The organism is Isoptericola sp. F-RaC21 (assembly GCF_038593535.1).
GTDB lineage: Bacteria > Actinomycetota > Actinomycetes > Actinomycetales > Cellulomonadaceae > Isoptericola.
Window position 1 is genome coordinate 230,687 of the sequence record NZ_JBCFYX010000002.1, and the last position, 57,142, is coordinate 287,828.

General features: G+C 72.6%; 53 protein-coding genes and 1 tRNA gene (1 of these 54 only partly in view). 41 read left to right on the forward strand and 13 right to left on the reverse strand.

The window, feature by feature from the left end:
• Positions 1-249 precede the first annotated feature (249 nt).
• Genes AAG589_RS06395 through AAG589_RS06410 form a run of 4 tightly spaced genes read left to right on the forward strand, consistent with a single transcriptional unit; the run spans position 250 to position 8,700 of the window.
• Positions 250-1,821 (forward strand): pyridoxal phosphate-dependent decarboxylase family protein, encoded by a 1,572-nt coding sequence (locus tag AAG589_RS06395; protein WP_430567154.1) that lies wholly within the window; start codon positions 250-252, stop codon positions 1,819-1,821.
• The gene (locus tag AAG589_RS06400) at positions 1,818-3,203 is read left to right on the forward strand and encodes a lysine N(6)-hydroxylase/L-ornithine N(5)-oxygenase family protein (RefSeq protein ID WP_430566437.1); all 1,386 of its coding nucleotides are present in this window, start codon (positions 1,818-1,820) and stop codon (positions 3,201-3,203) included. The genes AAG589_RS06395 and AAG589_RS06400 overlap by 4 nt, the downstream gene beginning before the upstream one ends.
• Positions 3,200-5,749: a GNAT family N-acetyltransferase gene (locus AAG589_RS06405; protein WP_430566438.1), complete on the forward strand. Its 2,550-nt coding sequence runs from the start codon at positions 3,200-3,202 to the stop codon at positions 5,747-5,749. Before AAG589_RS06400 ends, AAG589_RS06405 begins: the two co-directional genes overlap by 4 nt.
• Positions 5,746-8,700: a GNAT family N-acetyltransferase gene (locus AAG589_RS06410; protein ID WP_430566439.1), complete on the forward strand. Its 2,955-nt coding sequence runs from the start codon at positions 5,746-5,748 to the stop codon at positions 8,698-8,700. The genes AAG589_RS06405 and AAG589_RS06410 overlap by 4 nt, the downstream gene beginning before the upstream one ends.
• A gap of 7 nt (positions 8,701-8,707) precedes the next feature.
• Here AAG589_RS06410 and AAG589_RS06415 read toward each other — a convergent pair whose 3' ends face one another.
• A complete protein-coding gene (locus AAG589_RS06415; RefSeq protein ID WP_430566440.1) occupies positions 8,708-9,844 on the reverse strand; it encodes a LacI family DNA-binding transcriptional regulator in 1,137 nt (378 codons plus the stop codon).
• Between the two features lie 100 nt (positions 9,845-9,944).
• Here AAG589_RS06415 and AAG589_RS06420 point away from each other — a divergent pair, with 100 nt between their 5' ends.
• Positions 9,945-11,237, forward strand: coding sequence for an MFS transporter (locus AAG589_RS06420; protein ID WP_430566441.1), 1,293 nt, complete (start codon positions 9,945-9,947; stop codon positions 11,235-11,237).
• 2 nt (positions 11,238-11,239) lie between these two features.
• Entirely contained in the window at positions 11,240-12,466 is a 1,227-nt protein-coding gene (locus AAG589_RS06425; RefSeq protein WP_446719711.1) for a UDP-N-acetylmuramate dehydrogenase, read from the forward strand.
• Positions 12,467-12,538: 72 nt separating this feature from the next.
• On the opposite strand, the gene AAG589_RS06430 is transcribed toward AAG589_RS06425, so the two are convergent.
• The 4 genes from AAG589_RS06430 to AAG589_RS06445 form a co-directional block, all read right to left on the reverse strand.
• A complete protein-coding gene (locus AAG589_RS06430; RefSeq protein ID WP_430566442.1) occupies positions 12,539-13,549 on the reverse strand; it encodes a L,D-transpeptidase family protein in 1,011 nt (336 codons plus the stop codon).
• Positions 13,550-13,822: 273 nt separating this feature from the next.
• Positions 13,823-14,107, reverse strand: coding sequence for an SHOCT domain-containing protein (locus tag AAG589_RS06435; protein ID WP_430566443.1), 285 nt, complete (start codon positions 14,105-14,107; stop codon positions 13,823-13,825).
• A 138-nt stretch (positions 14,108-14,245) separates the two neighbouring features.
• Entirely contained in the window at positions 14,246-14,911 is a 666-nt protein-coding gene (locus tag AAG589_RS06440; protein ID WP_430566444.1) for a response regulator transcription factor, read from the reverse strand.
• Positions 14,908-16,167, reverse strand: a complete 1,260-nt coding sequence (locus AAG589_RS06445) for a sensor histidine kinase (protein ID WP_430566445.1) — start codon at positions 16,165-16,167, stop codon at positions 14,908-14,910. Before AAG589_RS06445 ends, AAG589_RS06440 begins: the two co-directional genes overlap by 4 nt.
• 146 nt (positions 16,168-16,313) lie before the next feature.
• Between AAG589_RS06445 and AAG589_RS06450 the strand changes: the two genes are divergently transcribed.
• The 3 genes from AAG589_RS06450 to AAG589_RS06460 all read left to right on the forward strand — a co-directional run bounded on the left by AAG589_RS06450 (position 16,314) and on the right by AAG589_RS06460 (position 19,375).
• The gene (locus AAG589_RS06450) at positions 16,314-17,423 is read left to right on the forward strand and encodes a DNA glycosylase AlkZ-like family protein (protein ID WP_430566446.1); all 1,110 of its coding nucleotides are present in this window, start codon (positions 16,314-16,316) and stop codon (positions 17,421-17,423) included.
• 84 nt (positions 17,424-17,507) lie between these two features.
• Positions 17,508-18,869, forward strand: a complete 1,362-nt coding sequence (locus AAG589_RS06455; RefSeq protein WP_430566447.1) for a hypothetical protein — start codon at positions 17,508-17,510, stop codon at positions 18,867-18,869.
• Positions 18,870-18,973: 104 nt separating this feature from the next.
• Positions 18,974-19,375, forward strand: a complete 402-nt coding sequence (locus AAG589_RS06460) for a hypothetical protein (RefSeq protein ID WP_430566448.1) — start codon at positions 18,974-18,976, stop codon at positions 19,373-19,375.
• 57 nt (positions 19,376-19,432) lie between these two features.
• On the opposite strand, the gene AAG589_RS06465 is transcribed toward AAG589_RS06460, so the two are convergent.
• The 8 genes from AAG589_RS06465 to AAG589_RS06500 are packed head-to-tail and all read right to left on the reverse strand — an operon-like array spanning position 19,433 to position 26,827.
• On the reverse strand, positions 19,433-20,089 hold the full coding sequence (locus AAG589_RS06465; protein WP_430566449.1) for a response regulator transcription factor: 657 nt from the start codon (positions 20,087-20,089) through the stop codon (positions 19,433-19,435).
• Positions 20,086-21,597, reverse strand: a complete 1,512-nt coding sequence (locus tag AAG589_RS06470; protein ID WP_430566450.1) for a sensor histidine kinase — start codon at positions 21,595-21,597, stop codon at positions 20,086-20,088. Before AAG589_RS06470 ends, AAG589_RS06465 begins: the two co-directional genes overlap by 4 nt.
• Positions 21,597-21,968, reverse strand: coding sequence for a hypothetical protein (locus AAG589_RS06475; RefSeq protein WP_430566451.1), 372 nt, complete (start codon positions 21,966-21,968; stop codon positions 21,597-21,599). Before AAG589_RS06475 ends, AAG589_RS06470 begins: the two co-directional genes overlap by 1 nt.
• Before the next feature lie 7 nt (positions 21,969-21,975).
• The gene (locus AAG589_RS06480; RefSeq protein ID WP_430566452.1) at positions 21,976-23,061 is read right to left on the reverse strand and encodes an adenosine deaminase; all 1,086 of its coding nucleotides are present in this window, start codon (positions 23,059-23,061) and stop codon (positions 21,976-21,978) included.
• Positions 23,062-23,108: 47 nt separating this feature from the next.
• A complete protein-coding gene (locus tag AAG589_RS06485; RefSeq protein WP_430566453.1) occupies positions 23,109-23,774 on the reverse strand; it encodes a response regulator transcription factor in 666 nt (221 codons plus the stop codon).
• On the reverse strand, positions 23,771-25,024 hold the full coding sequence (locus AAG589_RS06490; RefSeq protein ID WP_430566454.1) for a sensor histidine kinase: 1,254 nt from the start codon (positions 25,022-25,024) through the stop codon (positions 23,771-23,773). The genes AAG589_RS06485 and AAG589_RS06490 overlap by 4 nt, the downstream gene beginning before the upstream one ends.
• The gene (locus AAG589_RS06495) at positions 25,011-25,886 is read right to left on the reverse strand and encodes an ABC transporter permease (protein ID WP_430566455.1); all 876 of its coding nucleotides are present in this window, start codon (positions 25,884-25,886) and stop codon (positions 25,011-25,013) included. The genes AAG589_RS06490 and AAG589_RS06495 overlap by 14 nt, the downstream gene beginning before the upstream one ends.
• Entirely contained in the window at positions 25,883-26,827 is a 945-nt protein-coding gene (locus tag AAG589_RS06500) for an ABC transporter ATP-binding protein (RefSeq protein ID WP_430566456.1), read from the reverse strand. The genes AAG589_RS06495 and AAG589_RS06500 overlap by 4 nt, the downstream gene beginning before the upstream one ends.
• A gap of 223 nt (positions 26,828-27,050) precedes the next feature.
• Here AAG589_RS06500 and AAG589_RS06505 point away from each other — a divergent pair.
• The 32 genes from AAG589_RS06505 to rplE form a co-directional block, all read left to right on the forward strand.
• Positions 27,051-27,126, forward strand: a tRNA-Trp gene (locus AAG589_RS06505).
• A gap of 130 nt (positions 27,127-27,256) precedes the next feature.
• Positions 27,257-27,517, forward strand: coding sequence for a preprotein translocase subunit SecE (secE, locus tag AAG589_RS06510; RefSeq protein WP_446719684.1), 261 nt, complete (start codon positions 27,257-27,259; stop codon positions 27,515-27,517).
• Between the two features lie 63 nt (positions 27,518-27,580).
• The gene (gene nusG, locus AAG589_RS06515; RefSeq protein WP_430566457.1) at positions 27,581-28,432 is read left to right on the forward strand and encodes a transcription termination/antitermination protein NusG; all 852 of its coding nucleotides are present in this window, start codon (positions 27,581-27,583) and stop codon (positions 28,430-28,432) included.
• 70 nt (positions 28,433-28,502) lie between these two features.
• Positions 28,503-28,934: a 50S ribosomal protein L11 gene (gene rplK, locus AAG589_RS06520; RefSeq protein WP_380323551.1), complete on the forward strand. Its 432-nt coding sequence runs from the start codon at positions 28,503-28,505 to the stop codon at positions 28,932-28,934.
• Positions 28,935-29,065: 131 nt separating this feature from the next.
• Positions 29,066-29,776, forward strand: a complete 711-nt coding sequence (gene rplA / locus AAG589_RS06525; protein WP_430566458.1) for a 50S ribosomal protein L1 — start codon at positions 29,066-29,068, stop codon at positions 29,774-29,776.
• A gap of 294 nt (positions 29,777-30,070) precedes the next feature.
• Positions 30,071-30,706 carry an RNA polymerase sigma factor gene (locus tag AAG589_RS06530; protein WP_430566459.1) on the forward strand — a complete coding sequence of 212 codons (636 nt, stop codon included), beginning with the start codon at positions 30,071-30,073 and terminating at the stop codon, positions 30,704-30,706.
• Entirely contained in the window at positions 30,703-31,224 is a 522-nt protein-coding gene (locus AAG589_RS06535; protein ID WP_430566460.1) for a carboxypeptidase-like regulatory domain-containing protein, read from the forward strand. The genes AAG589_RS06530 and AAG589_RS06535 overlap by 4 nt, the downstream gene beginning before the upstream one ends.
• Before the next feature lie 840 nt (positions 31,225-32,064).
• Positions 32,065-33,156 carry a S8 family serine peptidase gene (locus AAG589_RS06540; RefSeq protein WP_446719712.1) on the forward strand — a complete coding sequence of 364 codons (1,092 nt, stop codon included), beginning with the start codon at positions 32,065-32,067 and terminating at the stop codon, positions 33,154-33,156.
• A gap of 17 nt (positions 33,157-33,173) precedes the next feature.
• A complete protein-coding gene (locus tag AAG589_RS06545; protein WP_430566462.1) occupies positions 33,174-35,705 on the forward strand; it encodes a CHAT domain-containing protein in 2,532 nt (843 codons plus the stop codon).
• A gap of 100 nt (positions 35,706-35,805) precedes the next feature.
• The gene (locus AAG589_RS06550; protein WP_430560123.1) at positions 35,806-35,928 is read left to right on the forward strand and encodes a hypothetical protein; all 123 of its coding nucleotides are present in this window, start codon (positions 35,806-35,808) and stop codon (positions 35,926-35,928) included.
• A 286-nt stretch (positions 35,929-36,214) separates the two neighbouring features.
• Positions 36,215-36,745, forward strand: coding sequence for a 50S ribosomal protein L10 (gene rplJ, locus AAG589_RS06555; protein WP_429764782.1), 531 nt, complete (start codon positions 36,215-36,217; stop codon positions 36,743-36,745).
• Positions 36,746-36,828: 83 nt separating this feature from the next.
• On the forward strand, positions 36,829-37,221 hold the full coding sequence (rplL, locus tag AAG589_RS06560; RefSeq protein WP_429764780.1) for a 50S ribosomal protein L7/L12: 393 nt from the start codon (positions 36,829-36,831) through the stop codon (positions 37,219-37,221).
• Positions 37,222-37,680: 459 nt separating this feature from the next.
• Positions 37,681-41,193, forward strand: coding sequence for a DNA-directed RNA polymerase subunit beta (gene rpoB, locus AAG589_RS06565; RefSeq protein WP_430566463.1), 3,513 nt, complete (start codon positions 37,681-37,683; stop codon positions 41,191-41,193).
• A gap of 56 nt (positions 41,194-41,249) precedes the next feature.
• On the forward strand, positions 41,250-45,131 hold the full coding sequence (locus AAG589_RS06570; protein WP_430566464.1) for a DNA-directed RNA polymerase subunit beta': 3,882 nt from the start codon (positions 41,250-41,252) through the stop codon (positions 45,129-45,131).
• 383 nt (positions 45,132-45,514) lie between these two features.
• Complete coding sequence (gene rpsL / locus AAG589_RS06575; protein ID WP_416342463.1) at positions 45,515-45,889, forward strand: 30S ribosomal protein S12; 375 nt, start codon at positions 45,515-45,517, stop codon at positions 45,887-45,889.
• Positions 45,889-46,359 carry a 30S ribosomal protein S7 gene (gene rpsG / locus AAG589_RS06580; protein ID WP_380244197.1) on the forward strand — a complete coding sequence of 157 codons (471 nt, stop codon included), beginning with the start codon at positions 45,889-45,891 and terminating at the stop codon, positions 46,357-46,359. The genes rpsL and rpsG overlap by 1 nt, the downstream gene beginning before the upstream one ends.
• Before the next feature lie 114 nt (positions 46,360-46,473).
• Complete coding sequence (gene fusA / locus AAG589_RS06585) at positions 46,474-48,576, forward strand: elongation factor G (protein ID WP_430566465.1); 2,103 nt, start codon at positions 46,474-46,476, stop codon at positions 48,574-48,576.
• A gap of 129 nt (positions 48,577-48,705) precedes the next feature.
• Positions 48,706-49,902 (forward strand): elongation factor Tu, encoded by a 1,197-nt coding sequence (gene tuf / locus AAG589_RS06590; protein ID WP_429727842.1) that lies wholly within the window; start codon positions 48,706-48,708, stop codon positions 49,900-49,902.
• Between the two features lie 490 nt (positions 49,903-50,392).
• Positions 50,393-50,701: a 30S ribosomal protein S10 gene (gene rpsJ / locus AAG589_RS06595; protein ID WP_013837837.1), complete on the forward strand. Its 309-nt coding sequence runs from the start codon at positions 50,393-50,395 to the stop codon at positions 50,699-50,701.
• A 13-nt stretch (positions 50,702-50,714) separates the two neighbouring features.
• On the forward strand, positions 50,715-51,368 hold the full coding sequence (gene rplC, locus AAG589_RS06600; RefSeq protein ID WP_430566466.1) for a 50S ribosomal protein L3: 654 nt from the start codon (positions 50,715-50,717) through the stop codon (positions 51,366-51,368).
• Positions 51,369-51,373: 5 nt separating this feature from the next.
• Entirely contained in the window at positions 51,374-52,084 is a 711-nt protein-coding gene (gene rplD / locus AAG589_RS06605) for a 50S ribosomal protein L4 (RefSeq protein WP_430566467.1), read from the forward strand.
• The gene (rplW, locus tag AAG589_RS06610) at positions 52,081-52,383 is read left to right on the forward strand and encodes a 50S ribosomal protein L23 (RefSeq protein ID WP_079572420.1); all 303 of its coding nucleotides are present in this window, start codon (positions 52,081-52,083) and stop codon (positions 52,381-52,383) included. Before rplD ends, rplW begins: the two co-directional genes overlap by 4 nt.
• 29 nt (positions 52,384-52,412) lie before the next feature.
• The gene (rplB, locus tag AAG589_RS06615) at positions 52,413-53,249 is read left to right on the forward strand and encodes a 50S ribosomal protein L2 (protein WP_429727846.1); all 837 of its coding nucleotides are present in this window, start codon (positions 52,413-52,415) and stop codon (positions 53,247-53,249) included.
• Between the two features lie 14 nt (positions 53,250-53,263).
• Entirely contained in the window at positions 53,264-53,545 is a 282-nt protein-coding gene (rpsS, locus tag AAG589_RS06620) for a 30S ribosomal protein S19 (RefSeq protein ID WP_075829208.1), read from the forward strand.
• Positions 53,546-53,615: 70 nt separating this feature from the next.
• On the forward strand, positions 53,616-53,984 hold the full coding sequence (gene rplV, locus AAG589_RS06625; RefSeq protein ID WP_079572426.1) for a 50S ribosomal protein L22: 369 nt from the start codon (positions 53,616-53,618) through the stop codon (positions 53,982-53,984).
• A complete protein-coding gene (gene rpsC, locus AAG589_RS06630; RefSeq protein ID WP_430566468.1) occupies positions 53,984-54,820 on the forward strand; it encodes a 30S ribosomal protein S3 in 837 nt (278 codons plus the stop codon). Before rplV ends, rpsC begins: the two co-directional genes overlap by 1 nt.
• A 3-nt stretch (positions 54,821-54,823) precedes the next feature.
• Positions 54,824-55,243, forward strand: a complete 420-nt coding sequence (rplP, locus tag AAG589_RS06635; RefSeq protein ID WP_429727849.1) for a 50S ribosomal protein L16 — start codon at positions 54,824-54,826, stop codon at positions 55,241-55,243.
• Positions 55,243-55,482, forward strand: a complete 240-nt coding sequence (rpmC, locus tag AAG589_RS06640; RefSeq protein WP_380321628.1) for a 50S ribosomal protein L29 — start codon at positions 55,243-55,245, stop codon at positions 55,480-55,482. The genes rplP and rpmC overlap by 1 nt, the downstream gene beginning before the upstream one ends.
• A 7-nt stretch (positions 55,483-55,489) precedes the next feature.
• The gene (gene rpsQ / locus AAG589_RS06645) at positions 55,490-55,780 is read left to right on the forward strand and encodes a 30S ribosomal protein S17 (protein WP_429727850.1); all 291 of its coding nucleotides are present in this window, start codon (positions 55,490-55,492) and stop codon (positions 55,778-55,780) included.
• A 146-nt stretch (positions 55,781-55,926) separates the two neighbouring features.
• Entirely contained in the window at positions 55,927-56,295 is a 369-nt protein-coding gene (gene rplN, locus AAG589_RS06650; protein ID WP_013837848.1) for a 50S ribosomal protein L14, read from the forward strand.
• Positions 56,296-56,297: 2 nt separating this feature from the next.
• Positions 56,298-56,639, forward strand: coding sequence for a 50S ribosomal protein L24 (gene rplX, locus AAG589_RS06655; RefSeq protein ID WP_430566469.1), 342 nt, complete (start codon positions 56,298-56,300; stop codon positions 56,637-56,639).
• Positions 56,639-57,142, forward strand: partial view of a 50S ribosomal protein L5 gene (rplE, locus tag AAG589_RS06660; RefSeq protein WP_430566470.1) — the 5' portion only. The gene runs 72 nt beyond the window's last position; the window shows 504 of its 576 coding nt (coding positions 1-504); its start codon is at positions 56,639-56,641; its stop codon lies off the right edge, out of view. The genes rplX and rplE overlap by 1 nt, the downstream gene beginning before the upstream one ends.

Consider the following 57,142-nt stretch of genomic DNA (forward strand, 5'->3'; position numbering starts at 1 on the left):
TCCTTCGTGCCGTGCCTCGCCCCATGCTTCTCATGGATCCTCCTGCAGGCGGGGGCGGTGGGACGGTCCCCACCGCCCTGGTGGCAAAGACTTTCCCAGATCCCGAGGTCGGTGTCACGACCTTGCGTGTCCCGGCCGCGCGGCGTCGATCGGCTGTGATCTGCGTCGCTCCGGTTGGCACCGGATCTTTCGGCCTCTAGGTTAGGCGAGCCTGGCCTAACCGATCCCCGCTGAAGGAGTCCCGTGACGATGCCCTCCGCCCTGCTCGGAGCCGCGACCGCGGCCGACTACGCCGGTGCGCTGCACGCCGTCGTGGACGACGTGGCCACCCGCGTCGAGACCGCCCGGCAGCCGTTCTGCGGCGCGAGCCGCCGCGAGCTGCAGGCCCTCGTCGACGCCGTCGACCTCGAGGGACCGCCGGTCGGCACGACCGACGCGCTGCGCGAGACCGCGGACCTCTACGCGTCGCACGCCGTCTGGTTCCACCACCCCGCGTACGCGGCCCACCTCAACTGCCCGGTGGCGCTGCCGGCCGTCGGCGCCGAGGCGATGCTCGCGGCGATCAACACCTCGGTGGACACCTACGACCAGTCGACGGTCGCGACCCTCATGGAGCAGCGCCTCGTGGCCTGGACCGCGGACCGGATCGGCTTCCCTGCCGGGAGCGACGGCGTCTTCACCTCGGGCGGCACGCAGTCCAACCTGCAGGCGCTGCACCTGGCGCGCGAGGCCGCGCTCACCGGGCCGGACGGCTCCCGGCTCGGCGGCTCGGCACGGCGCGAGCGGCTCGGGCGGCTGCGGGTGCTGGCCACCGACGCCGGGCACTTCAGCGTGGCGCGCTCCGCGCTGCTGCTCGGCCTCGACGACGACGCCGTGATCGGCGTCGGTACCGACGCCGACGGCCGCCTCGACCCCGGCGCCCTGGCCCGGGCCCTGGTCGACGTCGAGCGGGCGGGCGACGTCGTGATGGCCGTCGTCGTCACGGCCGGCACCACCGACCGTGGGTGCGTCGACCCGATCGCCCCGGTCGCCGACCTGTGCGACGCCGTCGGCGCCTGGCTGCACGTCGACGCCGCGTACGGCGGCGGGCTGCTGGTCTCGCCGCGCCGGCGCCACCTGCTGGACGGCGTCGAGCGCGCCCGGAGCGTCACCGTGGACTTCCACAAGACGTTCTTCCAGCCCGTGTCCTCGAGCGCCCTCGTGGTCCGCGACGCCACCGACCTGGCGCGCGCCGCGTGGCACGCGGACTACCTCAACCCCGCCCAGGAGGCGGGGGAGCCCAACCCCGACCTCAACCTCGTGGACCGGTCGCTGCAGACCACGCGCCGGTTCGACGCCCTCAAGCTGTGGGCCACCCTGCGCGCCGTGGGCGCCGACGGCATCGGCGCGATGGTCGACGCCGTCTGCGACCTGGCCGCGGCCGTGCACGCCGACCTCGCCGGCGACCCCGAGCTGCGCCTGCTCGCCCCGACCGACCTGTCCACCGTCCTGTTCCGCTACCAGCCCGACGGCGTCGACGACGCGCAGGCGGACGCCCTCGTGCCGCGGGTGCGTCGGGTGCTGTTCGACTCCGGCCGCGCGCTCGTCGCGAAGACGGTGGTCGACGGCCGGCCGTGCCTCAAGCTCACGCTCCTCAACCCCGACGCCGGCCTCGACGACGTCCGCGCCGTGCTCGACCTGGTGCGCGCCACCGCGCACGGGCTGCTCGCCGGCCAGGAGCTGCTCGACCTGGACACGCCGCCCTGCCGCGGCGTCCACCCGCACCTGCCCCGTGCGTCCGCCGCACCGACCGACCCCGCCCTCGAGGAGGTCGCCCGATGACCCGCACCTACGACGTCCTCGGCGTCGGCATCGGCCCGTTCAACCTGGGCCTCGCCGCGCTCGCGGACCCGCTGGACGACGTCGACGCCGTCTTCCTCGACCGGCGCGACGGGTTCTCCTGGCACCCGGGCATGATGCTCGAGGGCGCCACGATCCAGGTGCCGTTCCTCGCCGACCTGGTGACGATGGCCGACCCGACGTCGCCGTACTCGTTCCTCGCGTTCCTCAAGACGACGGGGCGGCTGTACCCGTTCTACATCCGCGAGTCGTTCTACCCGCTGCGCGCGGAGTACGACCAGTACTGCCGGTGGGTGGCCGACCGGCTCACCACCCTGCGCTGGGGGCGGGAGGTCACGGCGGTCGAGCGCGACGACGCGTCGGGCGACCTCGTCGTGACCGCGCGGCTCGCCGACGGGGCGCACGAGACCTCCCGCACCGAGACCTATCGAGCGAGGCACGTCGTCCTCGGCGTCGGCACCACGCCGCAGCTCCCCGGCCCGCTGGCCGCGCTCGCCGCGGAGGCGGCCCGCACCCCCGGCGCCGGCCCGGTCGTGCACAGCGCCGACTACCTGCCGCACCGGGACGCGCTCGCCGCGACGGGCGCGGTGACCGTCGTCGGGTCGGGGCAGTCGGCCGCCGAGGTGTACCGCGACCTGCTCGAGGACGCATCGACCGACGCCCACCGCGTCGACTGGGTGACCCGCTCGCCGCGGTTCTTCCCGATGGAGTACACGAAGCTCACCCTCGAGATGACGTCGCCGGAGTACACGGACCACTACCGGGCGCTGCCCACCGAGCTGCGCGAGATCCTCGGCCGCGAGCAGCGCGCGCTGTACAAGGGGATCAGCGGCGACCTGATCGACGACATCTACGACACGCTCTACCGCAAGTCCGCGCTCGGCCGGGAGGTGCCGACCACCCTCCTGTCCGACACGGAGGTCGTCGCGGCGCGTCGCGACGAGGTCTCGGGGGAGTACGTCCTCACCCTGCGCCACGGCCAGCTCGGGACGACGGCGGAGCACCACACGCGCGCCGTCGTCGCGGCCACGGGGTATGCGCCCGGGTACGGCTCGGGCGTGCCGGAGTTCGTGGCGCCCGGCCTGGTCGACCTCGACGAGCTCGGCCGCGTGAACGTGGCCCGCGACTACACCGCGGGCGCGGGAGGCCGCCTGCACGTAGGCGGCACGGAGGCGCACACCCACGGCGTCACGGCCCCCGACCTGGGGTTCGCCGCGTGGCGGAACTCCGTGATCCTCGCGCAGGTCACGGGCCGCGAGCCGTACGCCATCGAGCGGCGCATCGCGTTCCAGACGTTCGGCCTGCCGGGGGCGGACGCGGTCGGCGCCCCCGACGCGCCGCGGGCGTCGGAGGTGGCGCGATGACGGCGCTGACCGAGCCGACGACGGCACGCACGGCCCGGGTCGCGCCGGACGCGGTGACCCTGGAGCCCGTCGACCCGGCGCACGACGCCGCGGCCGTGCACGCGTGGCTGACCCACCCGGCGTCCGCGTTCTGGCACATGGGTCACCTGAGCCCCGCCGAGGTGCGCGACTATCTCGCCGAGGTCGCCGACCACCCGGACCAGGACGGCTGGCTCGGCCGCGTGGACGGCGCGCCCGCGTTCTACGCCGAGACCTACGACCCGGCCCGCGTGCTGCTCGCGGACGTGCACGACGCCGTGCCCGGCGACGTCGGCATGCACCTGCTCGTCGCGCCGCCGCCCGACGACCCGGCCGACCGCAGGCCCGGCCTCACCGACGCGGTGATGGCCGCCGTCGTGCGCTTCTGCCTGGCGCCGGAGGGCCGAGGGGGCGCGCGCGTCGTCGTCGAGCCGGACGTGCGCAACCGCGCGATCGCCGCGAAGAACGCGGCCGCCGGGTTCCGCGTGCTGCGCGAGGTAGAGCTCGTCGACGATGACGGACCTGGCGACCACACCAAGCGCGCGGCGCTGAGCGTGTGCACGCGGGACGCCTTCGCGGCGTCCCCGCTCGGGGCCCTCGCCGGCCTCGGCGACGACGCCGGCCCGGGCCTCGCGCCGCACCTGCGCCCCGACCTCGCCGAGCACGCCCACCGGCACCTGGCCGCCAAGGCGCTCGCGGAGCTCGCCCACGAGCGCCTCTTCCGCCCCGAGCCCGAGCGCTGTGAGCGGGCGTTTGGCCCTCATCTGGGGCCGAACGAGGGCCAAACGTCCGCTCACAACACCGCCGCGCGCGGGTACGTGCTCGCGCTCGACGGCGTGACGTACCGGTTCGCGGCGCGCACGTTCGCGCTGGAGCACTGGGTGGTGGACCCGGCGTCGATCACGCGGTTCGCGCGGTCGGGGGACGGCGACGTCGAGCTGCCCGTCGACGTGCTCGAGCTGGTCGCCGAGCTTCAGCCGCTGCTGCGGATCCCCGACGACCTCGTAGCGACGTACCTCGAGGAGCTGTCCTCGACGCTCGCCGCCGCGTGCGCGAAGCGGGAGCGTGAGCTGAGCGGAGCGTCGCCGCAGGTGCCGGAGCTGCTCTCGGACCTCGTCCCCGGGAGCATCGACGACACCGACGACGACCGTCGTCGCGCCGACGCGTTCCAGGCCACCGAGGCGGCGATGACGGAGGGGCACCCCGGCTTCGTCGCGAACAACGGCCGCATCGGGTTCTCCCTCGACGACTACCGCGCCTACGCGCCCGAGCGCGGCGAGCGCCTGCGCCTCGTCTGGCTGGCGGCGCGGCGCGAGCACGCCCACCTCGCCCTGGGCGAGGGGCTCACCGAGCAGGAGCTGTACGGCGGCGAGCTGTCCGGCGCGGAGCGCGTCGCGTTCGCCGGCCGGCTGGCCGCCCGCGGCCTGGACCCCGCCGACTACCTGTACCTGCCCGTGCACCCCTGGCAGTGGCAGCACCGGGTGCCGATCACGTTCGCGGCCGACGTCGCGCGCGGCGATCTCGTGCCGCTGGGACCCGGAGCGGACGAGTACCAGCCGCAGCAGTCGATCCGCACGATGTTCGACCGCACGCGGCCGGAGCGGCACTACGTCAAGGTGGCGCTCGCGATCCAGAACATGGGCTTCCTGCGCGGCCTCTCGCCCGCGTACATGCGCGCCACCCCGGCGATCAACGACTGGGTCGCGGGCGTCGTCGACGGCGACCCCGCGCTGCGCGACGCCGGGTTCGGGGTGCTGCGCGAGCGCGCGTCGATCGGGTACACCGGCGACGTCTACCACCGCACGGCCCGTCCCAGCGCGCACCGCAAGATGCTCGCCGCGCTCTGGCGGGAATCGCCCGTGCCCCGCACCGCGCCGGGGGAGCGGCTGGCCACGATGGCGAGCCTGCTGCACCGCGACGCGTCCGGGCGGTCGCTCGCCACCGCGCTCGTGCGGGAGTCGGGCATCGCGCCCGAGGCCTGGCTGCGCGCCTACCTCGACGCCTACCTGTACCCGCTCGTCCACTGCCTGCGCGCGCACGACCTGGCGTTCATGCCGCACGGCGAGAACCTCGTGCTCGTGCTGCGCGACGGCGTGGTCACGCGGGCGTTCATGAAGGACATCGGGGAGGAGGTCGCCGTCCTGGGCGATCGCGCCCTGCCGGCCGGCGTGGAGCGCGTGCGGTCCGTGGTGGACGACGACGAGAAGGCGCTCGCGATCTTCACGGACGTGTTCGACGGCGTGCTGCGCCACCTCGCCGGCATCCTCGCCGTCGACGGCGTGCTGGGCGAGGACCGGTTCTGGGCCGTCGTGGCGGACGTGATCGACCGGCATGGTGCCGAGCACCCGGACCTCGCCCCGCGCGGTGGCCGGGGCGTCGACCTGCGGGCGGAGCGGTTCGCGCACTCCTGCCTCAACCGGCTGCAGCTGCGCAACACGCTGCAGATGGTCGACCTGACCGACCAGTCCGCCTCGCTGCTGTACGCGGGGACGATGGCCAACCCCGTCGCGCGCCCGGAGGCCCCGTGAGCGGACGCTTCGAGCTGTTCCGCGACCACCGGGGCGTGCCGCACGTACGCGCCGGCTCCGAGGCCGACCTGGCGTACGGCCAGGGGTACGTCACCGCGCTGGACCGGGGCTGGCAGCTCGAGGTCGACCGCTGGTACGGCGAGGGCCGGCTGGCCGCGCGGGTCGGGCCGGCGGGCCTCGAGTGGGACCGGTTCGCCGTGGGCGTGCGGCTCGCGGACACGACGCGCCGGGTCTGGGACGCGCTCGCGGAGCCCGAGCGGGCGTGGCTCGCCGCGTACGCCGACGGCGTGCGGGCCGGGCTGGACGCCGGCGGCCGGGACACCCCCGAGCGGGCCGAGCTGGCCCGCGCCCTCGGCGGCGCCCCGCTGCCCGCCGACGAGCCCTGGCGGCCGTGGACGGCCATCGCCACGTTCCTGGTGCACCACGTGCTGTTCAGCGGCTTTGGCCACCTGCTGTGGCGCGAGCACGTGGCGCGCACGCTCGGCCCGACGCTCGGCGACGCGGCCGTCGGCTGGTGGGGTGCGCGCGACGGCACGAGTGCCCCCGCGTCGGGGTCCAACGCGTGGGCGTTGCACGGGTCGCGGACGGCGTCCGGCGCGCCGCTGCTCGCCGGCGACCCGCACCGCCTGCTGGAGCTGCCCGGCGTGTACCAGCAGGTCCGGCTCGCGCGCCCGGGGCACGACGTCGTCGGGCTCGCGTTCCCCGGCGTGCCCGGGGTGCTGCACTTCGGTCACGCGGTGTCGCCGGACGGCCCCGCCGAGACCGGCGTCGCCTGGGGGGTCACCAACGCGATGGCGCACCACGTCGAGCTCGTCGTCGAGGGCTGCGACGCCGCGGCGGCGGGGGCACGGGTGGTCGCGCAGGGCTCCGAGACGGTCCCCGTGCGCGGCGGCGAGGCCGTCGTCGTGCGCTGGGCGGAGACGCCGCGCGGCCCGCTCGTGACCGAGCGGCACAGCCTGCGCTGGCCCGTCCGCGTCACGTCGGACGCCGGGGTCGTCGCCTGGCGCGCGCTCCAGCACGTGCGGACGGCCCGCGACGTCGCCGACGCGTTCCGCGGCTGGGTCGACCCGGTGAACCGCGTGCTCGCCGCCGACTCGACCGGCGAGGTGCTCAGCCTCACCGCCGGCCGGGTCCCCGTCGTCGATGCGCCCGACCGCGTCCTCCCGCGAGGTCGTCCGGTCGGGCCGCGAGGTAGTTCGGTCGCACCGCGAGGTAGTTCGGTCGCACCGCGAGGTAGTTCGGTCGCACCGCGAGGTAGTTCGGTCGCACCGCGAGGTAGTTCGGTCGCACCGCGTGGCAGTGCGGCGGAGGACGCGCGATGGCGCGAGCTGCCCGCGCCGGTGGCGGTGGACGACGTCGCGGTGGACGCGAACGAGCGACCGGCGCGGGACGAGCTGGACCTCGGGCACGCGTACGCGCCGCACCGCGCCGCCCGTGTGCGTGCCCTGCTCGCGGAGCCGCCGCCGGGCGGCGAGACGGCGCGGGCGCAGGAGCGGGTGCACGCCGACACGTGCGACGCCGGTGCCGCCGCGCTCGTCGCCTGGCTGGCCCCGGGCGCGTCGTCCAGGGTCGCCGAGCCTCGGGAAGGTGCTCGCGTCGCTCGGCTGCTCGCGTGGGCGGACGCCGGGGCCCGCATGGACGCCGGCGACCCCGACGCCGCGCTGTTCGCCCGCTGGCGGCACGCGCTGGTGCGTCGCGTCGCCGCCGACCCGGCGCTCGCGGCGCTGCACGACCCGCACGGCCTGCCCGCCGTCTTCGCGCCGTGGCTCGACGTCGTCGCGCGGGTGGGTGACGCGCTGGCGGCGATCCTCGCGTCGGGCGTCGTCGACGGCCGGGCGCTGGCCGGCCGGGCGCTCGCGGACGTCCCCGACGTCCCGCACGAGACCTGGGGCGACCTGCACCGCCTCGCCCCGCTGCACGCGCTGGACCTGGTGCCGGGGGCGGCGGCGCCCGCCGTGCCGTCGGCCCCGGTGTCCGGCGCGGGGGACGCCGTCCGCTGCACGGGCGGCGTGCCCGGGGTGACGCACGCCGCCTCCCGCGGGTCGGTCGCCCGCTGGGTGTGGGACCTGGGCGACCGGCGACGCAGCCGCTGGGGCGTGCCGTTCGGCGCCTCCGGAGACCCGCGCTCGCCGCACTTCGCCGACCAGCACCCCGCCTGGGCCGACGCGCGCACCGTGCAGATCGAGACCGACTGGGCGCGGTTGCGCCCCGAACCCCTGCCGTACCGACCGCCTGCCGACCCGACCCCCGGAGGACCGATGACGACCGACCGCACCGCCGACGACCCGACCGCGACCGGGCTCCCGCCGTCCGACCGACTGCTGTCCGGCGCGCGCGGCGCGGAGGTGTGGCGCGCCGACGTCCCGGGCGCGGGCACGGTCACCGCGCACGTGCTGGACCCGGTGGCCGACCTCGACGTGCTGCACGAGTGGGTCAACCGCCCGCACGCGGGGTTCTGGGGCCTGGCGGGCCTGAGCCGCGACGACCTGAGCGCCACGTACGCGTTCGTCGACTCCCTGCCCACCCACCACGCCTACCTGGTGCGCTGGGACGGCGAGCCCGTCGTCCTGGTGCAGCTCTACCACCCGGAGGACGACCCGGTGTCGACCGCCTACGACGTGCGGCCCGGTGACCTCGGCATGCACTTCTTCAAGGGCGGCGACGGGCCGGCCGCGCGGTACGGCGTCGTGCCCTGGGCCGTGATCGGCCCGGCGGTGCTCGCCTTCGCTTTCGCGCGTCCCGGCACGCGGCGGCTGGTCGGCGAGCCCGACGCCCGCAACCGGTCCGCGGTCACGCGCATGGCGGCGTTCGGCTTCGAGGCCGCCGGCACCGTGCGTTTCGAGTCGCCGCAGGGCCCGAAGGAGGCCGTGCTGGCGTTCTGCCCGCGCGAGCGGGCGGCGGCGCTCGTGGACGGCGCGCTCGGGTCGGGGGCGCTCGCGGCGGAGGGCTGACCCGGGCTCAGTCCTGCGGGTCGGCGGGGCGCACGACGTCGGGCACGGGCCCGGTGGTGGTGCCGGGCACGAGCTCGACGGGCAGCGTGGTGCAGGTCGGCTCGTCGCCGGCCAGCACGCCCAGGACGGCGTTGCCGAGCGCCGCGCCCTTGGCCTGCAACGGCTGGTGCACGCTGGTGAGCACGTCGGGGGACAGCCACGGCAGGTCAATGCCGTCGAAGCCGGCGACCGAGACGTCCTCGGGCACGCGCAGGCCCAGCTCGCGGGCGGCGATGACCGCTCCGGCGGCGAGCAGGTCCGAGTGGGCGACGATCGCCGTCGGCCGCTCCGTCTCGGGCACCCACGCGCCGAGGATCTCGGTCGCGGCGTCGCGACCGTGCTCCACGAGGGACGCGGGCGTCTCCCACGAGATCACCGGCTCCACCTCGTCGCGCACGCCCGCGAGGCGGTGCCGCGTCGACGTGCGGTCCGCCTGCGCGAGGCGTGCCGCGTCGACCGGCCCGGACCGCTCGTCGGCGTCGAGGGGCAGGGTGATCTCCGCGATCCGCGAGTGCCCCAGGTCCTTGAGGTGGCGCACCGCCTGCGCGGTGCCGGACCGGTCGTCGAGCGCGACGAGCGGCGCCCCCTCAACACGGCTGCCCTCGCCGACGACGACGGGGACGTCCCGGCGCTGCAGCGCGGCGAGCGTCGCGTCGTCGGTGAGCACGCCCCACACGAGCACGGCGACGTCGACGGCGGCGGTCTCCAGGAGGGGGTCGACGGCGGGCGCCGGGGCGGGTTCGCCGTCCGTGCTGCGCGGCCCGGCCGGCGCGCGCACGCCGGGGATGAGCAGCACGCCCAGCCCCTCCGTGCCCAGCACGTCCACGAGGCCGTCGAGCACCTTGACCGCGACCGGGTCGCGGAACGCGCGGCCGGGCTGGTCGCCGAGCACGACCCCCACGATCCCGGACCGGCCGGACCGGAGCTGCCGGCCCAGCGGGTTGGGGCCCGAGTAGCCCAGCTCGCCGGCGGCGGCGAGCACCTTGTCGCGGGTCTCGGCGGTGATCGGTCCCGCGCCGGAGAAGGCCAGGGACGCGGTGGAGACCGAGACGCCGGCGAGCTCGGCCACCCGCGCGAGGGTCGGTCGGGCGTTGCTGCGGCCCATGGGGCTCCTTCCGGCGGTGTCGGCCCGAAGCCTACCCGCGGCGGCGCCGACGCGCTCGAATCGATTTGACCGGCGGGTCGGAATCGGGAAACGTCGGACCGTGAGCACCGAGCAGTCCCGCGAGCGCCCCACGCCCGCCCCGCCGCACGCCGTCCGGGCCGCGTGGGCCGTCAGCGCCGTCTTCGTCGTGGCCGGGATCGGCACCGCGACCTGGGCGTCGCGCATCCCCGCCGTGCAGGCGGGCCTCGGGTTCAGCGAGGGCGAGATGGGCGTGCTGCTCCTCACCGGCGCGGTCGGGTCGATGCTCGCGCTACCGCTGTCGGGGATGATCTCCTCCCGGATCGGCGCCGCCGCCACGTGCGTCACGTTCGCCGCGCTGCACCTGGTGGGCTACGGCGGCGCGGCGCTCGCCGTCGTGGCGGACCAGCCGATGGCGGTGCGGCTGGGCCTCTTCGTCGGCGGCATGGGCATCGGTGTCTGGGACGCGGCCATGAACCTCGAGGGTGCGGTGGTGGAGCAGCGCCTCGGCCGGTCCGTCATGCCACGGTTCCACGCGGCCTTCTCCCTCGGCACCGTCGCGGGCGCGGGCCTCGGCGCGCTGGCGGCCCACGCCGGCGTCTCCCTGCCCGTGCACCTCATCGCCGTGCTGGCCTTCGACGTCGCCGTGGTGGCGGTGAGCGTGCGGTTCTTCGAGCCGACGCCGCACGATGCCCCCGAGGTGGCGCCGGCGTCGGGAGCCGGCGACACCGCCGCCGACCCGGGCACCGCCGTCGAGCCCCGCCGCGGGCACTCCTGGCGCGAGGCGCTCTCCGCGTGGCGCGAGTCCCGCACCCTGCTGATCGGCCTCGTCGTGCTGGCCGCGGCCCTCACCGAGGGCGCCGCGAACGACTGGGTGGCGCTCGCCGTCGTCGAGGACTTCGGCGCCGGCGAGGCGGCCGGCGCCGTCGCCCTGGCGGTCTTCCTGTGCGCGATGACGCTCACCCGGCTGGCGGGCACGGGCCTCATCGACCGGCTCGGCCGCGTCGTCGTGCTGCGGGCCTCGGGCGCCGCGGCGCTGGGCGGCGTGCTGATGTTCGCCCTCGTGCCGTCGCTGTGGGGCGCCGTGGCCGGCGTCGCGCTCTGGGGAGCGGGCGCGGCCCTCGGCTTCCCGCTGGGCATGTCCGCCGCCTCCGACGACCCGCGCCGCGCGGCCGTGCGCGTCTCGGCCGTCTCGACGATCGGCTACTCCGCGTTCTTCGTGGGCCCGGCGCTCATCGGGTTCCTGGCGCAGCACGTCGGCTACCGTGACGCGCTGCTGGTGCTGGCCCTGCCGGTGGCGGTGGGCCTGCTGGTCGCGGGGGCCGCGAGGCCGCTGCCGGCCGCCGCCGACCCGGCGCGTACGCTGGGCGAGTGAGCCTGTCGACCCTGAACACCCCCTCCGCCGACGAGCCCGCTCCCCAGCGCGCGGACCGTGCGGGGTCCGCCCCGACGCTCGCCGAGCTCACGACGCTGCGCGTGGGCGGGCCCGTGGACGAGTACGTCGAGGCGGAGTCCGAGGCCGAGCTGATCGACGCGGTCCGGGCGGCGGACGACGCCGGCCGGCCGCTGCTGGTGATCGGCGGCGGCTCGAACCTGCTCGTGGCTGACGAGGGCTTCGCCGGCGTCGTCGTGCGCGACGCCCGCCAGGGCCTCGACGCGGACCTCGAGGACTCGTGCGGCACGGACGGCGCGTGCGGGGGCGCGAGCGTGCGCCTGACCGCGGGGCAGGACTGGGACGCGTTCGTGGCCGAGGCCGTGGCGAACGAGTGGGTGGGGGTCGAGGCCCTGTCCGGCATCCCCGGCACGGTCGGCGCCGCTCCCGTGCAGAACATCGGCGCGTACGGCCAGGAGGTCGCCGGCGTCGTCGCGTCGGTCGTCACCTGGGACCGGGCCACCGGCAGCCGCCGGACGTTCCCGCTCAGCGGCCTCGGGTTCGGCTACCGCACGTCGCTGCTCAAGCGGACCATGCGCGCGGACGGCGGTGAGGGCGCCCCCTGGTACCCCACGCCGCGGTACGTGGTGCTCGAGGTGAACCTGCAGCTGCGGCTCGGCAGCCTGTCCGCACCCGTCGGCTACGGCGAGCTGGCGCGCCGCCTCGGTGTCGAGGTGGGGCAGCGGGCGCCGTCGGCCGAGGTGCGCGAGGCCGTGCTCGAGCTGCGCGGCGGCAAGGGCATGCTGCTCGACGGCGTGGGCGGTGCGCCGGCACCGGACCACGACCGCTGGTCCGCCGGCTCCTTCTTCACCAACCCGGTGCTGCCGGCCGACGCGGCGGACGAGCTGCCCGCGGACGCGCCGCGCTTCGCCGTGCGCTCCGCGACGCCGGAGTCGACCGTGAGCCCGAGCCTCGGCGTCGTCGACCCGACGCTCGTGAAGACCAGCGCCGCCTGGCTCATCGAGCACGCGGGGTTCACCAAGGGATTCGGCCTCGCCGGCGAGCACAGCCCGGCCCGGCTGTCGACGCGCCACACGCTCGCGCTGACCAACCGCGGCGGCGCGACGGCGGCCGACGTCGTTGCCCTCGCCCGCACCGTGCGCGACGGCGTCCGCGACGCCTTCGGCATCGAGCTGGAGCCCGAGCCCGTCCTGGTCGGCACCGCCCTGTAGCGGTTGTGAGCGGGCGTTTGGCCCTGCTTCGTCGTCGAAACAGGGCCAAACGCCCGCTCACAACAGCCGGAGTCAGTAGAGGACGACCGGCGTGCCCTTCGGCATGCCCCAGGAGTCCCAGAGCCAGTTGATCGCGGCGTTGGAGACGCGCACGCAGCCGTGCGACGCGGGGTAGGGCGGGATGGACCCCGAGCCGTGCACCGCGTACCCGCCCGAGAAGTACTTCGGGCGGTACATCGACCCCAGCTCGAGCGTGGACTCGTGCATGCCGTTGCGCTCCATGTACACGGCGTAGGAGCCGCGCGGCGTCGTCGCGTGGTAGGTGCGGCCCTTGGCCTCGTACGTGTCGCCGTTGCCGGACGACGCGTTGATGATCCGCGTGACCTCGCCGTCCTCGACGGTCATCAGCAGCTGCCGGTCCAGGTCGATCTCGACCGCCTTGCCCGACGACGAGTGCGCCCGCGGGCGGACGCCGTCGTCCAGCGCGGCCTGCGTCTTCGGCCCGACGACGCCGTCGCGGTACTGGCCGGCCGCCTTCTGCAGCGCCCACACCGCCTGCTGGGTGGCGGGGCCGAAGCTGCCGTCCGCGTCCTGGAGGAAGTAGCCGAGCTCCTGCAGCCGCTGCTGCAGCGCGACGACCCGTTCGCCCGAGTCGCCGTACTCGAGCATCTTGTCCCGCTCCTCGGCGGCCTTCTTCTCCGCGGCCTCCTGCTCGGCCTGCTCCTTCGCGGCGGCCTCCTCGGCCGCCTTCTTCTCGGCCGCCTTCTTCTCCTTCTCCGCGGCCTCCTCAGCAGCCTTCTTCTCGGCGGCCTTCTGCTCCGCCTCGGCCTTCTCCGCGGCCTTTTTCTCGGCCGCCTTCCGGTCGGCGGCGTCCTGGTCGGCCTTCTCGTGCGCGTCCTCGTCGGCGCGCCTCTGCGCGTCGTCGGACGCCGCACCGGGACCGTCCTCGGACGCGGACGTCGAGGCGGTCGGCGCCGCGCCCGGCTCGGGCTCGGTCTCGCCGGACAGGGGTGCGCACCCGGCGAGGGCCAGGGTGAGGACCACCGGGACACCGACGAGCGACGCCGTCAGGCGTCGCCTCAAGCTGGGAACCGTACGCATGGAGCCCCTTCCGCGCCGTCGGCGCACCAGGCGCGCCGCGGGGTACTACCGTGCCCCGCCGGTGCCCGGAATGCGACCGCAGCGCTCCGGTCGTGCCGTGATCGTCACCGTGTCGTGACCTGTCGTCTGCCGTTCACCTGCTCAGACGCACGACGGCCGGAAAAGGTTGGGTCGATCACAGCCCTTCCAGCACGCGATCTCTCGCGCCGTCCGGCCGGACGGCGCGAGAGATCGCGTGCTGGAAGCCGGGGGTGGTCAGCGGCGGTCCTCCTTGAGGACGGCGAGCCGCTGCCGGTACTCGGCCTCGTCGATCTCGCCGCGGGCGTAGCGCTCGCCCAGGACGTCGACGCCGCCCGCGCCGCCGCGGGCCCACGGCGGCCCGTACCGCCGCGCGCGGCGAGCGATCAGGACGACGACCGTGGCGAAGAGCAGGAACCACAGGATCGGGAAGACGATCCACCAGCCCGGCCCGCCGCCGGCGGCGTACGGGTGTGCGGCGACGGCCGCGGGGACGGCGATCGCGGTGGCAGTGGTGAGCATCGTGGACTCCTCGTGACGGTGGGTCCGCCCGGTGCGGGCCCTTCGCCACCACCGTCGCCCGGCGGGGTGCGTGTCGTCGTCAGCCCCCCGTACCGACCTGCGTCGTCCCGTCGTGCCGCGCCGCGCCCGGCGCGTGGGTCAGCCGGTCCAGCCCGGCCGCACGACGCCGCCCTCGTAGGCCGCGACGACGAGCTGCGCGCGGTCGCGGGCGCCCAGCTTGGCCATCACCCGCGAGACGTGCGTCTTCACCGTCGACTCGGACAGGTAGAGCGCGCGCGCGATCTCGTCGTTCGACAGGCCGCCGGCCACCTCGACGAGCACCTCGCGCTCGCGGGCGGTGAGGTCGTCGAGGCCGGGCGGGGGCGGCACGTCGCGGGTGGCGTCGGCGACCCGGGCGAGCAGGCGGCGGGTGACGCCGGGGGACAGCAGGGCGTCGCCCGCGGCCGCCACGCGCACCGCGCGCACGAGGTCGGCGGGCTCCGTGTCCTTGACGAGGAAGCCGCTGGCCCCGCCGCGGATCGCCTCGGCCACGTACTCGTCGAGCTCGAACGTCGTCACGACCACCACGTGCACGCCCCCCGCACCGGGGTCGGCGACGATGCGGCGGGTGGCCTCCAGCCCGTCCGCGCCGGGCATGCGCACGTCCATGAGGACGACGTCGGGTCGCAGCTGCAGCGTGAGGCGCACGGCCTCGTCGCCGGTGGCGGCCTCGCCCACCACGGTCATGTCGTCCTCGGCGTCGAGCAGCGCGCGGAACCCACCGCGCACCAGCGCCTGGTCGTCGGCCAGCAGCACCCGGATCATGTCTCTCCTCGCTCACCGCGGCCCGGGCTGTCAGGACGAGCGTCGGGCATTCCGTGCGGTGGCCCTGACAGGTCGGCGGGCAGGGGGATCGTCGCGTCGACGGCGAACCCGTCGCCCGTGGGCCGCGCGACGAGCGCGCCGCCCGCGCCCTCGACGCGCTCGCGCATGCCCCGCAGCCCGTAGCCGGGCGCGCCGTCGGCGCCCGGGCCGGGCGGCCCGCCGTCGTCGGTCACGGTGACCCGGACCCCCGTGCCCTCGCGCGCCGCGCGCACCACGACCGACCGCGCGCCCGGCGCGTGCCGGCCGACGTTGGTGAGCGCCTCCTGCACCACCCGGTACGCCACGCCGGCCAGGTGGGCGGGCAGGGCGCCGTCGAGGGCGGGGTCGACGTCGAAGCGGACGGCGACGCCGCGCACGCGCAGCGGCTCGGCGAGCCGGGGGAGGGCGGCGAGGTCCCAGGTGGGCACGCGTGGGGTGTTCTCGGGATCTCCGTCGGCGCCGTCGGTCCCGGCCGTGCGCTCGTCCTCGCCGCGCACGACCCCGAGCACGGCGCGCACCTCGTCGAGCGCGTCGCGGCTCGTGGCCTTGATGGAGGCGAGCGCGGAGCGCGCCTGCTCGGCGTCCCGGTCCAGCAGGTGCAGCCCGACGCCCGCCTGCACGTTGATGGCGGACAGGGAGTGGGCGAGGACGTCGTGCAGCTCGCGCGCGATGCGCAGGCGCTCGGTAGCGACGGCCGTGCGCTCCCGCTCGGCGCGGGCGGCACGCAGGGCGGCGGCCCGCGCGACGCGCTCGCGGACGCCGCCCGCGACCATCAGCGCGACGGCGGTCCACGCGGCACCGCCGACGAGCCCGGGGAACCGGGCGGGCTCGTCCCGCAGCGCGGCCGCCGCCAGCACGACGCCCCACATCAGCAGCGCGCCGGACCAGGCGACCACCCGCGCCCGCGCGGGAGGACCGGTGAGGACGACCATGACGAGCACGCCGACCGTGCCCGCCAGCACGGGGCCCCAGGCGTAGCCCAGCGCGAGGTACGCGCCGAGCGCCCCGACGGCCAGGAGCACCGCGAGGGCGGGCCGACGGGGGAGCGCGAGCAGCACGACCGGACCGACCAGCGCGAGCAGCAGCCCCAGCGCGTCGACGGGGCGCGCGCCGGGCTGCCAGTGCGACGCCCCGAGCGTCCCGAACGTCACGACGACGGCCAGCGTCGCCGCAAGGAACAGCCGGGGGCGCCACCGGTCGAGCGGGCCGCGGTCCATGCCCGGCACGCTACGCCGCAGCCGCCCGGGGCGCGTCCGACCACGGTGCCGCCCGGGATGGTCCTGGGGGACCATGCCTCGGGACCATGGCTTGGGGACCGTCCCCCGGGGGCCGTGCTGTCGGCGCCCGGCGCTACCGTCGTCGCGTGGTCACCGACCCCGGCACCCGCTCGCCCGTGCGGCTGACGCGAGACCAGGCCCGCCGCATCGCGGTGCGGGCCCAGCTGCTCGACGCCCGACGCCCGGACGACCTGGTCGCCGCGATCGAGCACCTCATGGTGCTGCCGGTGGACCCGACCGCCGCCGTGGCGCCCGCAGTCGACCTGGTCCCGTGGTCGAGGCTCGGCCGTGCGACGTGGCCCGGGGCGGTCGAGGACGCCCTCGCCGACCGGATGCTCTTCCGCCTGGGCGGCACCGTCCGCTCGACGGCCGACCTGCCGCTGTACCTCGAGCAGATGCGCCGGTGGCCGTTCGGGGACTGGCGCGCGAGCTGGTTCCACGACAACGCGCCGTTCCTCGACGACGTCCTGCGCCTGCTCGGGGCCGAGGGGCCGCTCGCCGCCCGCGACGTCCCGGACACCAGCGTGCGCCCGTGGCGCTCCACCGGCTGGACCGGGCACCGCAACGTCACGCAGATGCTGGAGTTCGCGAGCCTGCACGGCGACGTCGCGGTCTCGGGGCGGCGGGGGCGCGACCGGCTGTGGGACCTGGCCGAGCGGGTGTACCCGGACGTCGACCCGCTGCCGCGCGCGGAGGCGGAGCGTGAGCGGGTCGCGCGGCGGGTGCGGGCCCGTGGGATCACCCAGGCGCGCCTGCCCGGCCTGCCGGGGGACGAGGACTACGTGGACCTGGCGGGCACCCCCGCCACGGTGGAGGGCACGGAGCGCCCGTGGCTCGTCGACCCGGAGGCGCTGGAGGCCGTGGACGAGCCGTTCCAGGGCCGCACGGCGGTGCTCTCGCCGTTCGACGCCCTCGTGCACGACCGCGCCCGGCTCCTGGAGATCTTCGACTTCGACTACGTGCTCGAGATGTACAAGCCGCGCGCGCAGCGCCGCTGGGGGTACTTCGCCCTGCCGGTGCTGCACGGGGACCGGTTCGTCGGCAAGGTCGACGCCACCGCCGACCGGAGGGCGGGCGTGCTCCGGGTGGACGCGATCCACGAGGACCTGCCGTTCGACCCCGACGTGTCGCGGGCCGTGCGCGGCGAGCTCGAGGACCTCGCCCGGTGGCTCGGGCTCGACGACGTCACGCTCTGACCGGTCGCGCCGCCGGGCGCGCCGATGAGAGACCTCTCATCGGCGTCTCACCCCGGCCACGCCCGCCGCCGGTCGGATGGCGTCGTGCCTCCCGTGCCCTCGACCCCCACACGACCCACGAGCACCCCGGGTCCCGCCGCGACCGTGCCCGCCGACCACCGCGCCTGGCTCGACCTGCTCACCGGCGACGTCGCGGGCGACCTGCTGGGCGCGGCGCTCGCGGCCGACGGCGCCGCGGCGGAGTCCTGGTCCGTGCGGCAGGTGCACGCCCGGCCGGGCGCCGAGGTGACGGTGGCGTACGACGTCGTCGCCCGCCGTGAGGCCGGCGGTCGCACGGTCCGCGCGTCCGAGCACCTGTTCGCGACCAGCGCGAGCGCGTCGGCCTTCCGCCGCGCCCGGGGCGACGGCGGTCGCGGGGCCGGGGACCGCGGCGGCGCGCCCGACGCCGGGCCCGGCCCCGGGGTCGTGCGGCTCGACGACGGCGAGCGCACGGTGCACGTGTGGCGCCACCCGCACGACCCGGCCCTGCCCGGGCTCGCGGCGGGCAGCACGCCGGACCGGGTGGCCGAGCTGCTGCGCGCGGCGGGCGTCGACGCCCCGCTGCTGTCCCTGGAGACCGTCACCTACCGCCCGCTGCGGCGCGCGGTGCTGCGGGCGCGCACCGCCCAGGGCGCCGCCTACGTCAAGGTGGTGCGGCCGGCCCGTGTGGCGGACCTCGTGCGGCGGCACGCGCTCTTCGCCGCGCACCCCGGCGCGGTCGGGGCGCCCCGGGTGCGGTCGTGGTCCGCCGACGGCGTCGTCCTGCTCGACGAGGTGCCGGGCGAGCCCGTCGCCGCGCTCGTGGCGCGCACCCCCGCCGCCGACCAGCCCGCCTGCGTCGACCCGGCGGAGCTGCTGCGGGTCGCGACGACGTTGCCGCGCGCGGGCCTCGCCCTGCCACGGCGACCGCCGTGGGCCGACCGGCTGGGGCACTACCTCGGCGCGCTCGCGACCGTGCACGGCGTCGGCGCCGACCGGCTCGCCCGGCTGCGGAGCGCGATCGACGCCGCGGTCGCGGTCGGCGACCGGGGGCCGCTCGTCGTGACGCACGGCGACCTGCACGCCGCGAACCTCCTGCTGGAGCCGTCGACCGCGGGGCGGGCCCTGCACGTGGGCGCCGTGCTCGACGTCGACACCCTCGGCCCCGGCCACCTCGTGGACGACCTGGCGTGCGCCGTCGCGCACCTGGCGGTGCTGCCCGCGCTCGACCCGGCCGCGTACGCGGGGGTGGGCGGGCTGGTGGAGCGGTGGCTCGGCGTCTTCGGCCGCGCGGTGGAGCCCGCCCTCCTGCGCGCCCGGGCCGCGGCCGTCGTCGTCTCCCTCGCCGCGGGCGCCGAGGACGCCGCGGCGGTCGAGGCGTTCCTCGGAGTCGCCGAGCGCCTCGCCGTGGAGGCCGCCGCAGTCTGAGAACCCTCTCATCCGCGCCTCCCGGGCCTCTCACGGTGGCCCTCGAGGCTGGGGACCAGTCGGCGGGAGAGGCCCGCCGGGACCACGGACGAAGGAGCAGCACGATGAAGGCACGCAGCGCATGGATCGTCACCGGCGCGCTGGGCGCGGTCGGCCTGGGCGCCGGCGTCGCCGCGGCCCAGGGCACGTTCGACCGCACGCCGTCGGACGCCGTCGTCGCGGGCGCCGTCCAGGTGGGCGACGCCGGGGCGCCGGCGGCCGCCGCGGACTCGGCGTCGGCCGCGAGCCCGTCGCCCGCGGCGACGGCGAACGGCACGTCCATCACCACCGTGACCGCGGGCTCCGTCGCCACGCCGACGACGGCTCCCACTACGAGGACCGCGAACACCGCGCCGTCCGCCCAGACGGCCCAGACAGCGGCGAGCCCGGCGACGGCGGCCTCCGCGGTCAGCCCGGTGACCCCGCAGTCCGCGCAGACCGCCCCGACGGCACCGTCCGCGGACTGACCCGCGCCCGCACGAACCACCGCCGGCCGCCCCACGACGGGGCGGCCGGCGGCGGTGTCACGCCAGGCGGTACCCCATGCCCCGCACGGTGACGAACCGCTCGGCGCCGAGCTTGTTGCGCAGGTAGCGCACGTACACGTCCACCACGTTGGAGCCCGGGTCGAAGTCGTACCCCCACACCCGCGAGAGGAGCTGCTCGCGGCTGAGCACCTGCCCGGCGTTGCGCAGGAACGCCTCGGCGAGCGCGAACTCCCGTGCCGACAGGTCCACCTCGACGCTGGCGGCGGTGGCCCGGCGGGTGCGCAGGTCGAGGCTCAGGTCGCCGTGGGTGAGCACCGTGACCTCGCCCGCGGGCTCGGCCCGCAGGCGCAGCCGGATGCGCGCCAGCAGCTCCTCGAAGCGGAACGGCTTGGGCATGTAGTCGTCGGCGCCGCCCTCGAGCCCGGCCACCGTGTCCGCGACGGACGTGCGGGCGGTGAGGATGACGACCGGCAGCGTCACCTTCGCCTCGCGCAGCCGGCGCAGCACGGTGAAGCCGTCCTGGTCGGGCAGCCCGAGGTCGAGCACCATCAGGTCGAAGTCCCCCGACGACGCGAGGTCGAACGCCTCGCGCGCGGTCCCGACGGTCGTGCTCGCGTAGCCGGAGGCGCGCAGCCCCTTGGCGATGAACGAGGCGATGCGGGTCTCGTCCTCGGCGACCAGGATCTGGCTCACGGGGTGGTCCCTCCTCGGGGCGTCGGCGTCGGCGTCGGTGACATCGGTGACATCGGTGGCTCGGGGTCGGGCACGGGCAGCACGGGCACGACGACGGCGAACGTGGACCCGCGGCCGGGGGCGGACTCGACGGTGACCTCGCCGCCGTGGCCCTCCGCGATGGCGGCGACGATGGCGAGCCCCAGCCCGGAGCCGTCGCGGCGCCGGCCGTCGTGCTCGCCGCGCGCGAAGCGGTCGAAGATGCGCCCCAGGTCGTCCGGCGCGATGCCGACGCCCTCGTCGCGCACCCACAGCCGCACCCGCGCCCCGTCCGGCGTCGTGCGCGACCCGATCGCGACCACGCTGCCGGGCTCGGAGAACTTCACGGCGTTGGCGGCGAGCTGCAGCCACGCCTGGGTGAGGCGCTGCCCGTCCGCCATGGTGCGGGCGTCGGTGCGGGAGTCGACCAGCCAGGTGCGGTCGCCCAGCGTGCGGGCCTTGTCGAGCACGTCGTCCGTGAGCCGGCCCAGCTCCACGGGGGCAGGACGCACGAAGTCGGGCTGCCCGACGGTCGCGAGGGTCACCAGGTCGTCGACGAGGCGGTGCATCCGGTCGAGCTCGTCCAGCGCGAGGTCCCGCGTCTCGGCCGCGTCGGCCGGGTCGGTGGTGTCCATGAGCTCGAGGTGGCCGCGCACGATCGTCAGCGGGGTGCGCAGCTCGTGCCCGACGTCGTCGAGCAGCCGGCGCTGGGACTCGAACGAGCCCTCGAGCCGGTCGAGCATCCCGTTGAACGCGCGGGTGAGGTGGGTGAGGTCGTCGTTGCCGGACTCCGGGATCCGGGCGGACAGGTCCGACTCGCCGATCTGCTGCGCGGTGCGCGCGAGCATCCGGATCGGCCGCAGGAGCCGCCCGGCGAGCAGCCACCCCACGACGCCCGTCACGACCAGCGCGGCGAGCGCCACGAGCAGGTACCCGCGGAACACGGCCTGCGTCTCGGCGTGCTCGGCGTCCCGGTCGTAGGCGAGGACGAGCGCGGCGGGGTCGCCCGACGCGGTGACCGGGGCGACGGGCGCGACGAGCACCCGGTAATCGGCCCTCGACGTGCCGATCGTGCGCAGCACGGCCCGCTCCGAGGTGAGCAGGGGCGTGACCGCCGCGACGAGCTCGGGGTCGTCCTGCAGGTGCACCTCCACGGCCTGCTGGGACACGAGCGGCCGCTTGCCGGTGCGCAGGCCGAGGACGCCCTCGTGCCGGGCAGGCACGTCGAGCTGGATCGCGGCGATCACCACTTCCTCCGCCGTGGCGAACGGCTGCCCGGTCACCGGGTCGACGCCGGACGCGCCCAGCGTCTGCAGCTCCTGCGCGCTCTCGGTGAGGTCGGCGTCGATGCGGTCGTCCACGTGGTCGTACGTGAGGAGGTACGCGGTGGCCCCGGCCAGCGCGAGCGCGAGGGCGGTGAGGGCGAGGAGGACGGCGAGGATGCGCGTGCGGACGGTCGGCCCGCCGTGGGGCCGCGGGGCTCGCGCCATCAGTCGTCCTTGTCGGTGTCGGGGCCGTCGTCGTCCGGGCCGTCGTCATCGTCGGGCCCGTCGTCATCGTCATCGTCGTCGTCCGTCGGCGGGACGGGCGCGACGCCGCCGTCGTCGTCGGTCCGCGTGGGCGTGGGCGAGGGGCTCCCGGACGGCGACGGTGTCGGCTCCCCGGACGGGTCGGGCGGCGGCGACGCGGGCCCGGGCGTGGGGGAGACCACCACCACGCCGCCCACGTCCCGGTCCTCCGGCTCGGCGGACAGGGCGGAGGCCAGCACGCCGGCGATCACGGCGACCAGCGCGATCCCGAGCACCCAGGGGACCGCGACGCGCCACCGACGTCCCGACCGTTCAGCCGACCCTTGAGCCATGCCCGGATCATCCCGCGGGCGGATGAGACGCAGATGAGAACGCGTCGGCTCCCGCCCCCACCTCCGGCGCCGAGTCGGGCGCGGCCAGCCAGTCGTCGACGTCGGCGAGCAGCCGGCGCGTCGTCGCGTCCGAGGCCCGGCTCGCCCGGATCGACGACCGTGCCAGGTCCGCCAGCTCGGCGTCCGTGAAGCCGTGCACCTCGCGGGCGGCGACGTACTGGTCGAGCAGGCGGGAGGAGAACAGCAGCGGGTCGTCCGCGCCGAGCGCGACGCGGGCGCCCGCCTCGACCAGCGGCCGCAGCGGCACCCGCGACGTGTCCGCGTACACGCCGAGGCCGACGTTGGAGGCCGGGCAGACCTCGAGGGCCACCCCGCGCTCCACCAGCTCGGCCAGCAGCGCCGGGTCCTCGCCGGCCCGCACGCCGTGGCCCAGCCGGTCGGGGTGCAGGGCGTCGACGACGTCGCGCACGTGCGCCGGGCCCAGGAGCTCGCCGCCGTGCGGCACCGACGCCAGCCCGGCGCGGCGCGCGATGCGGAACGCGGCGGCGAACTCGGCGGTGTCCCCGCGCCGCTCGTCGTTGCTCAGCCCGAAGCCCACCACCTCGCCCGGGCCCTCGCCCGCGTACCGGGCCGCGAGGCGCGCGAGCGTGCGGGCGTCGAGCGGGTGCCGCATGCGCGACGCGGCGACGACCACCGCCACCTCGACGTCGTGCGCGGCGCTCGCGGCCCGCGCGGCGTCCAGCACGATCTCCACCGCCGGCGTGATGCCGCCGACGAACGGCGCGTACGACGTGGGGTCCACCTGGATCTCGAGCCGCCGCGACCCCTCGGCGGCGTCGTCCGCCGCCGCCTCGTCGACCAGGCGGCGCATGTCCGCCTCCGACCGCACGCAGGCGCGGGCCGCGTCGTACAGGCGCTGGAAGCGGAACCAGCCGCGCTCGTCGGCCGGCACCCGCAGCGGGTCGCCGTCGGTCAGCGCCCCGGGCAACCGCACCCCGTGCTCGGCCGCCAGGTCGCGCAGGGTGGGCACCCGCATCGAGCCCGTGAAGTGCAGGTGCAGGTGAGCCTTGGGGAGCTTCGCCAGATCGCGCACGGCGCCAGTCTGCCTCGAACCGGTCGGGCCCGTCGCCGCCGGGCGGGTCAGGGCAGCCAGCCACGCTCGCGGGCGACCGTCACGGCGGCCGTGCGGTCGTCCACGCCCAGCTTGGCGAACGCCCGCAGCAGGTGCGTCTTCACGGTGGCCTCCGCGATGTACAGCTCCCGCCCGACGGCGGCGTTCGACAGGCCCTGCGCGACCAGGGCCAGCACCTCGGCCTCCCGTGCGGTCGGCCGCTCGGCCGCGGTCCGCACGCTGGTCACGAGCCGCGTCGCGACGCCCGGCGCCAGCACCGTCTCGCCGCGGGCGGCGGCGCGCACGCCGGCCACGAGGTCGTCGCGCGGCGTGTCCTTGAGCAGGTAGCCCGTGGCGCCCGCCTCGACGGCGCGCAGGATGTCGGCGTCCGTGTCGTAGGTCGTGAGCACCACGACGTGCGGGCCGCGACGCGTCGCGCCGCCCCGGGCCGCCGCGACGATCCGCGCCGTGGCGCCCACCCCGTCCAGGCGCGGCATCCGCAGGTCCATCAGCACGACGTCGGGCGCCAGCTCGCCGGCGAGCGCCACCGCCGTCTCGCCGTCCGGGGCCTCGCCCACGACCTCGACGTCGGGCTCGCCGTCCAGCATCCCGATGATCCCGGAGCGCACCACCGGGTGGTCGTCCGCGACCAGCACGCGCACCGTCGGCCCTCGCCCTGCCGTGGCACCGGTCATGCCGCACCGCCGGACGTCGGCACGTGCACCTCGACGCGCGTCCCGCCGTGCTCGCCGGGCGCGACGGCGAGCGTGCCGCCCACCGCCGACACGCGCTCGCGCATCCCCGCCAGCCCCAGCCCGTCGGCGTGCCCGGGCGGCAGGCCGCGCCCGTCGTCGACCACCTCGAGCCGGACGTCGGCGTCCGCCCCGGCGCTCCCGCGTGCCAGGCGGATCGTCACCGACCCCGCCCCCGCGTGTCGCCGCACGTTGGCCAGCGCCTCCTGCGCCGCGCGCAGCAGCACGACGTCGGCGGCCGCGTGCCCGGTGGCGCCGTCGACCGACGGGTCGCTCGCGCCGGCCACGTCGAGCACCACGGGCGTGCCCGTCTCGGCCGTGAACCGCTCGGACAGCCGGCGCAGCGCCTCGGCGAGCGTCGAGCCCTGCAGGGGCACGGGGGCGAAGGCGGCCACGAGCGCGCGGGCCTCCGCGAGGTTGTCGCGCGCCGTCTGCTCCACGACCACGAGCCGCTCGCGGGCGCGGTCCCGCTCTCCCCGGTCGAGGGCCGCCGTCGCCGCCTGGGCCTGCGTCACGACGCTGGTGAAGCCCTGCGCCAGCGTGTCGTGGATCTCGCGCGCGATGCGCTCGCGCTCCGCGGTGACCCCGGCGGCGTGGTGCGACTCGGCGAGCTCGGCCTGCGCCTGGCGCAGGTCGTGGAGCAGCCGGGCGCGCTCCTCGGACTGGCGCATCGTCGTCGCCACCCAGAGCCCGAGCATGATCGCGAACGCCAGCGCGATCGCCATCTGCGGCGCCGCCTCCAGCAGGGTGGGCACGTCGAAGCCCTCCTGGAACGCGATCCCCACCGACGTGGCCGCCGCCAGCACGACCGAGGCGACCACCGCGCGCCGCTCCGGCTCGAGCAGCATCCACAGCTGCGTGAACGCGCCGAACAGCAGCAGCGTGGCGATGCCGTCCTGCGCCACCGTGACCGACGTCCCGGCGACGAGGACCACGACGTACGCCGTCGCCAGCCGCTGGTCGCGCGACCGCGCCGCCCGCGCGCCCCAGGCGGCGTACGCCGCGAGGATCGCCGCCATCGCCGCGTACGCGACCCACAGCGACCCGCCGCGCAGGCCGGCCAGCGGGAGCGCGGCGGCCGTGAGCAGGACGATCGCGACGAACGTGCGGTCCCACCAGACCACCTGGCGCTCCCAGGCGGTGTCGTCCAGGTCCGCGGCCTCGTACGGGTCGCGGCCCTCAGCCGTCGTCACGGCGCCGCCACCGGAAGGTGCGCACCCCGACGACCAGCCCCACGATCAGCCATGCGACCAGTACAGCAGCGGTCGCGGGGTGCTGCCAGGACCCGCTCGTCTCCAGCGCCGCCATGTCCTCGGGCAGGAAGACGGACCGCATGCCCTGCGCGATCCACTTGAGGGGGAACACCGACGCCAGGGTCTGCATCCACCCGGGCAGGGCGAAGAACGCGAAGAACACGCCCGAGATGAACTGCAGCACCAGCACGACCGGGGTCACGACGGCGCTCGCGGACCGGCCCGAGCGCGGCAGCGACGAGAACCCGACGCCGCAGATCGTGCCGGTGGCCGAGCCGAGCACGAACACCCACGCGAACGTGGCCCAGCGTCCCGGGTCGGTGGGCAGCGGGACGTCGAACGCGAGCGCCGCGACGGCCAGCAGCAGCGCCGTCTGCGCCACCGAGGTGGCGAGCGTCAGCAGCACCTTGCCGCCCACGTACGCCGCCGCGGGCAGTGGCGTGGCGCGCAGGCGGCGCAGGGTCCCGTCGTCGCGCTCCATCGCGATGGACACGGCCAGCGACTGGAAGCTGGTGAGCACGATGCCGGTCGCGACCATGCCGGGCAGGAAGTACTGCGCGAAGCCGATCTGAGCGACGTCGGTGCCCTGGTCCTCGGCGCCGAACACGCTGGAGAAGATCGCGAGCATGACGATCGGGTAGGCGAAGACGAAGATCACCGCGTCGCGCTCGCGCCAGAACTGGCGGAGCTCGAGGCCCGCGCGCACGAGCGCGAGCGGGGCGAGGCCGGGCAGCCGTCCCCGGCCGGTCGTCGCCGCCGTCGCGGTGGTCGAGCCCGTCGCGACCCGGTCCGTGGTGCTCATCGGTCGTCCTCCGTCGTCAGCAGCCCCAGGTACACGTCCTCGAGGCTGGGTCGGGTGATGCACAGGTCGGCGACCTCGCCGTCGGCGCCGGCGACGCTCGCCATGAGGTGCGCGGCGAGCGCCGTCGGGGCGTCCGTGCGCTCCGCGTGCCGGACGCCGTCGGCGGTCCAGGTCACCAGGGGCGTGCGTGCGTCGGGGCCCCCGAGCGTCTCGGGCGTGCCCTCGGCGACGACGCGGCCGTCGCGGACGACGGCGACGCGGTCGGCCAGGTGCGCGGCCTCGGCGAGGTCGTGCGTGGTGAGCAGGATGGTCGTGCCGGCGTCCCGCAGGCGCAGGACGAGGTCCCAGAACGTGCGCCGGGCCTGCGGGTCGAAGCCGGTCGTCGGCTCGTCGAGGAAGAGCAGCTCGGGGTGGCCGACGACGCCCAGGGCGACGTCGAGCCGCCGCCGCTGGCCGCCCGACAGGGAGCGCACCCGCGCGCCCGCCTTGGCGGTGAGCCCGACGGCGTCGACGACCTCGTCGGGGTCGCGGGGCGCGGGGTAGTAGCGCGCCGTCGAGCGCACGGACTCGGCGACGGACAGCTCCGCCTGGTCGTGGGCGTCCTGCGCGACGACGCCGAGCCGGGCCCGCCAGGCCCGCCCGCCGCGGGCGGGGTCCTCGCCGAGCACGCGCACCTCGCCGGCGTCGCGGTCGCGGAAGCCCTCGAGGATCTCGATCGTCGTGGTCTTGCCGGCGCCGTTGGGGCCGAGGACGGCGACGATCTCGCCGGTCGCGAGGTCGAGGTCGAGCCCGTCGACGGCCTGCTTGGCGCCGTAGCGCTTCCGCAGCCCGCGGACGCGGACGGCGGCACCGGGCGAGCCGGCGGCGGACGGGGGACGGCCGGCGTGCCCGCGCGGGGCCGGCGGCGGGGGAGCCGGGGAGGGGGTCGTGGTCGAGGTCATGCATCGAGCCTCGCGACCCGGGCGGGGCCCGCGGGAGCCTCGGACGACGGGACCGCAGGTCCACCGATCGGTGGACGGCGGGGCGCGCGAGGAAGCGTTCCGGCGGTGGTTCGACCCACGCCCCCGCGTCGCGTACAGTTGTCCCTCGGTGGTTGATGCCCGCCATGATCGAACGCGCCCTTCCGGGGCGTCTCGAGCGTGGCGCCACGGGCGTCGAGCACGAAGGGTAGTGGCGCAATTGGTAGCGCAGCGGTCTCCAAAACCGCAGGTTGCAGGTTCGAGTCCTGTCTACCCTGCCAGCGTGATCCCCCGCGGGGCCGCGCGCAGCGGGGCCATCCGCATGACCCCGGAACGCCAGGAGTCAGTGCCGTGGGTGCGTCGCCGGCAGGTGGCGCGGCCGCGGTGGGAACGCGAAACGGGGTAGAGCGAGTGAGCGAGTCACCGGCTGAGGCCGTGGGGACGCCCGGCGGGGGCAGGTCGGCCACCGGCAAGCGCCCGAACCTGTTCGCGCGCATCGCGCTCTTCGTGCGCCAGGTCGTGGCGGAGCTCCGCAAGGTCGTGACCCCGACCCGCTCGGAGCTGGTCAACTACACGATCGTCGTCCTGGTGTTCGTCGTCGTGGTCATGCTGTTCGTGACGGCGCTCGACTACGTCATCGGACTGGGCGTCCTCGCCCTCTTCGGCGACTGACCTCGGCAGGCCGCCGGACGTCCGCCCCCTGAAGCAAGCAGATTCCAGAAAGCAGGTTCGTTCGTGTCCCAGGATCCGCTGGACCAGACGGAGAACGTCGACCCCACCCAGCCCGACGCCGACGGCGCCGCGGCGGACCTCGACGTGCCCACGGACACCTCCACCGACGCCGAGCCGGAGGCCGCCGTCGAGGACGCTGCTGAGGAGACCGGGGCCGAGGCCGTCGCGGCGGACGCCGACGAGGCCGTCGCGGAGGACACCGACGAGGAGCGCCCGGCGGACGCCGACGGCGACGTCGTCGAGGACCCGGCCGAGGAGTTCCGCCGCACCCTGCGCTCGCAGCTCGGCGACTGGTACGTCATCCACTCGTACGCCGGGTACGAGAACCGTGTGAAGGCCAACCTGGAGAACCGCATCCAGAGCCTGAACATGGAGGACTACATCTTCCAGATCGAGGTCCCCATGGAGGAGGTGACCGAGATCAAGAACGCGCAGAAGAAGACCGTCCGCCGCGTCCGCATCCCCGGTTACGTCCTCGTGCGCATGGACCTCACGGACGAGTCGTGGGGCGCCGTGCGCCACACGCCGGGCGTCACCGGCTTCGTCGGCCACACGCACCAGCCCGTGCCGCTGACGCTCGACGAGGTCTACTCGATGCTGGCGCCGGTGTTCGTCGAGGCCGCCCCCGAGGCCGGCAAGGCCGCCGCGGCGTCGTCCGGCGCGACGGCGAAGGCCCCGGTCGAGGTCGACTTCGAGGTCGGCGAGTCGGTCACCGTCACCGACGGGCCGTTCGACACGCTGCCCGCCACGATCTCCGAGATCAACGCCGAGGCCCAGAAGCTCCAGGTCCTCGTCTCCATCTTCGGCCGGGAGACCCCGGTCGAGCTGTCGTTCAACCAGGTCGCCAAGATCTGACGGACGCAGTCCTGCAACCGGGTCATCGCCCACGGCGTCGGCCCACAACTCAGAAAGTCAGGGAAGAGTCATGCCTCCCAAGAAGAAGGTCTCCGGCCTCATCAAGCTCCAGATCAACGCCGGTGCGGCCACGCCCGCCCCGCCGATCGGCCCCGCGCTCGGTCAGCACGGCGTGAACATCATGGAGTTCTGCAAGGCCTACAACGCGGCCACGGAGTCGCAGCGCGGCAACGTCGTCCCCGTCGAGATCACCGTGTACGAGGACCGCTCGTTCACGTTCATCACGAAGACGCCGCCGGCCGCCGAGCTCATCAAGAAGGCCGCCGGCGTGGCCAAGGGCTCCGCGACCCCGCACACCGTCAAGGTCGCGCAGCTCACCCAGGACCAGGTCCGCGAGATCGCGCAGACGAAGCTCCAGGACCTCAACGCGAACGACATCGACGCCGCGATGAAGATCGTCGCCGGCACCGCTCGTTCGATGGGCATCACCGTCGCGGAGTGATCCGCGGCCGAGCCGCCCGGGCCTGACCTGATCACGGTCCGGGCGGCTCGCACCAAGCCCCGGCGATCGACGCCGGGCACGTGGCAGGGTCCGCGCGGACCCGCTCACCACGACTGCAGAAGGAGAAGCAGATGGCAACGCGCAGCAAGGCGTACCGCGCCGCGGCGGAGAAGATCGACCGCGAGAACCTGTACGCCCCCCTCGAGGCGGTCCGCCTCGCCAAGGAGACCGCGACGGTCAAGTACGACGCGACCGTCGAGGTCGTGTTCCGCCTGGGCGTCGACCCCCGCAAGGCCGACCAGATGGTCCGCGGCACGGTCAACCTGCCCCACGGCACCGGCAAGACGGCCCGCGTGATCGTCTTCGCGAACGCGGCCAAGGCCGAGGAGGCCGTGGCGGCCGGCGCCGACGAGGTCGGCGGCGACGACCTGATCGCCAAGGTCGCGGCCGGGTACACCGACTTCGACGCCGCCGTGGCGACGCCGGACCTCATGGGCAAGGTCGGTCGTCTGGGCAAGGTGCTGGGCCCCCGTGGTCTCATGCCGAACCCGAAGACCGGCACCGTGACGATGGACGTGACCAAGGCCGTGTCCGACATCAAGGGCGGCAAGATCGAGTTCCGTGTCGACAAGCACGCGAACCTGCACTTCATCATCGGCAAGGCGTCCTTCGACGAGAAGGCGCTGGTGGAGAACTACGCCGCCGCGCTCGACGAGGTCCTGCGTCTCAAGCCGACGTCGTCCAAGGGCCGGTACATCACCAAGGCCACGATGACGACGACGATGGGCCCGGGCATCCCGCTCGACCAGTCGCGCACCTCGAAGCTGCTCGACGAGGCGTGACCCTGGCGTGATCCCGGAAGGGACCCGCTGAACCACGACGACGGCCCGGCACCCGCGAGGGTGCCGGGCCGTCGTCGTACCGCGAAGTCGACCCGTGCCGCGTGTATCACGCGGCACGTGTCGCCCTCTTTCCGTGCGATGACGAGTACGTCGCACCGCACGCGCGTGGCGGGAGGAGGACCCTGCATGTCCAGGCAACCTCATCCTGCCGCGTCGTCGGCGCGCGCCGTAGGCTCGGAGGTTCCGGGGCGCGGCCCCGACTTCTCGACGAGCCCTCCCGAGGTGCGAACTGCCATGACACGAGCCGCTGAGGAACCACTCGGTGGGACGCCCGACGCCGACGAGAGCCTGGGCGACCGGGCCGCGCGGGCGGTCCTGGAGTTCCGGGAGGGCCGCACCGACGCCCTGACGGACCTGGTCCGGGAGGCGACGCCGCTGCTGTGGCACACGGTGCGGGCCCAGGGCGTCGACCGGGACGTGGCCGACGACGTGGTGCAGTCCACGTGGGCGGCGCTCGTGCGGCACGCGGACACGATCGCCGAGCCGAAGGCCGTGCTGAAGTGGCTCCTGGTGACGGCCCGCCGGGCCGCCTGGGAGACGGTGCGCAAGGGTCGTGCGGACCTGCGCCGGCGCACCGAGCTACCGGACGACGTGACGGAGGGGGCCGCGGCCCTGCCGGACGCCGGCCCGGGCCCGGAGGCCGAGGTGCTGACCGACGAGCGCGACCGGATCCTCTGGTCGTCGCTGCGCCGGCTCCCGGCACGCTGCCAGGAGCTGCTGCGACTCGTCTCGCTCGCCGACCGCCCGGACTACAAGGCGATCTCGGCGTCGATCGGCATGCCGGTGGGAAGCATCGGTGCCACACGGGGACGGTGCCTGGCCAAGCTGCGCGCCGTCCTCACCGAACAGGGGGAGGCCTCGTGGACATGAGCCCGAAGCACGAGAACGCGTGGGGTGCGCCCGCGCCCGGCGAGGACGAGCCCCTGGACGCGCACGACGTCGCCGTCCTGGGCCGGGTAGGCCGCGCCGTCGAGGCGGTCGACCCCGTGCCCGAGGGACTCGTCGAGCGCTCGCTCTTCGCGATGACGCTCGCGCGCCTCGAGGCCGAGGTGATGGAGCTGCAGCAGATCGAGGCCCCCGCCGGGTCCGTGCGCGGCGACGCCCCGCCGCTCGAGGCGCGCACCATCACGTTCACGCACGAGCGCCTTACGGTGATGATCGCGCTGTCCACCGACGACGACGGCACGCACGTGCGCCTCGACGGCTGGGTCGCCCCCGCCGCCACGCTCACCGTGGAGCTGCGCCAGCCCGGCGGCGAGCGCACCACCACCGCCGACGACGACGGCCGCTTCGCCTTCACCGCCGTCGACCGTGGCCCCACCAGCCTGCTCGTGCACCTGCCCGACGGCGGCGACGTCACCGTCGCCACGCCGGTCATCGAGCTCTGAAGCGCCGGGCGCGACCCGCGCCCACCCTGATCGTGCGCCGATCCGGCGCGCCCGTGACGAGGAGGACACGTGACCGAGAGCCCCGTAGGACCGACGCCGAGCCCGGGCCTTCCGGCGGTTCGGTATCTGGACCCGTCGACTGCTCGGCGTCGGCCCGACCAGCGTGGCGTCCGGCCGACCTGGTACGTCGCCGATCGTGTCCTGGCGCACGGCGAGCTTCCGGCCGCGGTCCGGGCGCGACTGCGTGCGCCGGAAGGCGCGGTGAGCAGGCCGAGCATGCTCACCGTCGGGATGCCGGACGACGAGTCAGAGGCGACGCAGGTCGAGGTGGAGGCTCGGCGTCAAGGGTGCCGCCTGGGCGTCGAAGTTCGGTATCGGGATGAGAACGGCACTGCCGAGCAGACGCTTGGGGAGAGCATCGACGACAGCGCAGGGTTCGTCCTGCGCCTGATGGCCGAACGCGCCGACATCTATCCCGACGCCTGGGAAGTCCTGGAGGCGGATTCGCGCGACGAGTCGACGACCTGGCGGCTCAGCCTCGACCACGTCATGACGACCGTGCCGTTTACGTCGCAGCCGTTTACGTCGCAGCCGTTTACGTCGCAGCCGTTTACGTCGCAGCCGTTTACGTCGCAGCCGTTTACGTCGCAGCCGTTTACGTCGCAGCCGTTTACGTCGCAGCCGTTCACCTCGCAGCCGTTCACCTCGCAGCCGTTCACCTCGCAGCTCGCGCTCTCCGAGTACGCAGTGCCCGGCAGAGGTGGACGGGCACCTGTGCAATGGCTGGCGTCGAGGCCGCATCGCGAGTCGTCGGACGGTGGACCGACGCTGCCGGGCGGCGTGGCCCGGCCTGTCGTTGCGATCGTCGATTCCGGCATCGGCTCGCACGAGTGGTTCGGCACCTACGCGCTGGATCCGGCCGAGACCGATGGCGCGGGAGTGGTGCTCCGGGACGCCTCGCTGCCTGACGGGCCGATCGGGACGTTCCCGGTTCCGGAGTTTCCCGAGGAGGACGCCGAGATCGGCGGCATCAGCACCTCCCGGCTGACCGGGCCGCTCGACCCGATCGCAGGACATGGCACATTCATCGCCGGCGTCGTGCACCAGAAATGCCCTGACGCGCTCCTTCTGCCCGTGCGAGTCGTCGGCGGACCCGGCGTTGCGATCGAGTCGGAGGTGATCGAGTCGCTCCGTCGTCTGTACCGGTATCACCAGCTCGGGCTGGCCGGCGAGGAGGGCTTCCACCCCGTCGACGTCGTCGTCCTCTCGATGGGGTATTACCACGAGGACCCCGATGACCTGCAGTGGGACCACCCGTTGTCAGCGGTGCTCGCGCAGCTGCGTGAGGCCGGAGTCGCCGTGGTGGCAGCCGCCGGCAACGACGGCGAGACCCGCCCGATGTATCCGGCCGCGTTCGCACCCGAGGTCGATCGTCGAGGCGCAGTGCCCCGCATCGTCTGCCGCCACGACGTCTCGTCCGAGCGGCCGCCGATCCTCACGGTCGGTGCGCTCAACCCTGACGGGACGACGGCACTGTTCAGCAATGACGGCCCGTGGGTCACGTGCCTCCGGCCTGGCGCAGCTCTGGTCAGCTCGATCCCGACGACCCTCGACGGTCCGATCACCCCGTCCGTGCGCCTCAAGGAGAAGCACACCGACGGGTACCGCACGACGGTCGACCCCGAGGGTTTCCAAGGTGGCTATGCCACGTGGAGCGGGACGTCGTTCGCGGCACCGGTCCTGGCAGGGGAGATTGCTTCGGCCCTCATCGACGTGCGCCGTGCGCGTGCCGCACAGGAACCGGCTAGCCTCGGCGACAAGCGGCGAGACGATGCCGCCGCACACGTCTCCGAGCGGGTGAGGGACGTGTGGCGTGCCATCACGTCGGCGACGAACGGGCTGACGTTGGAGGAGTCCGATCACCCGAGCTGACATCGACGAGGTGACGGTTGGACGACGACCTGGCACCTCTTGCCGCCGCCGTCGACGAAGCGCGCCGGCTAGCCCGTGACACTCGGAACTTCGACCATGCGCGTCGGCGGTACCAGTCGGCCCTGGAGGAGCTGGCTGCTGTCGAGGCCCGCTTGGGTTCAGGTCCGGTGGCGACGCTCCAGGCACGTGCCATCGTCGGGATGGCCTCGTGCGACGTCGAGCTCGGTGCGGACGCTTCCGCGGTTCTGCCCCAGCTCGACGTCGCGGAGTCATCGGCGCGGACAGCCGGCGACCCGAACGCTGTCGCCGTCGTCCGGGGCTTCCGTGGACTGATCCTCCTGCGGGCGGGCGACGTCACCCGTGCACGTTCGGAGCTCGACGCCGCGCTCGGCGGGCTGGACGACGAGGTGGAGAAGGTCCCTGTACTCCTCAACCGGGGATCCCTGCGGCTCGAGACCGGTGAGGTCGATGGCGCGGTGCGCGACTTCGAACAATGCCGCGACCTCGCGCACGCCGAGGCGGTCGCCGCGTTCCGGCCAATGGCTGAGCACAACCTCGGCTACGCCTTGTACCTGCGGGGCGACCTTCCCGCGGCTCTGCGGACGATGGAGTCTGCCGCGCGGTCGGCGCCCGAGGAGCACGCGGGAGTCAGCCTCATGGACCGGGCAACCATCTTGTACGAGGCCGGTCTGGTCTCTGACGCGACCCGTGCGATCGAGCAGGCCGAGGCCATTCTCGTTGCACAAGGGTCGGAGGCCGACCTCGCACGTGCGCGATGGGCACTGTCACGCTGCCTCGTCCTCCTGGAGCGTTTCGAGGAGGCTGCGCGCGTCGCGAGCTCCGCGCGTGTGGCTTTCGAGCGGCAGGCCAACGACGCGTGGGCCGCGCGAGCGGAGCTGGTCGAACTGGAGGCACTGCTCGCCGAGGCCGAGGTGACAGGCCACAGCGGGCGTGCTGCGGTGCAGGAACGTGCGCACGACGTCGCGGAACGTTGGGCCCAGCCGCCGGTCACCGTGCCCGCACGACTGCTGGAAGCCGAGGCCGCGATCCGTGACGGAGCGCACCAGCTTGCCCGCGTGGCACTGCTGGAGGCTCAGGATGGCACCCGTCGCCAACCCTTGTCGGTGCGCATCCAGTTCGAGGCGGCCGTGGCGCAGCTGGCCTTCGTCGAGGGGGATCGTCGTCGAGGCCTGGCTGCTGTTCGTCGCGGCCTGGACCTCCTGAGCAGTCACCGCGCGCAGCTCGGGTCCCTCGATGTCGTGACCGCCGCGGCGCTGCACGGCGTACGACTCGCCGTGGTGGACGTCAAGGCGGCCCTCGACACCGGTAGGGCCGGATCGTTCTTCGATGCGGTGGAGCGAGGCCGGGCGACGTTCGCGGGTGTCGGACGAGTGACGCCGCCTGCGGACGCCGAGACTGCGGCGCTCATCACGGGCGCACGGCGCGAGGTCGAGGCAGCGCAGGCGGAGGACACCCCGAGGGCGCGGGAGGGCCACCTTCAGGCCGCGCGCGAGCTGCAGGACGCCGCGCGGCGTCGGTCGTGGCAGGTGAGCGGAGGGCACGTCGACGCGCCTCGGCCAGCGACCGCCCGGGGTGTCCGCACGGCGTTGGGACGGACCGTCGGTGGGCGCCCGGTCACAGTCGTGAGTTTCGCGGTCGTGCAGGGGAGTCTCTTTGCGACGCGCCTCGACGCAGGGCGTCAACAGCTGATCCCCCTGGGGGAGTGGGGCGAGGTGGCAGAGAAGATTCACCGGGTACGCGCCGACCTGGCAGTGCTTGCGAACCTCATGATCCCCGAGGAGCTCCGCGCGGGGGCACGGTCTTCGGTGTCCCGCGCGCTCAAGTGGCTCGACGACCGGCTGCTCGCCCCGCTGTGTGTCCGTGGGGACCTTCATGTCGTGGGCAGGCACCTGATGCTCGCGGTGCCGTGGACCGCACTTCCGTCCCGTCATCGTGCCCGCACCTGGGTGAACTCCTGGGTGGACCTGCGCCCGGCCGAGCCCCGACGGTCGCAGCGTGCGCTGGTAGTGATTGGTCCTGATCTGGCCAGCTCTTCCACGGAAGCGGGCCTCGTCGCAGGGGCGTGGCGAGACGCCTCGGTGCTGGAAGGCAGCCGAGCGACGTGCGCCGCGACTTTCGAGGCGCTGCGCGGTGCCGACGTCGTCCACTTGGCAGCGCACGGCACCCACGAGCCGGACAATCCCCTCTTCTCCTCGTTGCGGTTGGCCGACGGTCCGCTGTTCGCCTACGAGCTGGACGGCACCGACCTCTCAGGGGCAACGGTCGTGTTGTCGGCGTGCGAGGTAGGCAGGTCGACACCACGGATCGGCGGCGAGCCGTTGGGGCTGACGAGCGTGTTGTTGCGGCTGGGTGCGAACGCGGTCGTCGCGAGCGTGGGCCCGCTCCGCGACGAGGTCGCCGCACGCGTGATGCCCGGCCTGCACGAAGGTCTCCGTGCCGGGATGCGCCCAGGGGAGGCGCTCGCCCGTGCGGTCGCGGACGAGCCCGAGCCAGTGCCGCTGGTGTGCTTTGGCCCGCTCGTCTTGTGATGTGGACGACACCTTGCGCCCACCCCCCGCCCCGGGTGTGCTGTCGGAGCCGAGAACGGCAGCCCGCCGCATGGCGGGACAAACGACGGAAGGACGTTCGATGAAGACACGCGCCACCCGCGTCATCGCTGGTCTGCTGCTCGCCGCCACCGCCGTGGTGGGCGCCGCCGCCACGGCGTCGGCGGAGCCCCCGGGCCCGCAGCACCCGTTCACCACCCACTGACGACGCCACGCCGCCGTCAGAACGCGGGCGGTGGTCGGGCACGAGCGCGCCGACCACTGCCCGTCGTCGTGTAGAGTTCTCGGGTAACCCAAGACCGCCGGTCGTCCGACGCTGCCCGGGCTCGCCCAGGAAGCCGAAGACCGAAGTCCCGTGAGAGTGCGGGGGCCTGCGTAGGTGACACGACGACGATCACACAGTTCGCTGTGAGCTCCGAGCCCCGTGCGCACCTGCGCTGGGGCTCTTTTCTTTCGCAGGGACCGGTGGCACCACCACCGGAAGGATTGCCATGGCGAGGCCGGACAAGGCAGCCGCTGTCGCGGAGGTCGCGGACAAGTTCCGTGACGCGAACGCGGCCGTGCTGACCGAGTACCGCGGGCTCACCGTCGCGCAGCTCAAGGAGCTGCGTCGGTCGCTCAGCGGCAACGCAACCTACGCCGTGGTGAAGAACACGCTGACGTCCATCGCGGCCAAGGAGGCCGGGATCGACGCGTTCGAGGCCGACCTCAAGGGTCCGTCCGCGATCGCGTTCGTGACCGGCGACCCGGTCGAGGCCGCCAAGGGTCTGCGTGACTTCGCCAAGGCGAACCCTGCACTGGTCATCAAGGGCGGTGTCCTCGACGGGAAGCCGCTGACCGCTGCAGAGGTCACCAAGCTCGCGGACCTCGAGTCCCGCGAGGTCCTGCTGGCCAAGACGGCCGGCGCGATGAAGGCCAAGCTCTTCCAGGCTGCCTACGCCTTCAGCGCGAAGCCGGCCCAGGCCGCTCGCGTCATCGATGCCCTGCGTCAGAAGCAGGAATCGGAGGCCGCTGCCGCCTGACGGCGGTGCGGCAAGCACAACCCCCTCCCTTGCTTCTGCGGGGCCCCTGGCCCCAGGACGCACCAACCGAAAGGAACGCCATCATGGCGAAGCTCAGCACCGACGAGCTCCTGGCCGCCTTCGAGGAGCTCACGCTCATCGAGCTCAACGAGTTCGTGAAGGCCTTCGAGGACAAGTTCGAGGTCACCGCCGCCGCTCCCGCCGCCGTCGCGGTTGCCGCCCCCGCCGCCGGCGGTGCCGGTGGCGCCGAGGCCGCCGAGGAGAAGGACGAGTTCGACGTCATCCTCGAGGCCGCCGGCGACAAGAAGATCCAGGTCATCAAGGAGGTGCGCGCGCTCACGTCCCTCGGCCTGAAGGAGGCCAAGGACCTCGTGGACGGCGCCCCGAAGCCGGTCCTGGAGGCCGCGAACAAGGAGACGGCCGAGAAGGCCAAGGCTGCCCTCGAGGGCGCCGGCGCCACCGTCACCCTCAAGTGATCGCCGCGGCCTAGCCGCGCATCGCTTCAGCGAGGCCCGCATCCCTTCGGGGGTGCGGGCCTCGCTGCGTCGGCAGGGCGGTGGGGGAGAGGCCAGGTTGTGGAGGTGTGGTGTCGTGACCGACGTCGCGCGACAGGGCCTGGCCGGGTCCGCCTAGCACGGGTTAGGCTGGTTCGACAACCGTTTCTTGGGCGGCATATGGCGGCCACCGAGACAACGTCCTCAAGACCCAGAACCGAGGGCGTCCGCTCGTGTGCCCGCGCGAGTTGGACAAACGACGAAGTTCTGGCTACGCTAGCGCTTTGCGCTCGCTTGTGCCCCGACGCCTCCCCGCCGACGAAGTCCCGCCCCCCTGATCACGTCTTCGTGACCCCTGGGCCGGTTCCTCCCGCCGCGGTCCGGCGCCTGCAGCCTCGCTGAGCGTACAGCGTGCCATCGAACTGCAGGGAAGGACCCCTCTTGGCTGCCTCGCGCACCCCTTCTGTTCCGTCCGCCGACGCCATCGCGAACCGCACCGCTTCCCGCCGCGTCTCCTTCGCCAAGATCTACGAGCCGCTCGAGGTCCCCGACCTCCTCGGGCTGCAGACCGAGAGCTTCGACTGGCTCCTCGGCAGCCCCGCCTGGCAGGCCCGGGTCGAGGCCGCCACCTCGGCCGGTCGCAACGACGTCCCCGCGACGTCGGGCCTCGAGGAGATCTTCGAGGAGATCTCGCCGATCGAGGACTTCGGCCAGTCGATGTCCCTCTCCTTCTCGAACCACCGGTTCGAGCCGCCGAAGTACACGGCGGACGAGTGCAAGGAGAAGGACTTCACCTTCGCCGCGCCGCTGTTCGTGACGGCCGAGTTCGTGAACTACACGACCGGTGAGATCAAGAGCCAGACGGTGTTCATGGGCGACTTCCCGCTCATGACCGAGCGTGGCACGTTCATCATCAACGGCACCGAGCGCGTCGTCGTCTCGCAGCTGGTCCGTTCCCCGGGCGTCTACTTCGAGCGCCAGCCCGACAAGACGAGCGACAAGGACGTCTTCTCGGCGAAGGTCATCCCGTCGCGCGGCGCCTGGCTCGAGTTCGAGATCGACAAGCGCGACGCCGTCGGTGTGCGCGTCGACCGCAAGCGCAAGCAGCCCGTCACCGTCCTGCTGAAGGCCCTCGGCCTCACCGAGGCGGAGATCCGCGAGGAGTTCGCGGACTTCCCGTCGGTGCTGGACACCCTCGAGAAGGATCACGTCCACACCCAGGACGAGGCCCTCGTCGACCTGTACCGCAAGATCCGCCCGGGCGAGCCGCCCACGGTCGAGGCTGGTCGCGCGCTGCTGGAGAACTTCTACTTCAACCCGAAGCGCTACGACCTGGCGAAGGTCGGCCGTTACAAGATCAGCAAGAAGCTCGGTGTCGACGCCCCGCTCGCGGACTCCACGTTGTCCGTGACCGACGTCGTCGCGACGATCAAGTACCTGGCCGCGCTGCACGCCGACGCTGCGACGATCCCCGGCACGCGCGACGGCCAGCCGATCGAGGTCCGCGTCGAGACGGACGACATCGACCACTTCGGCAACCGCCGCATCCGCGCCGTCGGCGAGCTCATCCAGAACCAGGTGCGCACGGGCCTGTCCCGCATGGAGCGCGTGGTCCGCGAGCGCATGACGACGCAGGACGTCGAGGCGATCACGCCGCAGACGCTGATCAACATCCGCCCCGTGGTGGCGTCGATCCGCGAGTTCTTCGGCACCTCGCAGCTGTCGCAGTTCATGGACCAGAACAACCCGCTGGCGGGCCTGACGCACAAGCGTCGCCTCAACGCCCTCGGCCCGGGTGGTCTGTCCCGCGACCGCGCCGGCATGGAGGTCCGTGACGTCCACCCGTCGCACTACGGCCGCATGTGCCCGATCGAGACCCCTGAGGGCCCGAACATCGGCCTCATCGGCTCGCTCGCGTCGTTTGGTCGCATCAACCCGTTCGGCTTCATCGAGACGCCGTACCGCAAGGTCACCGACGGCAAGGTCACGGACGAGATCGTCTACCTGACGGCCGACGACGAGGACCGCCACATCATCGCCCAGGCGAACACCGAGCTGGCCGAGGACGGCACGTTCCTCAACGAGCGCGTCCTGGTGCGTACCAAGGGCGGCGAGACCGACGACCTGCCGCCGGCCGAGATCGACTACATGGACGTCTCCCCGCGCCAGATGGTGTCGGTCGCGACGGCGCTCATCCCGTTCCTCGAGCACGACGACGCGAACCGCGCGCTCATGGGCGCGAACATGCAGCGCCAGGCCGTGCCGCTGGTGCGCTCCGAGGCGCCGCTGGTCGGCACCGGCATGGAGCGTCGCGCTGCGGTCGACGCCGGCGACGTCATCGTGGCGACCAAGCCCGGCGTGGTCACCGAGGTGTCCGCGGACCTGGTCCTCGTCGCGAACGACGACGGCACCACCGGCTCGTACCGCGCGGCGAAGTTCCGCCGCTCGAACCAGGGCACCAGCTACAACCAGCGCGTGCTCGTGGACGAGGGCCAGCGGGTCGAGGTCGGCTCCGTGCTGGCCGACGGCCCGGCGACCGACGAGGGCGACCTCGCGCTCGGCCGCAACCTGCTCGTGGCGTTCATGTCGTGGGAGGGCCACAACTACGAGGACGCGATCATCCTGTCGCAGCGCCTCGTGGAGGACGACGTCCTGTCCTCGATCCACATCGAGGAGCACGAGGTCGACGCCCGCGACACCAAGCTCGGGCCCGAGGAGATCACGCGGGACATCCCGAACGTCTCCGAGGACGTCCTGGCGGACCTCGACGAGCGCGGCGTCATCCGTATCGGCGCCGAGGTCGGCGCGGGCGACGTGCTGGTCGGCAAGGTCACCCCGAAGGGCGAGACCGAGCTGACCCCGGAGGAGCGCCTGCTGCGCGCCATCTTCGGCGAGAAGGCCCGCGAGGTGCGCGACACGTCCCTCAAGGTGCCCCACGGCGAGCAGGGCACCGTCATCGGCGTCCGCGAGTTCAACCGCGAGGACGGCGACGAGCTGCCCGCCGGCGTGAACCAGCTGGTCCGCGTCTACATCGCGCAGCGCCGCAAGATCACCGTCGGCGACAAGCTCGCCGGCCGGCACGGCAACAAGGGCGTCATCTCGAAGATCCTGCCGCAGGAGGACATGCCGTTCCTCCCCGACGGGACCCCGGTCGACGTCATCCTCAACCCGCTGGGCGTGCCCGGCCGCATGAACGTGGGCCAGGTCCTCGAGACGCACCTGGGCTGGGTCGCGAGCCGCGGCTGGGACATCGAGCTGGCCGAGGGCGAGGACCTCTCCTGGAAGGAGACCCTGCCCGAGGTCGCGTCGAAGTCGGAGCCGGGGACGCCGGTGGCGACGCCGGTGTTCGACGGCCTCGAGGAGTCCGGCCTGCGCGGCCTGCTCTCCACGACGCTGCCGAACCGCGACGGCGACCGCATGGTCGCGACCGACGGCAAGGCCCGGCTCTTCGACGGCCGCTCCGGCGAGCCGTTCCCGGACCCGGTGTCGGTGGGCTACATGTACATCCTCAAGCTCCACCACCTGGTCGACGACAAGATCCACGCGCGCTCGACCGGCCCGTACTCGATGATCACGCAGCAGCCGCTGGGTGGTAAGGCGCAGTTCGGCGGCCAGCGCTTCGGCGAGATGGAGGTGTGGGCCCTCGAGGCGTACGGCGCGGCCTACACGCTGCAGGAGCTGCTCACCATCAAGTCCGACGACGTCCCCGGCCGCGTCAAGGTCTACGAGGCGATCGTCAAGGGCGAGAACATCCCGGACTCGGGTATCCCGGAGTCCTTCAAGGTGCTCCTCAAGGAGATGCAGTCGCTGTGCCTGAACGTCGAGGTGCTCTCGAGCGACGGGACCTCCATCGAGATGAAGGAGTCCGACGACGAGGTGTACCGCGCCGCGGAGGAGCTGGGCATCGATCTGTCCCGACGCCCCAACTCGGCCGCCACGGTCGACGAGATCTGATCCAGCGACCAGCTGAACTCCACGGACATTCGAAAGCTTTGAGGAAGTAGGACATCTTGCTCGACGTCAACGTCTTCGACGAGCTGCGTATCGGCCTGGCCACGGCCGACGACATCCGTGCCTGGTCGCACGGAGAGGTCAAGAAGCCCGAGACCATCAACTACCGCACCCTGAAGCCGGAGAAGGACGGGCTCTTCTGCGAGAAGATCTTCGGCCCCACCCGGGACTGGGAGTGCTACTGCGGCAAGTACAAGCGCGTGCGCTTCAAGGGCATCATCTGCGAGCGCTGCGGCGTCGAGGTGACGCGCTCGAAGGTGCGCCGTGAGCGCATGGGCCACATCGAGCTCGCCGCTCCCGTCACGCACATCTGGTTCTTCAAGGGTGTGCCGTCGCGCCTCGGCTACCTGCTGGACCTGGCCCCGAAGGACCTGGAGAAGGTCATCTACTTCGCGGCCTACATGGTCACGTGGGTCGACGACGAGGCCCGTCACGAGGACCTCCCGAACCTCCAGAACGAGATCGACCTGGAGAAGAAGGAGATCTCGGACCGCCGCGACAACGACATCAACACCCGCGCCGCCAAGCTCGAGGCCGACCTGGCCGAGCTGGAGGCCGAGGGCGCCAAGGCCGACGCGCGCCGCAAGGTGCGCGACTCCGCCGAGCGCGAGATGGCGCAGCTGCGCAAGCGTGCCGACGCCGAGCTGGACCGCCTCGAGCAGGTCTGGGACCGGTTCAAGAACCTCAAGGTCGCGGACCTCGAGGGCGACGAGATGCTGTACCGCCAGCTCGTCGACCGGTACGGCACGTACTTCGAGGGCTCGATGGGCGCCGCGGCGATCCAGAAGCGCCTCGAGAGCTTCGACCTGGAGGCCGAGGCCGAGTCGCTGCGCGAGACCATCCGCACGGGCAAGGGGCAGCGCAAGACCCGCGCGCTCAAGCGCCTCAAGGTCGTCAACGCGTTCCTCACGACGACCAACTCGCCCACGGCGATGGTGCTGGACGCCGTCCCGGTCATCCCGCCGGACCTGCGCCCGATGGTGCAGCTCGACGGTGGCCGGTTCGCGACGTCGGACCTCAACGACCTGTACCGCCGCGTGATCAACCGCAACAACCGGCTCAAGCGCCTGCTCGACCTGGGCGCGCCGGAGATCATCGTCAACAACGAGAAGCGGATGCTCCAGGAGGCCGTGGACTCGCTGTTCGACAACGGTCGCCGCGGCCGTCCGGTCACGGGCCCGGGCAACCGCCCGCTGAAGTCGATCTCCGACATGCTCAAGGGCAAGCAGGGGCGGTTCCGCCAGAACCTGCTCGGCAAGCGCGTCGACTACTCGGGCCGTTCGGTCATCGTGGTCGGCCCGCAGCTCAAGCTGCACCAGTGCGGCCTGCCCAAGCAGATGGCGCTCGAGCTGTTCAAGCCGTTCGTCATGAAGCGGCTGGTCGAGCTCAACCACGCGCAGAACATCAAGAGCGCCAAGCGCATGGTGGAGCGCACCCGCGCCGAGGTGTGGGACGTGCTGGAGGAGGTCATCCAGGAGCACCCGGTGCTGCTGAACCGTGCCCCCACCCTGCACCGTCTGGGCATCCAGGCCTTCGAGCCGCAGCTCGTCGAGGGCAAGGCCATCCACCTGCACCCGCTCGTGTGCGCCGCGTTCAACGCGGACTTCGACGGCGACCAGATGGCGGTCCACCTGCCCCTGAGCGCCGAGGCGCAGGCCGAGGCCCGCATCCTCATGCTCTCGAGCAACAACATCCTCAAGCCGTCGGACGGCCGTCCGGTGACCATGCCCTCGCAGGACATGATCATCGGTCTGCACCACCTCACCTCGGACCGCCCCGGCGCGACGGGGGAGGGGCGCGTGTTCTCCTCGCAGGCCGAGGCGATCATGGCCCTCGACCGCGGCGAGCTGGACCTCAACGCCACGATCAAGCTGCGGATGTCGGACCTCGTGCCGCCGACCAGCGGCTTCGAGGCCCCCGAGGGCTGGGAGCCCGGGCAGCAGCTGCTGTTCGAGACCACCCTGGGCCGCACGATCTTCAACGAGGCGCTCCCCGTCGACTACCCGTTCCAGAACGGCGTGGTCGGCAAGAAGGAGCTCTCGACGATCGTCAACGACCTGGCGGAGCGCTACCCGAAGGTGGACGTCGCCACGTCGCTCGACGCGCTGAAGGACGCCGGCTACCGGTGGGCCACGCGCTCGGGCGTCACGATCGCGATCTCCGACGTCGCGATGCCGGAGGTCAAGAACGACATCCTGGACGAGCACGAGCAGCGTGCGCTGAAGGTCCAGGACCAGTTCGACAAGGGTCTGATCACCGACGACGAGCGCCGTCAGGAGCTCATCGAGATCTGGACCCAGGCCACCGACAAGATCGCGTCGGTCATGCGGGAGAACCTCGAGAACAACTCGCGGAACACCCTGTACCGCATGGTGTCCTCGGGTGCCCGTGGTAACTGGATGCAGGTCCGCCAGATCGCCGGTATGCGCGGCCTCGTGGCGAACCCGAAGGGCGAGATCATCCCCCGCCCGATCAAGTCCAACTACCGCGAGGGCCTGTCCGTCCTCGAGTACTTCATCGCCTCGCACGGTGCCCGCAAGGGTCTGGCCGACACGGCGCTGCGTACCGCGGACTCCGGCTACCTGACCCGTCGTCTGGTCGACGTGTCGCAGGACGTCATCATCCGCGAGGAGGACTGCGGCACCGAGCGCGGCCTCACGCTGCCCGTCGCCGAGCGCATCGGCGACGTGCTGGTGCCGCACCCGCGCGTCGAGACGAGCATCTACTCGCGCACGTTCGCCACGGACGTCGTGGCGGAGGACGGCACGGTCGTGGCCGAGGCGGGCTCCGACGCGGGCGACGTGATCATCGACAAGGTGATCGCCGCCGGCATCGAGAACGTCAAGGTCCGTTCCGTGCTGACCTGCGAGTCGCGCGTCGGCACCTGCGCCAAGTGCTACGGCCGCTCCCTGGCCACCGGCAAGCTGGTGGACATCGGCGAGGCCGTCGGCATCATCGCGGCGCAGTCCATCGGTGAGCCGGGCACGCAGCTGACGATGCGTACGTTCCACACCGGTGGTGTCGCCTCCGCGGAGGACATCACGCAGGGTCTGCCGCGTGTCACCGAGCTGTTCGAGGCCCGCACCCCCAAGGGTGAGGCCCCGATCGCGGAGTACACCGGCACCGTGGCGATCGAGGACACGGAGCGCACGCGCCACCTGGTCCTCACGCCGGCGGACGGCGGCGAGGAGATCCGCTACCCGGTGACCAAGCGTGCCCGCCTCCTGGTCGCCGACGGCGAGCAGGTCCAGGTCGGCACCCAGCTGGTCCAGGGCGCCGTCGACCCGAAGAAGGTGCTGCGCATCCTCGGCCCGCGTGCCACGCAGAAGCACCTGGTGGACGAGGTCCAGGAGACCTACCGCTCGCAGGGCGTGGACATCCACGACAAGCACATCGAGGTCATCGTGCGGCAGATGCTGCGTCGCGTGACCGTGCTCGACTCGGGTGACTCGCACCTGCTGCCGGGCGAGCTGGCGGAGCGTGTCCGCTTCGAGGACGCGAACCGCCGGGCCGTGGCGGAGGGTGGCCAGCCGGCCTCCGGCCGTCCGGAGCTCATGGGCATCACGAAGGCGTCGCTCGCCACCGACTCGTGGCTCTCGGCCGCCTCCTTCCAGGAGACGACCCGCGTGCTCACCGAGGCGGCGATGAGCGGTCGTCGTGACCCGCTGCTGGGCCTCAAGGAGAACGTCATCCTCGGTAAGCTCATCCCCGCCGGCACGGGCCTGCCCCGCTACCGGAACATCGAGGTCGAGCCGACCGAGCAGGCCAAGGCCGAGCTCTACCCGAGCTTCGGCTACGACGAGATCGACTTCCCGACGCTCGGCATGGGCTCGGGCGAGGCGATCCCGCTGGAGGACCTGGACTTCGGCGACTTCCGATAGTCCGCACCACGAGGTAGTCCGGGAGGGGCGCACGTCACAGCGTGCGTCCCTCCCGTTCCTTTGACCCCGCTTGCTTCCGCGGGTAGCCTTGGAAGCCGTGCCCGTGCCGTCGCGCGCGCATCCCGCTGTCAGTCCAGAGCCTCCGGCTCGGGCAGGCTGCCGGAGGCGTCGCCGACGTCAGCGCACAGGTACCCCGGAAAGATCGCTCGGACCGCCCGTGAGGGCGGGGGAGCTGAGCTGATCCGGGCCATCGAGCCGGTGGTAAGTGGCGTTGCGGTCCGTGAGGGCCGCGGGTGCCGCATGCGATCGGCACGCACAAGCCAGACAGACCACCGTCGGGGGCCGGCCGGCCCCCGTGAGCTCGAGAAGACGACGGAGACGTAGTGCCTACGATCCAGCAGCTCGTCCGCAAGGGCCGGTCCACGAAGGCCGTGGCGTCGAAGACGCCGGCCCTCAAGGACTCGCCCCAGCGGCGCGGCGTGTGCACCCGCGTGTACACCACCACCCCCAAGAAGCCGAACTCCGCGCTCCGCAAGGTCGCGCGCGTCAAGCTGTCCTCGGGTACCGAGGTCACGGCGTACATCCCCGGTGTCGGCCACAACCTGCAGGAGCACTCGATCGTGCTCGTGCGCGGCGGCCGTGTGAAGGACCTCCCCGGTGTCCGCTACAAGATCGTGCGCGGCGCGCTCGACACGCAGGGCGTGAAGAACCGCAAGCAGGCCCGCAGCAAGTACGGCGCGAAGAAGGAGAAGGCCTGATGCCTCGCAAGGGTCCGGCCCCCAAGCGGCCGCTCATCGTCGACCCCGTCTACGGGTCGCCCGTCGTCACGCAGCTGATCAACAAGGTCCTGCTCGACGGCAAGAAGTCCACCGCCGAGGCGATCGTCTACGGCGCCCTCGAGGGCGTCCGTGCCAAGACGGACCAGGACCCGGTCGTCGTGCTCAAGCGCGCGCTGGAGAACGTCCGCCCGGCTCTCGAGGTCCGCTCCCGCCGTGTCGGTGGCGCCACCTACCAGGTGCCCGTCGAGGTCCGCCCCGCGCGGTCCACGACCCTCGCGCTGCGCTGGCTCACCGACTTCTCGCGCGCCCGCCGCGAGAAGACGATGACCGAGCGCCTGATGAACGAGATCCTCGACGCCTCCAACGGCCTCGGTGCCGCGGTGAAGCGCCGCGAGGACATGCACAAGATGGCCGACTCGAACAAGGCGTTCGCGCACTACCGCTGGTGATGCGCTCAGGGCGGCTCCGGGTGACCCCCGGGGCCGTCCGCGGATCCGGAGCCGGCCGGGGGCCGGCCCTCCGGCCCGGCTTCCGACCTTCCACCGACCAAGGGGAAAGACACCGTGGCACTCGACGTGCTGACCGACCTGAAGAAGGTCCGCAACATCGGCATCATGGCCCACATCGATGCCGGCAAGACGACCACCACCGAGCGCATCCTGTACTACACGGGTGTGAACTACAAGATCGGTGAGACGCACGACGGTGCGTCGACGATGGACTGGATGGAGCAGGAGCAGGAGCGCGGCATCACGATCACGTCCGCCGCGACGACCTGCTACTGGAAGAACAACCAGATCAACATCATCGACACCCCCGGTCACGTGGACTTCACCGTCGAGGTCGAGCGCTCGCTGCGCGTGCTCGACGGCGCGGTCGCCGTCTTCGACGGCAAGGAGGGCGTGGAGCCCCAGTCCGAGACCGTGTGGCGCCAGGCCGACAAGTACGACGTCCCGCGCATCTGCTTCGTCAACAAGATGGACAAGCTGGGTGCGGACTTCTACTTCACGGTCGACACGATCGTGAACCGTCTCAAGGCGAAGCCGCTGGTCATCCAGCTGCCGATCGGTGCCGAGAACGACTTCATCGGCGTCGTCGACCTGCTCGAGATGAAGGCGCTCGTCTGGCACGGCGAGACCAAGCTCGGCGAGAGCTACGACGTCGAGGAGATCCCCGCGGACCTCCAGGAGAAGGCGGAGCAGTACCGCAACGAGCTCATCGAGGCCGTCGCGGAGACCGACGAGGCGCTGCTCGAGAAGTACCTCGGCGGCGAGGAGCTCACGATCGACGAGATCAAGGGCGGCATCCGCCACCTCGTGGTCAACTCGGAGGCCTTCCCGGTCCTGTGCGGCTCGGCGTACAAGAACAAGGGCGTGCAGCCCATGCTCGACGCCGTGATCGACTACCTGCCCTCCCCGCTCGACGTGCCCGCCATCGAGGGTCACGACGTCAAGGACGTGGACACGATCATCGAGCGTCACGCCGACGCCTCGGAGCCGTTCTCCGGCCTGGCGTTCAAGGTCGCGACGCACCCGTTCTTCGGCAAGCTCACCTACGTGCGCGTGTACTCCGGCAAGGTCGGGCAGGGCGCCCAGGTGCTCAACACGACCAAGGGCAAGCGCGAGCGCATCGGCAAGCTCTTCCAGATGCACTCCAACAAGGAGAACCCCGTCGAGGAGGCGCAGGCCGGGCACATCTACGCGTTCATCGGCCTGAAGGACGTCACCACCGGTGACACCCTGAGCGACCCGGGCAGCCCGGTCATCCTCGAGGCGATGACGTTCCCCGAGCCGGTCATCGACGTGGCCATCGAGCCGAAGACGAAGGCCGACCAGGAGAAGATGTCGACCGCGATCCAGAAGCTTCTGGCCGAGGACCCGACGTACCGCGTCAAGCTGGACGAGGAGACCGGCCAGACCGTCATCGGCGGCATGGGCGAGCTCCACCTCGACATCCTCGTCGACCGCATGCGTCGCGAGTTCAAGGTCGAGGCGAACGTCGGCAAGCCGCAGGTCGCGTACCGCGAGACGATCCGCCGCGCCGCGGAGAAGATCGACTACACGCACAAGAAGCAGACCGGTGGCTCGGGCCAGTTCGCGAAGGTCCAGGTGACCTTCGAGCCGCTCGACACGGGCGAGGGCGAGCTCTACGAGTTCGACAACGCCGTGACCGGTGGCCGCATCCCGCGCGAGTACATCCCCTCCGTCGACGCCGGCATCCAGTCGGCGATGCAGCAGGGCGTGCTCGCCGGGTTCCCCGTCGTGGGCGTCAAGGCCACGCTGCTCGACGGTGCCTACCACGACGTCGACTCCTCGGAGATGGCGTTCAAGATCGCCGGCTCGATGGTCTTCAAGGAGGGCATCAAGCGCGCCGACCCGGTGCTGCTCGAGCCCGTCATGGCCGTCGAGGTCCGCACGCCCGAGGAGTACATGGGTGAGGTGATCGGCGACATCAACTCGCGTCGTGGGATGATCCAGTCCATGGAGGACGCGACCGGTGTCAAGGTCGTGCGCGCCCAGGTACCGTTGAGCGAGATGTTCGGGTACATCGGTGACCTGCGTTCCAAGACGCAGGGCCGTGCCGTGTACTCGATGCAGTTCGACAGCTACGCCGAGGTTCCTCGCAACGTTGCTGACGAGATCATCAAGAAGACCCGGGGCGAGTGAGTCCCCACAGGTCGACGACCAGCACAACCATCAACCTGTAGGAAACCCCCGTCGCCCCGCGGGATGTAGGCTCTCTCGCCGAGTCTCGCAACGTTCGGGAACATCTACCCAAGTCCCAGGAGGACCCCAGTGGCTAAGGCCAAGTTCGAGCGGACCAAGCCGCACGTCAACATCGGCACGATCGGGCACGTCGACCACGGCAAGACGACGCTGACCGCCGCGATCTCGAAGACGCTTGCGGACACGTACCCCGACCTGCCGGCGAACACGCAGCGCAACTTCGACGAGATCGACGCCGCGCCGGAGGAGAAGCAGCGCGGTATCACGATCAACATCGCGCACATCGAGTACGAGACGCCCAAGCGTCACTACGCGCACGTCGATGCTCCGGGTCACGCCGACTACATCAAGAACATGATCACCGGTGCCGCCCAGATGGACGGCGCGATCCTGGTGGTCGCGGCGACCGACGGTCCGATGGCCCAGACGCGCGAGCACGTGCTGCTGGCCCGCCAGGTGGGCGTGCCCTACCTGCTGGTCGCGCTCAACAAGGCCGACATGGTCGACGACGAGGAGATCCTCGAGCTCGTCGAGATGGAGGTCCGCGAGCTGCTGTCGTCGCAGGAGTTCGACGGCGACAACGCGCCGGTCGTGCGCGTCTCCGGCCTCAAGGCCCTCGAGGGTGACCCCGAGTGGACCAAGAAGGTCCTGGAGCTCATGGAAGCCGTGGACGAGAACGTCCCCGACCCGGTCCGCGAGCTCGACAAGCCGTTCCTCATGCCGATCGAGGACGTCTTCACCATCACCGGCCGCGGCACCGTCGTGACCGGCAAGGTGGAGCGCGGTGCGCTCGACGTCAACTCCGAGGTCGAGATCGTCGGCATCCGTGCGCCCCAGAAGACCACGGTCACCGGTATCGAGACGTTCCACAAGCAGATGGACCAGGCCCAGGCCGGCGACAACACCGGTCTGCTCCTGCGCGGCATCAAGCGCGAGGACGTCGAGCGTGGCCAGGTCGTCGTGAAGCCGGGTTCGATCACCCCGCACACGAACTTCGAGGCGCAGGTCTACATCCTGGGCAAGGACGAGGGCGGCCGTCACAACCCGTTCTACTCGAACTACCGTCCGCAGTTCTACTTCCGGACCACGGACGTCACCGGCGTCATCACGCTGCCCGAGGGCACCGAGATGGTCATGCCCGGCGACAACACCGAGATGTCGGTGGAGCTGATCCAGCCCATCGCCATGGAGGAGGGCCTCGGCTTCGCCATCCGTGAGGGTGGCCGCACGGTCGGTTCCGGCCGTGTCACCAAGATCATCAAGTGACCATCGCTTGATCTTGGTCGACTGAAGCTCGGCTGAACGCCGGAGGCCCGGGCCCGCGAGGGTCCGGGCCTCCGGCATGTCCGGACGCGCGATGCGTCCGGCGTCACAGCAGCAGAACCTCGTTCCGGCTTGGAATCGCGGGGTTCCGTGTGGCAAGATGTTCAGGTTGCCTGTCACGGGCGCGTTCTTTCTCGTGTCGAACAGTGTGTAGCACCACGGTGCGTGCACCGGTCCGGTCTCCCGGAGCGGTCCACCCGCCTGGAGCGGTTCTCCTCTCGGAGGAGTCGCGGGGTTGCCGGCTGTCGACGCGCGTGAGCGCCCCGCGGGACACATGTCTCGACAGGCCAGACAAACGTCGTGGTCCGCCTCGCGGACCACAATCAACGGCCCCACGCCGGTTCGGTGTGTGCCCGGGTATGTCGCCTAGCGCGACACGCCCGAGCGCGGGGGTCGGACAGTAGCGGTTCGAGAGAGAGAGTCAGACGACGCCATGGCGGGACAGAAGATCCGCATCCGGCTCAAGTCCTACGACCACGAGGTCATCGACAGCTCGGCGCGCAAGATCGTCGACACGGTGACGCGCGCTGGTGCGACGGTCGTGGGTCCGGTGCCGCTGCCGACGGAGAAGAACGTCTTCACCGTCATCCGGTCGCCTCACAAGTACAAGGACAGCCGCGAGCACTTCGAGATGCGCACGCACAAGCGGCTCATCGACATCATCGACCCCACGCCGAAGGCCGTCGACTCGCTCATGCGGATCGACCTGCCTGCCGACGTGAACATCGAGATCAAGCTCTGAGGCTGGGATAGACATGACCAACCAGCAGAAGAACGTGACCGCGGTGCTCGGCACCAAGCTCGGTATGACGCAGCTGTGGGACGACGCAGGTCGTCTCGTCCCCGTGACCGTCGTGGCCGTCCCGACCAACGTCGTGACGCAGGTCCGCTCCGCGGACGACGACGGCTACGCGGCCGTGCAGCTCGCCGCCGGCCAGATCGACCCGCGCAAGGTCACCAAGCCGCTCAAGGGCCACTTCGAGAAGGCCGGCGTCACGCCGCGTCGTCACGTCGCCGAGGTCCGCACCGAGGACGCCGCCGAGTACACGCTCGGCCAGGAGATCACCGCCGCCGCCTTCGAGGCGGGCGCCGTGGTCGACGTCGTCGGCACCACCAAGGGCAAGGGCACCGCCGGTGTGATGAAGCGTCACGGCTTCTCCGGCGTCGGCGCCTCGCACGGTGCCCACCGCAACCACCGCAAGGCCGGGTCGATCGGCGGCGCCTCGACGCCGTCGCGCGTCTTCAAGGGCCTGCGGATGGCCGGTCGTATGGGCCACGCCCGCATGACCGTCCAGAACCTGACCGTTCACGCGGTCGACGCCGAGAAGGGTCTGCTGCTCGTCAAGGGCGCGGTTCCCGGCCCCAAGGGTGGCGTCGTCGTCGTGCGTACCGCCGCGAAGGGTGCGTGACCTCCATGGCCAACCAGACCGTCGACGTGCTCGACGCCCAGGGCAAGAAGGCCGGCACGGCCGAGCTCCCCGCTGAGGTGTTCGACGTCGCCACCAACGTCCCGCTGATCCACCAGGTGGTCGTGGCGCAGCGCGCCGCCGCCCGCCAGGGGACGCACGCCACCAAGACCCGCGGCGACGTCCGCGGTGGTGGCAAGAAGCCGTACAAGCAGAAGGGCACCGGCCGCGCCCGTCAGGGCTCGACCCGCGCCCCGCAGTTCGCCGGTGGTGGCACCGTCCACGGCCCGCAGCCGCGCAAGTACGACCAGCGGACCCCCAAGAAGATGAAGGCCGCCGCCCTCCGCGGCGCCCTGTCCGACCGGGCTCGCGCCGGCCGCGTCCACGTGGTCTCCGGCTTCGGCCTCGACGGCTCGCCGTCGACCCGGACCGCCGTCAAGACGATCGCGGCGCTCACCGAGCGCACGCACGTCCTCGTGGTCACCGAGCGCTCGGACGAGCTGACGATCCTGTCGCTCCGCAACGTCGAGCAGGTCCACCTGCTGACCGCGGACCAGCTCAACACCTACGACGTGCTCGTCTCCGACGACGTCGTCTTCACGGAGGGCGCGCTCGCCGCGTTCCTCGCCGGCCCGTCCACGGGCAAGAGCGTGAAGGCCGTCGCCACGGAGTCCGAGGCGGCCGAGACCGAGCCGGCCGAGAAGGAGGCCACGAAGTGACCGCCGTGACGAAGGACCCGCGCGACATCCTGATCGCGCCGGTCGTCTCCGAGAAGTCCTACAACCTCCTCGACGAGGGCAAGTACACCTTCGTCGTGGACCCGCGGGCCAACAAGACCGAGATCAAGATCGCGGTCGAGCAGGTCTTCGGCGTCAAGGTCGACTCGGTGAACACGATCAACCGCAAGGGCAAGGCGCGTCGCACGCGCTTCGGCCTGGGCAAGCGCAAGGACACGAAGCGCGCGATCGTGACCCTCCGTGAGGGCACGATCGACATCTTCGGCGGTCCGGCTTCCTGAGGCGCAGAGAGCAGATCGAGGACTAACCCATGGGAATCCGTAAGTACAAGCCGACGACGCCCGGCCGCCGCGGCGCCAGCGTCGCCGACTTCGTCGAGATCACGCGCTCCGAGCCGGAGAAGTCTCTGGTCCGTCCGCTGTCCAAGACGGGTGGGCGCAACAACTCCGGTCGCATCACGACCCGTCACAAGGGCGGTGGCCACAAGCGTGCCTACCGCGTGATCGACTTCCGTCGCCACGACAAGGACGGCGTGCCCGCCAAGGTCGCGCACATCGAGTACGACCCGAACCGCACGGCTCGGATCGCGCTCCTGCACTACGCGGACGGCACGAAGCGCTACATCGTCGCGCCGAACAAGCTGTCGCAGGGCGACGTCGTCGAGGCCGGTGCCGGCGCCGACATCAAGCCGGGCAACAACCTGCCGCTGCGCAACATCCCGACCGGTACGGTCATCCACGCCGTCGAGCTCCGCCCCGGTGGCGGCGCGAAGATCGCCCGCTCCGCGGGTGCCTCCGTGCAGCTCGTCGCGAAGGACGGCCCGTACGCGCAGCTGCGCATGCCGTCCGGCGAGATCCGCAACGTCGACCTGCGCTGCCGCGCGACGGTCGGCGAGGTGGGCAACGCCGAGCAGTCGAACATCAACTGGGGTAAGGCCGGCCGCAAGCGGTGGAAGGGCGTCCGCCCGACCGTCCGAGGCGTCGTCATGAACCCGGTCGACCACCCGCACGGTGGTGGTGAGGGCAAGACCTCCGGTGGTCGCCACCCGGTCAGCCCGTGGGGCCAGCCCGAGGGCCGGACCCGCCGCCCGAACAAGCCGAGCGACAAGCTGATCGTCCGCCGTCGCCGCACCGGCAAGAAGCGCTGATAGGAGCCTGACAGATGCCTCGTAGCCTGAAGAAGGGCCCCTTCGTCGACGACCACCTGCAGAAGAAGGTGGACGCTCAGAACGAGAAGGGGACCAAGAACGTCATCAAGACCTGGTCCCGTCGGTCGGTCATCACGCCCGACTTCCTCGGTCACACCTTCGCCGTGCACGACGGCCGGAAGCACACCCCGGTCTTCGTCACCGAGGCGATGGTCGGCCACAAGCTCGGCGAGTTCGCTCCCACGCGAACCTTCCGCGGCCACGTGAAGGACGACAAGAAGGGTCGTCGTCGCTGAGCCAGGGTTCGTCCCTGACTCAGTAGATGACTGACCTGGACTGTCTTCGATACAGGAAAGCAGGACAGCAATGGAAGCCAAGGCGCAGGCGCGGTTCGTCCGTGTCACGCCCCAGAAGGCCCGGCGCGTCGTGGACCTCATCCGTGGCAAGCAGGCCGCCGAGGCCGTCGCGGTGCTGAAGTTCGCGCCGCAGGCCGCGAGCGAGCCGATCCGCAAGGTCGTGGAGAGCGCCGTCGCGAACGCCCGGGTGAAGGCCGACCGCGCCAGCGAGCGCTTCGACGAGACGGAGCTCTTCGTCTCGGCGGCGTTCGTCGACGAGGGGCCGACGCTCAAGCGGTTCCGTCCGCGGGCGCAGGGGCGTGCGAGCCAGATCCTCAAGCGCACCAGCCACATCACCGTGGTCGTCGCACCGCGTGAGCAGAAGGAAGGGGCCCGATAGTGGGGCAGAAGGTTCACCCGCACGGGTACCGCCTCGGCATCACCACCGACCACCGGTCGCGCTGGTTCGCCGACAGCACCAAGCCTGGTCAGCGGTACCGCGACTACGTCCGCGAGGACGTGGCGATCCGCAAGCTCATGAGCACCGGTCTCGAGCGGGCCGGCATCTCCAAGGTCGAGGTCGAGCGCACCCGCGACCGCGTCCGCGTGGACATCCACACGGCGCGTCCGGGCATCGTCATCGGCCGCCGGGGTGCCGAGGCCGACCGCATCCGCGGCGAGCTCGAGAAGCTCACGGGCAAGCAGGTCCAGCTCAACATCCTCGAGGTCAAGAACGCGGAGATCGACGCGCAGCTGGTCGCGCAGGGCATCGCCGAGCAGCTCGCGAGCCGCGTCTCGTTCCGCCGTGCCATGCGCAAGGGCATCCAGTCCGCGCAGCGCGCCGGCGCCAAGGGCATCCGCGTGCAGGTCTCGGGCCGCCTCGGCGGCGCCGAGATGAGCCGTTCGGAGTTCTACCGCGAGGGTCGTGTGCCGCTGCACACGCTGCGCGCGTACATCGACTACGGCTTCTTCGAGGCCCGCACCACCTTCGGCCGCATCGGCGTGAAGGTGTGGATCTACAAGGGCGACCAGACCGAGAAGGAGTTCGCCGCGCAGCAGGCCACCGCCGCCCCCCGTGGGGGTCGTGGCGGGCGCCCGGAGCGTGGCGAGCGCCGCGGTGGCGGTCGTCGCCCCGAGCGTCAGGCCCAGCCGGCTGCCGACAGCGCCCCCGCGTCCGACGCGGCCCAGGCGCCGGCCGAGCAGGCTGCGGCCCCCGAGTCCGGAACGGAGGCCTGAGTCATGCTGATCCCCCGCAGGCTCAAGCACCGCAAGCAGCACCACCCGAAGCGCTCCGGCGCGGCCAAGGGTGGCACCACGATCGCGTTCGGCGACTACGGCATCCAGGCCCTCGAGCCCGCCTACGTCACCAACCGTCAGATCGAGGCTGCTCGTATCGCGATGACCCGCCACATCAAGCGTGGCGGCAAGGTCTGGATCAACATCTACCCGGACCGTCCCCTGACCAAGAAGCCCGCCGAGACCCGCATGGGTTCCGGTAAGGGCTCGCCCGAGTGGTGGGTCGCCAACGTCAAGCCCGGCCGGATCGTCTTCGAGCTGGCCGGCGTCGACGAGGAGCTGGCCCGTGAGGCCATGCGCCGCGCGATCCACAAGCTCCCGATGAAGTGCCGTTTCGTGGTGCGCGAGGGTGGTGCGAACTGATGGCAGTCGGAACCAAGGGCCTGGCCCCCGCTGACCTCGACGGGTTCGACGACGAGAAGCTGGTCGCCGAGCTGAAGAAGGCCAAGGAGGAGCTCTTCAACCTCCGTTTCCAGTCGGCCACCGGCCAGCTGGAGTCCCACGGTCGGATCAAGGCCGTCAAGCGCGACATCGCGCGGATCTACACGGTCCTGCACGAGCGCGAGCTCGGTATCCGCACGGCCCCGAGCGTGAGTGAGTGAGGCATCGATGAGCGAGAACACCAACGCGGTGGCCGCTGAGACGACCGCGCGCAGCACGCGCAAGGTCCGTCGTGGCTACGTCGTCAGCGACAAGATGGAGAAGACCATCGTCGTCGAGGTCGAGGACCGCAAGAAGCACCCCCTCTACGGCAAGGTCATGCGCACCACCACCAAGGTGAAGGCGCACGACGAGCAGAACTCCGCCGGTATCGGCGACCTGGTCGAGATCATGGAGACCCGTCCGCTGTCCGCGACCAAGCGGTGGCGCCTGACGGAGATCCTCGAGAAGGCCAAGTGATCCAGAAGGTCGACTAGACCTTCGGCCAGGGCGGGCCGTGACACACGTATGCGGCCCGCCCCGGCCACCACAGCAACTATCCGTTCGGCAAGGCTCGCCCGGGAGACCTCGGGACGAGAACCAGCTCGACGACAGGAGATCAATCGATGATCCAGCAGGAGTCGCGACTGCGGGTCGCCGACAACACGGGTGCCAAGGAGATCCTCTGCATCCGTGTTCTCGGTGGATCCGGCCGTCGCTACGCCGGTATCGGCGACACGATCGTCGCCACCGTCAAGGACGCGATCCCCGGCGGCAACGTGAAGAAGGGCGACGTGGTCAAGGCCGTCGTCGTCCGGACCGCCAAGGAGCGCCGTCGTCCGGACGGTTCCTACATCAAGTTCGACGAGAACGCCGCCGTGATCCTCAAGAACGACGGTGAGCCCCGCGGCACCCGCATCTTCGGCCCGGTCGGGCGCGAGCTGCGCGACAAGCGGTTCATGAAGATCATCTCGCTGGCGCCGGAGGTGCTCTGACCATGGCGAAGATCAAGAAGGGCGACCAGGTGATCGTCATCGCCGGTCGCGACAAGGGCAAGACGGGCCGCGTGCTCGAGGTCCTCAAGGACTCGGACCGTGTCGTGGTCGAGGGCGTGCAGCGCGTCACCAAGCACGTCAAGGCCGGCCAGACGGCTCGCGGCACCCGCACGGGTGGCATCGAGACCGTCGAGGCGCCGATCCACGTCTCGAACGTGATGATCGTCGACCCGGAGACCAAGAAGGGCACGCGCGTCGGGTTCCGTACCGAGCAGGTCGAGCGCGACGGCCGTACCCGCACCGTCCGTGTGCGCGTCGCCAAGCGTTCCGGGAAGGACATCTGATGACCGAGACCACTCTCGAGGCCCCGGCCACCCCGCGCCTCAAGCAGAAGTACCGCGAGGAGATCATCGCGGCGCTGCGCGAGGAGTTCGGCCACCAGAACATCCAGCAGGTCGCCGGTCTGACCAAGATCGTCGTCAACATGGGTGTCGGTGACGCCGCCAAGGACTCCAAGCTCATCGAGGGCGCGATCCGCGACCTCACGGCGATCACGGGGCAGAAGCCCCAGGTGACCCGGGCCAAGAAGTCCATCGCGCAGTTCAAGCTGCGTGAGGGCATGCCGATCGGTGCGCACGTCACGCTGCGCGGCGACCGCATGTGGGAGTTCCTCGACCGGCTGCTGTCGATCGCGCTGCCCCGTATCCGCGACTTCCGCGGGCTGAGCCCGAAGCAGTTCGACGGGCACGGCAACTACACCTTCGGTCTCACGGAGCAGTCGATGTTCCACGAGATCGACCAGGACAAGATCGACCGCGTCCGCGGCATGGACATCACGGTCGTGACC

What these genes read in the sequence shown, in the direction of transcription:
- AAG589_RS06395 (WP_430567154.1), top strand. Translation starts at nt 250, where the DNA reads ATGCCCTCCGCCCTGCTCGGAGCCGCGACCGCGGCCGACTACGCCGGT.
- AAG589_RS06400 (WP_430566437.1), top strand. Translation starts at nt 1,818, where the DNA reads ATGACCCGCACCTACGACGTCCTCGGCGTCGGCATCGGCCCGTTCAAC.
- AAG589_RS06405 (WP_430566438.1), top strand. Translation starts at nt 3,200, where the DNA reads ATGACGGCGCTGACCGAGCCGACGACGGCACGCACGGCCCGGGTCGCG.
- AAG589_RS06415 (WP_430566440.1), bottom strand. Translation starts at nt 9,844, where the DNA reads ATGGGCCGCAGCAACGCCCGACCGACCCTCGCGCGGGTGGCCGAGCTC.
- AAG589_RS06435 (WP_430566443.1), bottom strand. Translation starts at nt 14,107, where the DNA reads ATGCTCACCACTGCCACCGCGATCGCCGTCCCCGCGGCCGTCGCCGCA.
- AAG589_RS06440 (WP_430566444.1), bottom strand. Translation starts at nt 14,911, where the DNA reads ATGATCCGGGTGCTGCTGGCCGACGACCAGGCGCTGGTGCGCGGTGGG.
- AAG589_RS06445 (WP_430566445.1), bottom strand. Translation starts at nt 16,167, where the DNA reads ATGGACCGCGGCCCGCTCGACCGGTGGCGCCCCCGGCTGTTCCTTGCG.
- AAG589_RS06460 (WP_430566448.1), top strand. Translation starts at nt 18,974, where the DNA reads ATGAAGGCACGCAGCGCATGGATCGTCACCGGCGCGCTGGGCGCGGTC.
- AAG589_RS06470 (WP_430566450.1), bottom strand. Translation starts at nt 21,597, where the DNA reads ATGGCGCGAGCCCCGCGGCCCCACGGCGGGCCGACCGTCCGCACGCGC.
- AAG589_RS06475 (WP_430566451.1), bottom strand. Translation starts at nt 21,968, where the DNA reads ATGGCTCAAGGGTCGGCTGAACGGTCGGGACGTCGGTGGCGCGTCGCG.
- AAG589_RS06485 (WP_430566453.1), bottom strand. Translation starts at nt 23,774, where the DNA reads ATGACCGGTGCCACGGCAGGGCGAGGGCCGACGGTGCGCGTGCTGGTC.
- AAG589_RS06495 (WP_430566455.1), bottom strand. Translation starts at nt 25,886, where the DNA reads ATGAGCACCACGGACCGGGTCGCGACGGGCTCGACCACCGCGACGGCG.
- AAG589_RS06500 (WP_430566456.1), bottom strand. Translation starts at nt 26,827, where the DNA reads ATGACCTCGACCACGACCCCCTCCCCGGCTCCCCCGCCGCCGGCCCCG.
- rplK (WP_380323551.1), top strand. Translation starts at nt 28,503, where the DNA reads ATGCCTCCCAAGAAGAAGGTCTCCGGCCTCATCAAGCTCCAGATCAAC.
- rplA (WP_430566458.1), top strand. Translation starts at nt 29,066, where the DNA reads ATGGCAACGCGCAGCAAGGCGTACCGCGCCGCGGCGGAGAAGATCGAC.
- AAG589_RS06530 (WP_430566459.1), top strand. Translation starts at nt 30,071, where the DNA reads ATGACACGAGCCGCTGAGGAACCACTCGGTGGGACGCCCGACGCCGAC.
- AAG589_RS06535 (WP_430566460.1), top strand. Translation starts at nt 30,703, where the DNA reads ATGAGCCCGAAGCACGAGAACGCGTGGGGTGCGCCCGCGCCCGGCGAG.
- AAG589_RS06550 (WP_430560123.1), top strand. Translation starts at nt 35,806, where the DNA reads ATGAAGACACGCGCCACCCGCGTCATCGCTGGTCTGCTGCTCGCCGCC.
- rplJ (WP_429764782.1), top strand. Translation starts at nt 36,215, where the DNA reads ATGGCGAGGCCGGACAAGGCAGCCGCTGTCGCGGAGGTCGCGGACAAG.
- rplL (WP_429764780.1), top strand. Translation starts at nt 36,829, where the DNA reads ATGGCGAAGCTCAGCACCGACGAGCTCCTGGCCGCCTTCGAGGAGCTC.
- rpsG (WP_380244197.1), top strand. Translation starts at nt 45,889, where the DNA reads ATGCCTCGCAAGGGTCCGGCCCCCAAGCGGCCGCTCATCGTCGACCCC.
- rpsJ (WP_013837837.1), top strand. Translation starts at nt 50,393, where the DNA reads ATGGCGGGACAGAAGATCCGCATCCGGCTCAAGTCCTACGACCACGAG.
- rplC (WP_430566466.1), top strand. Translation starts at nt 50,715, where the DNA reads ATGACCAACCAGCAGAAGAACGTGACCGCGGTGCTCGGCACCAAGCTC.
- rplD (WP_430566467.1), top strand. Translation starts at nt 51,374, where the DNA reads ATGGCCAACCAGACCGTCGACGTGCTCGACGCCCAGGGCAAGAAGGCC.
- rplB (WP_429727846.1), top strand. Translation starts at nt 52,413, where the DNA reads ATGGGAATCCGTAAGTACAAGCCGACGACGCCCGGCCGCCGCGGCGCC.
- rpsS (WP_075829208.1), top strand. Translation starts at nt 53,264, where the DNA reads ATGCCTCGTAGCCTGAAGAAGGGCCCCTTCGTCGACGACCACCTGCAG.
- rplV (WP_079572426.1), top strand. Translation starts at nt 53,616, where the DNA reads ATGGAAGCCAAGGCGCAGGCGCGGTTCGTCCGTGTCACGCCCCAGAAG.
- rplP (WP_429727849.1), top strand. Translation starts at nt 54,824, where the DNA reads ATGCTGATCCCCCGCAGGCTCAAGCACCGCAAGCAGCACCACCCGAAG.
- rpmC (WP_380321628.1), top strand. Translation starts at nt 55,243, where the DNA reads ATGGCAGTCGGAACCAAGGGCCTGGCCCCCGCTGACCTCGACGGGTTC.
- rpsQ (WP_429727850.1), top strand. Translation starts at nt 55,490, where the DNA reads ATGAGCGAGAACACCAACGCGGTGGCCGCTGAGACGACCGCGCGCAGC.
- rplN (WP_013837848.1), top strand. Translation starts at nt 55,927, where the DNA reads ATGATCCAGCAGGAGTCGCGACTGCGGGTCGCCGACAACACGGGTGCC.
- rplX (WP_430566469.1), top strand. Translation starts at nt 56,298, where the DNA reads ATGGCGAAGATCAAGAAGGGCGACCAGGTGATCGTCATCGCCGGTCGC.